The 52,196-nt window shown below is 71.0% G+C and carries 42 protein-coding genes and 2 pseudogenes (1 of these 44 running past the window's edge); 18 read left to right on the top strand and 26 right to left on the bottom strand.

Annotated elements, in window-relative coordinates; all coding sequences use genetic code 11:
• Nucleotides 1-145: 145 nt before the first annotated feature.
• The 14 genes and pseudogenes from AC07FA_RS16985 to AC07FA_RS16920 form a co-directional block, all read right to left on the bottom strand.
• Nucleotides 146-1,183, bottom strand: a complete 1,038-nt coding sequence (locus AC07FA_RS16985; protein ID WP_479076271.1) for a TolB family protein — start codon at nt 1,181-1,183, stop codon at nt 146-148.
• The gene (locus AC07FA_RS16980; RefSeq protein WP_479076269.1) at nt 1,183-2,487 is read right to left on the bottom strand and encodes an MFS transporter; all 1,305 of its coding nucleotides are present in this window, start codon (nt 2,485-2,487) and stop codon (nt 1,183-1,185) included. Before AC07FA_RS16980 ends, AC07FA_RS16985 begins: the two co-directional genes overlap by 1 nt.
• Nucleotides 2,488-2,611: 124 nt before the next feature.
• On the bottom strand, nt 2,612-3,829 hold the full coding sequence (locus tag AC07FA_RS16975) for a discoidin domain-containing protein (protein ID WP_479076594.1): 1,218 nt from the start codon (nt 3,827-3,829) through the stop codon (nt 2,612-2,614).
• 57 nt (nt 3,830-3,886) lie between these two features.
• Nucleotides 3,887-4,732 (bottom strand): annotated as a pseudogene (locus AC07FA_RS16970) (chitosanase); the annotation flags it as partial.
• Between the two features lie 250 nt (nt 4,733-4,982).
• Nucleotides 4,983-6,056, bottom strand: a complete 1,074-nt coding sequence (locus tag AC07FA_RS16965) for a LacI family DNA-binding transcriptional regulator (RefSeq protein ID WP_479076267.1) — start codon at nt 6,054-6,056, stop codon at nt 4,983-4,985.
• An 89-nt stretch (nt 6,057-6,145) separates the two neighbouring features.
• A complete protein-coding gene (locus AC07FA_RS16960; RefSeq protein ID WP_479076266.1) occupies nt 6,146-8,533 on the bottom strand; it encodes a beta-galactosidase in 2,388 nt (795 codons plus the stop codon).
• Nucleotides 8,533-10,290 carry a beta-galactosidase gene (locus AC07FA_RS16955; protein ID WP_479076264.1) on the bottom strand — a complete coding sequence of 586 codons (1,758 nt, stop codon included), beginning with the start codon at nt 10,288-10,290 and terminating at the stop codon, nt 8,533-8,535. Before AC07FA_RS16955 ends, AC07FA_RS16960 begins: the two co-directional genes overlap by 1 nt.
• Nucleotides 10,287-11,522, bottom strand: coding sequence for an MFS transporter (locus tag AC07FA_RS16950; protein ID WP_479076262.1), 1,236 nt, complete (start codon nt 11,520-11,522; stop codon nt 10,287-10,289). Before AC07FA_RS16950 ends, AC07FA_RS16955 begins: the two co-directional genes overlap by 4 nt.
• Nucleotides 11,519-13,003 (bottom strand): GMC family oxidoreductase N-terminal domain-containing protein, encoded by a 1,485-nt coding sequence (locus tag AC07FA_RS16945; protein ID WP_479076261.1) that lies wholly within the window; start codon nt 13,001-13,003, stop codon nt 11,519-11,521. Before AC07FA_RS16945 ends, AC07FA_RS16950 begins: the two co-directional genes overlap by 4 nt.
• Nucleotides 13,000-13,371 carry a hypothetical protein gene (locus AC07FA_RS16940; protein ID WP_479076260.1) on the bottom strand — a complete coding sequence of 124 codons (372 nt, stop codon included), beginning with the start codon at nt 13,369-13,371 and terminating at the stop codon, nt 13,000-13,002. The genes AC07FA_RS16945 and AC07FA_RS16940 overlap by 4 nt, the downstream gene beginning before the upstream one ends.
• On the bottom strand, nt 13,368-14,786 hold the full coding sequence (locus AC07FA_RS16935) for an aspartate aminotransferase family protein (RefSeq protein WP_479076258.1): 1,419 nt from the start codon (nt 14,784-14,786) through the stop codon (nt 13,368-13,370). Before AC07FA_RS16935 ends, AC07FA_RS16940 begins: the two co-directional genes overlap by 4 nt.
• Nucleotides 14,779-16,152 (bottom strand): NAD(P)/FAD-dependent oxidoreductase, encoded by a 1,374-nt coding sequence (locus AC07FA_RS16930; RefSeq protein WP_479076257.1) that lies wholly within the window; start codon nt 16,150-16,152, stop codon nt 14,779-14,781. Before AC07FA_RS16930 ends, AC07FA_RS16935 begins: the two co-directional genes overlap by 8 nt.
• Nucleotides 16,149-17,111 carry a glycosyltransferase family 2 protein gene (locus AC07FA_RS16925; protein WP_479076256.1) on the bottom strand — a complete coding sequence of 321 codons (963 nt, stop codon included), beginning with the start codon at nt 17,109-17,111 and terminating at the stop codon, nt 16,149-16,151. The genes AC07FA_RS16930 and AC07FA_RS16925 overlap by 4 nt, the downstream gene beginning before the upstream one ends.
• 443 nt (nt 17,112-17,554) lie before the next feature.
• Nucleotides 17,555-17,992 (bottom strand): DUF6223 family protein, encoded by a 438-nt coding sequence (locus AC07FA_RS16920; protein ID WP_479076254.1) that lies wholly within the window; start codon nt 17,990-17,992, stop codon nt 17,555-17,557.
• 209 nt (nt 17,993-18,201) lie between these two features.
• On the opposite strand from AC07FA_RS16920, the gene AC07FA_RS16915 reads away from it, so the two are divergent.
• The 3 genes from AC07FA_RS16915 to AC07FA_RS16905 all read left to right on the top strand — a co-directional run bounded on the left by AC07FA_RS16915 (nt 18,202) and on the right by AC07FA_RS16905 (nt 20,875).
• Nucleotides 18,202-19,332, top strand: a complete 1,131-nt coding sequence (locus AC07FA_RS16915; protein WP_479076253.1) for a sensor histidine kinase — start codon at nt 18,202-18,204, stop codon at nt 19,330-19,332.
• Nucleotides 19,329-19,997: a response regulator gene (locus AC07FA_RS16910; RefSeq protein ID WP_479076252.1), complete on the top strand. Its 669-nt coding sequence runs from the start codon at nt 19,329-19,331 to the stop codon at nt 19,995-19,997. Before AC07FA_RS16915 ends, AC07FA_RS16910 begins: the two co-directional genes overlap by 4 nt.
• A 176-nt stretch (nt 19,998-20,173) precedes the next feature.
• Nucleotides 20,174-20,875 carry a hypothetical protein gene (locus AC07FA_RS16905; protein ID WP_479076251.1) on the top strand — a complete coding sequence of 234 codons (702 nt, stop codon included), beginning with the start codon at nt 20,174-20,176 and terminating at the stop codon, nt 20,873-20,875.
• A gap of 64 nt (nt 20,876-20,939) precedes the next feature.
• Here AC07FA_RS16905 and AC07FA_RS16900 read toward each other — a convergent pair whose 3' ends face one another.
• Nucleotides 20,940-21,854 carry a LysR family transcriptional regulator gene (locus AC07FA_RS16900; RefSeq protein WP_479076250.1) on the bottom strand — a complete coding sequence of 305 codons (915 nt, stop codon included), beginning with the start codon at nt 21,852-21,854 and terminating at the stop codon, nt 20,940-20,942.
• 70 nt (nt 21,855-21,924) lie between these two features.
• Between AC07FA_RS16900 and AC07FA_RS16895 the strand changes: the two genes are divergently transcribed.
• Nucleotides 21,925-22,857 (top strand): NAD-dependent epimerase/dehydratase family protein, encoded by a 933-nt coding sequence (locus tag AC07FA_RS16895; RefSeq protein ID WP_479076249.1) that lies wholly within the window; start codon nt 21,925-21,927, stop codon nt 22,855-22,857.
• A 75-nt stretch (nt 22,858-22,932) separates the two neighbouring features.
• Here the strand turns inward: AC07FA_RS16895 and AC07FA_RS16890 are convergent, their stop codons facing one another.
• Entirely contained in the window at nt 22,933-23,964 is a 1,032-nt protein-coding gene (locus AC07FA_RS16890; RefSeq protein ID WP_479076248.1) for a saccharopine dehydrogenase NADP-binding domain-containing protein, read from the bottom strand.
• 99 nt (nt 23,965-24,063) lie between these two features.
• Here AC07FA_RS16890 and AC07FA_RS16885 point away from each other — a divergent pair, with 99 nt between their 5' ends.
• Together AC07FA_RS16885 and AC07FA_RS16880 are read left to right on the top strand one after the other, a co-directional pair.
• A complete protein-coding gene (locus AC07FA_RS16885; protein WP_479076246.1) occupies nt 24,064-25,011 on the top strand; it encodes a helix-turn-helix domain-containing protein in 948 nt (315 codons plus the stop codon).
• A 218-nt stretch (nt 25,012-25,229) separates the two neighbouring features.
• The gene (locus tag AC07FA_RS16880) at nt 25,230-26,369 is read left to right on the top strand and encodes a hypothetical protein (RefSeq protein WP_479076245.1); all 1,140 of its coding nucleotides are present in this window, start codon (nt 25,230-25,232) and stop codon (nt 26,367-26,369) included.
• Here the strand turns inward: AC07FA_RS16880 and AC07FA_RS16875 are convergent.
• Both AC07FA_RS16875 and AC07FA_RS16870 read right to left on the bottom strand, forming a co-directional pair.
• Nucleotides 26,339-27,784: an amidase gene (locus AC07FA_RS16875; RefSeq protein ID WP_479076243.1), complete on the bottom strand. Its 1,446-nt coding sequence runs from the start codon at nt 27,782-27,784 to the stop codon at nt 26,339-26,341. The genes AC07FA_RS16880 and AC07FA_RS16875 overlap by 31 nt on opposite strands.
• 170 nt (nt 27,785-27,954) lie before the next feature.
• Nucleotides 27,955-29,004: an AsnC family transcriptional regulator gene (locus AC07FA_RS16870; RefSeq protein ID WP_479076242.1), complete on the bottom strand. Its 1,050-nt coding sequence runs from the start codon at nt 29,002-29,004 to the stop codon at nt 27,955-27,957.
• Between the two features lie 107 nt (nt 29,005-29,111).
• Here AC07FA_RS16870 and AC07FA_RS16865 point away from each other — a divergent pair, with 107 nt between their 5' ends.
• The 5 genes from AC07FA_RS16865 (at nt 29,112) to AC07FA_RS16845 (ending at nt 35,716) form a co-directional block, all read left to right on the top strand.
• Entirely contained in the window at nt 29,112-30,680 is a 1,569-nt protein-coding gene (locus AC07FA_RS16865) for an ABC transporter substrate-binding protein (RefSeq protein WP_479076240.1), read from the top strand.
• A gap of 86 nt (nt 30,681-30,766) precedes the next feature.
• Complete coding sequence (locus AC07FA_RS16860; RefSeq protein WP_479076239.1) at nt 30,767-31,714, top strand: ABC transporter permease; 948 nt, start codon at nt 30,767-30,769, stop codon at nt 31,712-31,714.
• On the top strand, nt 31,714-33,618 hold the full coding sequence (locus AC07FA_RS16855; RefSeq protein ID WP_479076237.1) for a dipeptide/oligopeptide/nickel ABC transporter permease/ATP-binding protein: 1,905 nt from the start codon (nt 31,714-31,716) through the stop codon (nt 33,616-33,618). The genes AC07FA_RS16860 and AC07FA_RS16855 overlap by 1 nt, the downstream gene beginning before the upstream one ends.
• A gap of 35 nt (nt 33,619-33,653) precedes the next feature.
• On the top strand, nt 33,654-34,454 hold the full coding sequence (locus AC07FA_RS16850; protein WP_479076236.1) for an ATP-binding cassette domain-containing protein: 801 nt from the start codon (nt 33,654-33,656) through the stop codon (nt 34,452-34,454).
• Nucleotides 34,451-35,716 carry an amidohydrolase gene (locus tag AC07FA_RS16845; RefSeq protein WP_479076234.1) on the top strand — a complete coding sequence of 422 codons (1,266 nt, stop codon included), beginning with the start codon at nt 34,451-34,453 and terminating at the stop codon, nt 35,714-35,716. Before AC07FA_RS16850 ends, AC07FA_RS16845 begins: the two co-directional genes overlap by 4 nt.
• Nucleotides 35,717-35,877: 161 nt before the next feature.
• Here AC07FA_RS16845 and AC07FA_RS16840 read toward each other — a convergent pair.
• Nucleotides 35,878-35,955, bottom strand: a pseudogene (locus tag AC07FA_RS16840) (hypothetical protein); the annotation flags it as partial.
• Nucleotides 35,956-36,059: 104 nt separating this feature from the next.
• Between AC07FA_RS16840 and AC07FA_RS16835 the strand changes: the two are divergent.
• Complete coding sequence (locus AC07FA_RS16835) at nt 36,060-36,527, top strand: GreA/GreB family elongation factor (RefSeq protein WP_479076233.1); 468 nt, start codon at nt 36,060-36,062, stop codon at nt 36,525-36,527.
• Between the two features lie 23 nt (nt 36,528-36,550).
• Here the strand turns inward: AC07FA_RS16835 and AC07FA_RS16830 are convergent, their stop codons facing one another.
• Nucleotides 36,551-37,186 carry a DUF1345 domain-containing protein gene (locus AC07FA_RS16830; RefSeq protein WP_479076232.1) on the bottom strand — a complete coding sequence of 212 codons (636 nt, stop codon included), beginning with the start codon at nt 37,184-37,186 and terminating at the stop codon, nt 36,551-36,553.
• 216 nt (nt 37,187-37,402) lie between these two features.
• Here AC07FA_RS16830 and AC07FA_RS16825 point away from each other — a divergent pair, with 216 nt between their 5' ends.
• Nucleotides 37,403-39,736 (top strand): FdhF/YdeP family oxidoreductase, encoded by a 2,334-nt coding sequence (locus AC07FA_RS16825; RefSeq protein WP_479076592.1) that lies wholly within the window; start codon nt 37,403-37,405, stop codon nt 39,734-39,736.
• A gap of 32 nt (nt 39,737-39,768) precedes the next feature.
• Here AC07FA_RS16825 and AC07FA_RS16820 read toward each other — a convergent pair whose 3' ends face one another.
• From AC07FA_RS16820 to moaA, 4 genes are all read right to left on the bottom strand, one after another.
• Nucleotides 39,769-40,224 carry a molybdenum cofactor biosynthesis protein MoaE gene (locus AC07FA_RS16820; protein WP_479076230.1) on the bottom strand — a complete coding sequence of 152 codons (456 nt, stop codon included), beginning with the start codon at nt 40,222-40,224 and terminating at the stop codon, nt 39,769-39,771.
• Nucleotides 40,225-40,284: 60 nt separating this feature from the next.
• Nucleotides 40,285-40,560, bottom strand: a complete 276-nt coding sequence (locus AC07FA_RS16815; RefSeq protein ID WP_479076228.1) for a MoaD/ThiS family protein — start codon at nt 40,558-40,560, stop codon at nt 40,285-40,287.
• A gap of 68 nt (nt 40,561-40,628) precedes the next feature.
• Nucleotides 40,629-41,981 carry a molybdopterin molybdotransferase MoeA gene (locus tag AC07FA_RS16810; RefSeq protein WP_479076227.1) on the bottom strand — a complete coding sequence of 451 codons (1,353 nt, stop codon included), beginning with the start codon at nt 41,979-41,981 and terminating at the stop codon, nt 40,629-40,631.
• A gap of 57 nt (nt 41,982-42,038) precedes the next feature.
• A complete protein-coding gene (gene moaA / locus AC07FA_RS16805) occupies nt 42,039-43,061 on the bottom strand; it encodes a GTP 3',8-cyclase MoaA (protein ID WP_479076225.1) in 1,023 nt (340 codons plus the stop codon).
• 405 nt (nt 43,062-43,466) lie between these two features.
• Between moaA and AC07FA_RS16800 the strand changes: the two genes are divergently transcribed.
• The 4 genes from AC07FA_RS16800 (at nt 43,467) to AC07FA_RS16785 (ending at nt 49,032) form a co-directional block, all read left to right on the top strand.
• Complete coding sequence (locus AC07FA_RS16800) at nt 43,467-45,758, top strand: FdhF/YdeP family oxidoreductase (protein ID WP_479076224.1); 2,292 nt, start codon at nt 43,467-43,469, stop codon at nt 45,756-45,758.
• Nucleotides 45,759-45,849: 91 nt separating this feature from the next.
• Nucleotides 45,850-47,043: an MFS transporter gene (locus AC07FA_RS16795; protein ID WP_479076222.1), complete on the top strand. Its 1,194-nt coding sequence runs from the start codon at nt 45,850-45,852 to the stop codon at nt 47,041-47,043.
• Nucleotides 47,044-47,203: 160 nt separating this feature from the next.
• Nucleotides 47,204-48,040, top strand: coding sequence for a formate dehydrogenase accessory sulfurtransferase FdhD (fdhD, locus tag AC07FA_RS16790; protein WP_479076221.1), 837 nt, complete (start codon nt 47,204-47,206; stop codon nt 48,038-48,040).
• A 62-nt stretch (nt 48,041-48,102) separates the two neighbouring features.
• Complete coding sequence (locus AC07FA_RS16785; RefSeq protein WP_479076219.1) at nt 48,103-49,032, top strand: LysR family transcriptional regulator; 930 nt, start codon at nt 48,103-48,105, stop codon at nt 49,030-49,032.
• Between the two features lie 62 nt (nt 49,033-49,094).
• On the opposite strand, the gene AC07FA_RS16780 is transcribed toward AC07FA_RS16785, so the two are convergent.
• Together AC07FA_RS16780 and AC07FA_RS16775 are read right to left on the bottom strand one after the other, a co-directional pair.
• Nucleotides 49,095-49,253, bottom strand: coding sequence for a hypothetical protein (locus AC07FA_RS16780; RefSeq protein WP_479076217.1), 159 nt, complete (start codon nt 49,251-49,253; stop codon nt 49,095-49,097).
• A gap of 63 nt (nt 49,254-49,316) precedes the next feature.
• Complete coding sequence (locus tag AC07FA_RS16775) at nt 49,317-51,824, bottom strand: ATP-dependent Clp protease ATP-binding subunit (protein WP_479076216.1); 2,508 nt, start codon at nt 51,822-51,824, stop codon at nt 49,317-49,319.
• Between the two features lie 303 nt (nt 51,825-52,127).
• Between AC07FA_RS16775 and AC07FA_RS16770 the strand changes: the two genes are divergently transcribed.
• Nucleotides 52,128-52,196: the 5' portion of a YhgE/Pip domain-containing protein gene (locus tag AC07FA_RS16770; RefSeq protein ID WP_479076215.1), read on the top strand. 1,206 nt of this gene lie beyond the right edge of the window; only the first 69 of its 1,275 coding nucleotides appear in the window; the start codon lies at nt 52,128-52,130; its stop codon lies beyond the right edge, outside the window.

Genomic DNA, 52,196 nt, shown 5'->3' with positions numbered 1-52,196 from the left:
GCTGTGGTGGACGGTTCCCCCCCCCCCCCCCTCCCCCCCCCCCTCCCCTCTCTCCCCCCCCCCCCCCCCCCCCCCCCCCCCGGGCCTCCCCCCGCAGCTCCGTCAGTGGCTGCCACGCTCCTCGGCGGGTGCGGCGCTGTTGGTCTCAACGCCCCGCTGTTCCCGGCACCATGGACGGTGACGAGGCATCGCGCAGGAGAAGCGCCGGCTCGGTGGGTGAGCCATCGACGGGGACGGTCCAGACGTCCGACGTGCCCTTCGTCCGGCCGGGCAGGGCGTACGCGACCGTCGAGTTGTCCAGCCAGGCCGCCTGGTCGTCGACACTGCGGGTCTCGGCCAAGGGGGTCTCCCGCATCGTTCGCAGGTCCAGGACGTGGAGCCGCCACGGGTCCTCGGTGCCCTCGCGGACCCGTTTCTTGAAGGCGATCCGGGTGCCGTCGGGCGACAGGGAGGGGCATTCGGCGTTCTGGCGGAGCGTGCGGGCCTTCCACGTCTTCAAGTCGCCCTCGACGAGGTACGTCTTCCCCTTGGTTGCCACCGTGGCGTAGAAGCGGTTGTCGTCGTCCGCGAAGGTGATCCCCCAGAAGTTCACGTCCGGCGCGTGGTAGCGCCGGCCGTCGATGTACAGCTGGAGAGTCTCCACGTTCTTGATCAGATAGCCGGTCCTCGTGTCGAGGATGCCGCTCCTCGTCGAGAACGACGAAGAGGCGTACGAGTCACCGCTGACGAACAGCGTCCACGCGACCATCCGGCCCGAGGGTGACACCCGCGCCCGGTTGGGTATGCCGCCGACCACGACGGTACGGCGGGTGTCCAGGTCACGGTCGAGGACGGTCACCTTCGTCTTCTGCGAGATGCCCGGATGGCTCGCGACGCAGACGGCCGTCCGCCCGCTCGCGTAGAAGCGGTGGCAGGACAGACCGGTGTTCCTGCTCCGCGCCCTGTCGGCCGTCCGTGTGCCGGCGGGGCTGTACGGCGTCGAGAACACGGTGCCCTTCGGCGAACCGTGGTAGAGGCCGGGCGCGTTGGCGAGTGTGAGGCCCGGGGCGCCGGCGGACACCGATGCCCGGCCGTCGCCGTCGGCCGCCTGGACCGTGTAACCGACGGCGACGGCCGCCAGTACGGCGGTGGCAGCCATGAGCGCGGTGATCCGCGCGCGCAGGGAGAGAGGGGTCAGGGTCATCAGGGCTCCGGAACGGTGACGGGTGTCGGGTCGGCGGGCGGTGGTGCGGCGGGCAGCAGTACGCAGGCGACGACCAGGAGAATGCCGAGTGCCGCAGCGGCCAGGACGAGGGCCGTGTCCATGCCCCAGACCGTCCAGACGGCTCCGAACAGGACGGATGCCATCAGCCGGCCCACGCTCTGCCCGGTCTGCAGAAGTGCCATCCCGCCCGCGCGCCGGTCCGCGGGAACGACCGGACCGCCGAGAGCCATCAGGACACCGTCGGTCGCCGCGTAGAACGCGCCGTGCAGTACGAGCACCAGGACGGTGAGCGGCCAACCCGCCACCGGGGAGAACAGGGCGGCGTACACCCCGAGCAGCGCCACATGCCCCAGCAGGTACGGGATACGGCGGCCGATCCGGTCGGCGGCCCGGCCCAGGGGTACGGCGAGCAGGAGGTAGACCGCGGCGCTGCCGAGCGGCAGCAGCGGGAAGAACTCCACGTCGAGTGCGAGCCGCTTCTGCAGGACCAGGTAGAGGAATCCGTCACCCACCCCGGCCAGGCCGAGCATCGTGGCCGTGATGAGGATCCGGCGGAAGGCGGGGACGCGGAACAGCCGAAGGGTCTCCCTGAGTGTGGCCGCGGCCGCGCCGGCGGCACGCGCCGGGGCGGTCGCCCGGCCGGGGACGCACGCGAACAGGATGAGCACGCCCAGCAGACCGAAGCAGAAGCTGACGACGAAGACGGCGTCGTACGCGTCGACGGTCGCCCACAGGATGGCGAAGGCGACGAGCGGTCCGAGCATGGCGCCCGTGGTGTCCATCGCCCGGTGCACACCAAAGGCGTGGCCGAGGTCCCGCTCGTCGCAGTTCAGCGAGATCAGGGCGTCGCGCGGCGCCGTCCTGACGCCCTTGCCGACCCGGTCGGCCGCGAGGGCGGCGGACAGGGCGGGGGTGGAACTGCCCGCCAGCAGCAGGCCGAGCTTGCATACGGTGGAGAGGGCGTAGCCGGTTCCGGCGACGAGCCTGTGCCGCTGCCAGCGGTCGGCGGCGTGCCCCCCGGCCAGCCTCACGAACGCCGTCACGCCGTTGTACAGACCGTCGAGGAAGCCGAACTGGAGCGGACTGAGCCCCAGGCCCAGGACGAGGTAGAGGGGCAGTACGGCGGTGACCATCTCGGACGAGATGTCGGTGACCAGGCTGACCGCGCCCAGCGCGAGGACCGTACCGGTGAGACGCCTTCGGCCGGCGGGCCGTGCGGGTGGCGGAGTCCGGGTGGGGGCGGGGCCGTCCGGTGGGCGGCCTCTGCCGACGGCGAGGTACATACACGCTCCTGGTACGCGGTGCCCGGAGCTCCGGCTGCACGACCGGCGCTCCGGGCGGTTTCGTTCGCCGGGCGTGGCCGGCCGCCGCAGCACGGCGGCCGGACCACGACGGACGGTGTGGGGGTCAGTGACAGCTGTACGTCGGGCCGGTGTCCAGGACCGTTCCGTCGGTGCCCACGAACTTCGAGGTGAAGGTCGTGTCGGTGAAGTCGAGCCGCATCACACCGAACTTGTCCCAGATGCGCTTCTGGCTGTTCTTCTGCACGGTGTCGCCCTGGCCGTACAGATCCTTGCCGCCCATGCCACCGAGGACTTCGACGATGCCGTTGGGGTCGGCCTGGCCGTCCGGGCTCTGCGGGGCGAACCGCTCGTAGTGGTGGTCGTGGCCGCTCAGCACCAGCTCGGCGCCGGCCGCCTGGAGCATGGACCAGACCGGCTTGCCGACGGGGTCGTTGCCGTGGCTTCCGGAGCTGAACAGCGGGTGGTGGAAGTACGCGGCCACGCACTTCTTGCTGTTCTTGTCGAGATCGGCCTTCAGCCAGTCGAGCTGTTCGCGCTCGTCGAACCGGTTGGAGTTGAGGGCGACGAAGTGCCAGTTGCCGTAGTCGTAGCTGTACCACATCTTGCCCTGGGGAGTGGCGCGGTCACCGAAGTACTCCCGATAGGCGACCTCGTCCTGGTTGTTCCAGTCGTCGTACGCCTCGTGGTTGCCGGGCACGGGGTGGGTCTTGTCCTTGAACTGCCCCCAGGACTTGTCGTAGTAGGAGCGGAAGTCCTCGATGTGGGCGTCGTCGTACTGGTTGTCGCCCATGGTGATGTAGAACGCCGGGTTGATCGCCATCGCGCGCGCGGCGGTCTTGAAGTGCTGGCACCCGGGGTCGCTCTGGTTGCACTGGTCGGCGATGTCGCCGGCTCCGACCACGGTGAACGCGCCGTCGGTGGGGGGTGTGGTGCCCCCGACGCTGCCGTAGACCCCGATCTCCCACAGTGAGTAGCCCCATGCGGTGCCGCGCGCGGTGCCGTACACGCGCACGTACCGGCCCTTCCCGGAGAGGCCCGTCCAGGTGTCGGTGCCGCCGTTGCCCGCGGTCTCCGCGGCCAGGCGGGTCCAGTCGGTGCCGTTGGCCGAGATCTCCAGCCGGTACTGCTTCGCGTAGGCGGCCTCCCAGGTCAACTCGATCCGGGAGACGGTCGCGCCTTCCCCCAGGTCGATGCGGAGCCACTGCGGGTCCACTCCCTCGGCGCTGGCCCAGCGGGTGGTCGCCACACCGTCGACGGCCTTGCCGGGGGTCAGGGTCGAGTCCTCGGACGACGAGGCCGTGGCCGGCCTGCCCCGCGATATCAGGGTCTCGGTGCCCGGCGGGTCCGTCGGTCCTGGGCCGGGTCGCGGGTCGGTGTCGATACGGAAGTCCTCACCGTAGACGGCCCAGGCCAGGGGGGTGTTGAGGTCGAGGTTGCCGTTGCGCAGGAAGACCCGCTGGGCGGTGTCGACGCGGCTGGTGTCCTCGTGCGCCGCCTCCTTCTTCATCTCCACGACACGGGCGTCGAGGAAGGCGTCGAGGTACTGGGTCTCGTCACCGCCCTCGGCCGGCGTCTCGGCGTCGTTCATGGCCTCGGCGCGGATGCTCTCGAAGCCCGACTGACCGTGCATGACGATGGCGTCGTAGTAGGCGAACTGGCCGAGCACCCGCAGTCCGTCACGCTTGGCCTGGGTGACCGAGGGGCCGAAGTAGACCCGGTCGCGCTCGTGCTCCTGGGCCGCCCGGAACTCCTCGGTGGCGGCGGCTTCCTCCCACGCGGCCGTGAAGCCGGGGTCGAGGCCCTCGTGGGAGTCGCTCCCGTCGACCTCGCGCAGCGCGGGGAGGTATTCGGCCAGTGGGTTGTCGGGCACCTGATCCGTGTAGTACTCGACGAGTTCGAGCATGTCGTGCGTGCCGGAGCAGAAGCCGATGATGCCGGCGGTGTAGCCGCGGCCGTCGTCGATGTCCTCGATGTAGTCGAACTGCTCCCGCCATGCGAGCGAGGAGTTCTCTGCGGTCGAGACGATCTGCATGGCGATCTCCTTCTTCACCGGATCGTCCAGGCCGGTCGCCACGGCCGCCTGCCCGGTGCCGAGGACGACCACGGCGGGAACCGCGGCCAGCGCCAGGGCCAGGGCGATCCTCGTGCCGGTGCGCCGACGGCGGTGCGTGGGGCGGGGCGGCCGTTCCGGGCGGGGGGTGCGACGGGAAATGAGGTGGGGCATGCGCAGACGCATGTGGTTCTCCGATCTCTCGCGACGTGCCGGACGCCGGACGCGCAGGGCGTCGTGGGGGGCGTACGGGCACAGCTCAGCCAGGAAATGGAGCTCTGTTAGGAAAGTTTCCTTCCCATTGGATCGCGTCTATTGGAGCGTGCTGTTCCCGTGCCCGCAAGGGTCCCGACAGCAGAAATCCGGAGCGGGGCACGCCTGTGAGCCGGGTCGGCGCCGGATGGGCGCCGCAGGGGCGTTCGCCTCAGCTGCCCGCTCGACGGGGCGCCGGTCCGGTGCTGGCCCGCACGATCAGCTCGACCGGGACGATGGAGCGGACTCCGCTCTCGCCGGCACCCTGGAGCTGCCGCAGCAGCAGGTGGAGCGCGCGTCGGCCCGACTCGGCGAAGTCGTTGTGGACGGTGGTCAACGGAGGCAGAAGGTACGGGGCTTCAGGGATGTCGTCGTAGCCGATGACGCTGACGTCGTCGGGCACCCGGCGTCCCGCCTCCTGCAGTGCCCGCAGAACGCCCAGTGCCATGTGGTCGTTGGAGGCGAACACGGCGGTGGCGTCCCGCTGGGCGGCCAGCCGCCGGCCGAGCGCATAGCCGGAACTCGCGCTCCAGTCGCCGATCAGGGGCTCGGGTACGGACGCCCCCGCTGCCTCCAGTGCCCGGCGCCATCCGAGTACGCGCTGCTCGGCGGCGAGCCAGCCGCTCGGCCCCGCGATGTGCTGGACGGTGGAGTGCCCGAGGGCCAGGAGGTGCTCGACGGCCATGCGGGCTCCGGCGGCGGAGTCCGAGGTGACGACGGGGGTTTCCGAGCCGAGGTGGCTCTCCAGGGTGACCAGGGGGATGGCGGGGGCCACGTCGGCCAGCGCCTTGTCCGTGTGCTGCTGCGGTGCGATGGCGATGACACCGTCCGCCCCCTCGGCGGCCAGCCGGTCCACGGCCTGCATGACGGTGTCCGCGTCGGACAGGGGCAGGGCTATGGAACTGATCAGGTAACCGGCCTCGCGAGCCGCGAGGTTGATCGCGGTGAGAATGGAGGCGGGTCCGTGCCGGGACGCGTCGAACGAGATCACGCCGAGTATCCGGGTGCGGCCGCTCGCCAGGGAGCGCGCGCTCGAACTGGGCCGGTATCCCAGCTCGTTCATCGCCGCGAGGACCTTCGTACGCGTTTCGGGCCGCACGGAAGGGTTCTCGTTGAGGACTCTGGAGACGGTCTGTTTGGAGACACCCGCGAGCCGGGCGACATCGTCCATGACCGGTTTGGTTCCGGCGAAGCTCCGGCGGCTGCGCCCGGCCGGAGACGGTCTGCCGGAGGCGGCTGCGGGCATCGTGGGTCTCCTCGGGAGCACCGGTTTTCGGTCATGGCCGTCCGGCCGGATCAAGGATATGCCGGACGGCCATGAGATCACCCACGGGCTCAGCCGCGGCGGACCGGCCAGGCCCGGCTCGCACTCCACGTGGCACCGGTGACCCGGGCCTCCCGGTGCTCCGCGGTGCCGGCCGGAAGGTGCACGCCCTGCTGCCCGGCGTGCAGGGGGAGCACCCGCAGCGTGATCCCGTGGGCGCGTGCCGCGTGCGTGTCCACCCGGTCCAGGCCGATCTCCCAGGGCTGCCCGGCCTGGAACTGGTCGGCCACGAGCGTCTCGCCGGTGCAGGCCCGCGCCACGTCGCCCGTCCAGTCGATGCGCAGGAGCACTCCGTCCGGCCGGTCGAGGAGCGTATCCGGGACGTCGAGGCGGTACTCGGCGGCCGAACTCTCGAAGTCCTTGTCGACCGGAGCGCTTGACCGGCCCATGGCGTTGGCCGTCGGCGCGGGGGCGGGTCCGGCGGACCGGACGAGCCGCACGCCGAGCGGCGCGGGGGCCTCGTGCGCCGGCTGGTCCGCGCTGAGGCGGTAGCGGGTGAAGACTCCGTCGGGTTCGGTGCGCACCCGGGCACCGGGCGCGCTCAGCGGCTGCGGCGGAGCCGGGAAGACCGCGAAGGACGGTTCGGCGGCGGTGCTGTGGACGCGTACCTCGTCATGGTCGAAGACGACGCCTTCCTGGCACAGGACCAGGCGCTCGGCGTCCCAGGCACGCCCCCGGTAGACGCTCGGCGCGGTGGCCGCGTCCAGCACGAGCAGGCCGACGCGGTCTCCGCCGGAGGTTTCGATCTCCACGAGGGCGCCGGTTCCCGCGGTCAGACCGGTGACCAGAACGCGTCCGTCGACGTGGGTGACGTCGCCGTCCGGTGCGCTCACCGATGTCACCGTGGAGGCGTCCAGGGCGAGTTCGGGGTCGATGCCGTCGATCGCCGCGAGCACGAGGACGGTCCGCCCGTCGCTCTCGACCCGGCACACCGGCTGAGCGGTCGCCCACTCCAGCCGTGCCCCCGCCACCGGCATGCGGAGCGGCCAGCAGAAGGAGGCGCCGGAGGGGATGGTGAGGGGCGTAGAGGGCAGCGAGAGCGCGGTGCCACCGGGCCAGTCGATCCCGAAGGAGGTGGCGGGGTGCGCGGGCAGCGGCTCGTGCGGTTGGTGGTTGTTGACGAACAGGAATCCCGCGTCGGCATCGCAGCGCACCGCCCAGCGCAGGGTGGCACGGTCGTCCTGCCCGATGGGCTGCTGCTCGGGCAGGACGGAGATCATGGGCGCGATGCGGTGTCCGAAGTCCGCGAGCAACAGGTGCTGGAGCCGCAGCTCATGGTACGAGGGCCGGTACTGGCCGTACTCGCCGAGCGGAGCCTGGAAGTCGTACGTGAGCACCGGAAGGTCGTTGGGATAGCCGGTGGCGTGCGATTCCTGGAGCGTGGTGAGTTCGCCCGCCGGGTTCGTACCGCCGTGGAACATGTAGTAGCCCTGCCAGGTCGAACCGCAACCGATCTTGGTGAGTCCCAGCGCCGCCACATCGGCGGCGTCGACCCGGGGCCGCCGGTGGTAGGAGTGGGCCATGCCTCCGCCGAGCTCGCAGGTGGCCCAGGGGAACCGGTCGGCGGGCGCGCCCTCACCGCCCCGTACGGTGGTGGGCCGCAGGTCGGCGCCGATGCCTTCGTCGTCACGCTGGTGGGTGAAGAAGAAGTGTTTACGGCAGGTGTCGGGCCAGCCCCCGTGCGCCTCGGTCCAGAAGGTCTCGGGGTAGCCGCCGTACAACGGCAGCAGCTCGTCGGGGGGCAGTTGGACGCCGCCCCAGGCGGTGGCCGTCCACAGGGGCGCGCTGAGGCCGCTGTGCTGGGCGAGCCGTTTGAGTGTGAGCAGGTGGCCGGGCTGGTCGTAGAGCTCGTTCTCGATCTGGACGGCGACGACAGGGCCCCCGTTGGCCCGGTCGAGTCCCCGCAGTTGCTCGCCGATGGCCGCGAACCACCGTCGTACGGGCTCCAGATAGGCGGGGTGGTCGGTGCGTGGTGCGCAGTCGAGGCCGAGCACCCAGTCGGGCAGGCCGCCGTTGCGTACCTCGGCGTGGCACCAGGGCCCGATCCGGGGAATGAAGTCCAGACCGTGACGGGAGCACAGCTCGGCGAAGTGCCGCAGGTCGCGGTCGCCGTCGAAGCGGATGCGGCCCTGGTTCTCCTCGTGGTGAATCCAGATCACGTACGCGGCGACGACGGTGATCCCGCCGGCCTTCATCTTCAGGAGTTCCTCCTCCCACTGCCCGGCGGGGTAGCGGCTGAAGTGGAACTCACCGGAGACGGGGAACCAGGGGCGGCCGCCCCGGGTGAGGTATCGGCTGGTCACCTCGATGGGGTCGGTGACTCCCGGCGCGTCGCCGAACGGCAGGTGCCCCGACATCGGCGGGGCGGCGGGGGGAGGCAGCCGCAGGTGGTTTCGCATCAGGATTTCTCCACTCCCAGGTCGGGGGTATCGGTCAGCAGGGCTCGTGAGGTGACGGTGGCGTCCAGCTCCAGGAGCACCAGCTCATTGGCTCCGGTGCGCAGGACGGGCGCGGGCACGTAGAGGGTGCGCTGCGGACCACGGCTCCAGTAGCGGCCGAGGTTGAACCCGTTGATCCAGGCCTGCCCCTTCGTCCAGCCCGGCAGGGCGAGGAAGGTGTCGGCGGGTGCTTCGACGTGGAAGGTGCCGTGGTGGAAGGCGGGTCCGGCCCGCCCCTCGTCGTGCGGGGCGTGCTTCAGAGGGCCGAGGTCGTTCAGCGCCAGGGGGTAGCAGTCCCACTCCCCCAGTACGACGCCGTCGAGGGACACCGGTCCCAGCAGGCCCTTGTCGTCGCCGATGCGGGGCCCGTAGTTGACGCCGCCCAGGTTCTCCACCAGCACGTCGAGTCCGGCCCCCGCGCGCGGAACACGCACGGTCAGGCTCTCCTGGTGATGCTCGCGTTCGAGGACGCCGGCCGGGGCGCCGTCCACGAAGACCTGGGCGCGGTCGCCCACACCATGGGTGAAGTGCAGGACTCCGTCTCCCGCGGTGGGGAGTGTGGTGCGGTAGAGCACGAAGCCGGCGCGCAGCCCCATCGCTTCCATCGTCAGTGGTTCCCGGGTGCGCACCGGGAGGCCGAGTTCGCCGACTCGCTCCAGAAGGGGTGTACGGCGGTCCAGGAGCACGGTGGCGGGGGCCAGCTTGGGGGCCGGAGCCGGGACGGGCGCATCGGGCACGGGTGCGTGCCGTGCGATGACCTCCCGGAAGGCGTGGTACTTGGGGCCGGGGTCGCCGGACTCGCTCAACGGGGCGTCGTAGTCGTACGAGGTGACGACCGGGCTGTACGTGTGCTCGTGGTTGGCGCCGTTGGTGAAGGCGAAGTTGGTGCCGCCGTGGAACATGTAGATGTTCACCGAGGCGCCCGACGCGAGCAGGGTCTCCAGCGCGGCGGCGGCCTCGTCCGTGCTGCGCACATGGTGTGGCTCGCCCCAGTGGTCGAACCACCCGATCCAGAACTCGGTGCACATCAGGGGCCCGTGCTCCTGATGCGCGCGCAACCGCTCCAAGGACTGTTCGATCTTTCCGCCGAAGGTGCCGGTGGCGAGCACGCCCGGGATGCTTCCGGCCTCCAGGTGCGCGGGGTCGGCCTGGTCGCAGGTGAAGAGGAGTTCCCGCACGCCTCGCGCGCGCAGGCCCTGTTCCAGGTGTTTCAGATAGGCCGCGTCCTTGCCGTACGCCCCGTACTCGTTCTCCACCTGCACGGCGATGACGGGGCCGCCCGCCGACGCCATGAACGGCGCGAGCGCGGGAAGGAGCAGGTCGAAGTAGCCGTCGATCGCGTCGGTGAAACGGGGGTCGCTGCTGCGCAGCCCGATGTCGCGGTCGGCGGTGAGCCAGGCGGGCAGCCCGCCGCCGTCCCATTCCGCGCAGATGTACGGTCCGGGCCGCAGCAGTACGTGCAGTCCCGCCTCCTGCGCCAGCCGCAGATAGCGCGGGAGGTCCAGCAGACCGTCGAGGTCGAGGGTGCCGGGCGCCGGCTGGTGCAGGTTCCAGGGCACGTACGTCTCGACCGTGTTCAGTCCCATCAGCCGTGCCTTGCGCAGCCGGTCCGCCCATTGGCCGGGGTGCACGCGGAAGTAGTGCATGGCGCCGGAGATGATCCGGAAGGGTTCGCCGCGCAGGGTGAAGCCGTCGGCGGTGGTGGTGAGCGAACTCATCTCTTGGTGGGTCCTTCTGCGGTGGGGTCCGGTGAGATGCGGGTGGCGCCGATCAGCCAGAGAGTGGCCGCGAGGCACAGGAGCGAGACGACGGCGAGGAGCAGGGGAACCGCCCTGATGCCCGCCCACTCGATGACCTTGCCGAGCGCGGGTCCCGCGGCCACTCCCCCGGCCATGGAGGCGGCGATGACCAGGGCCCCCGCCCGGCGCGCCTGGGGGGCGGCCTCCATCAGCCACGGCAGCGCGGTGGGGAAGATCGGCGCGATGAACAGGCCGACGCCCGCGTACGCGTAGGGAGCGAGTGCGGGTACGGCGGCTGCGAACAGGCAGAGCGTCATCCCCGCGCAGGAGACGGTGATGATGGACTGGGGCGAGAAGCGCAGCGCGATGGGCGCGACCAGGAAGCGGCCGACCGTCATCATCAGCCAGTACACGGACGTGGCGGTCGCCGCGACTCCCGCTCCGTATCCGACCGTGACCAGGTGCGTGGGCTCCCAGCCGCCGACGCCCGCCTCGATCCCGACGTGCAGGACGTACAGCACGACGAAGACGCCCAGTACGGTGCCGAGGCTGCGCCCGAGGACGCGGGGAGCGGCCGGGGCGGCATCGCCACCCGCGGGCTGCTGCCCGGCCTGGTCCCGGACTCCGCGCAGACACAGCAGCAACGGCAGGGTGAGGGCGGCGAATCCGAGGAAGACGGCCGGGTAGTGCTCCGAACCGACCAGTCCGATCAGTGCCGGGCCCAGGATGGCGCCCACCCCGAAGTGGGCGTTGAGGATGTTGAGCATCGCTGTGGAGCGGTGGCCGAAGCCGGTGGCGAAGAGCTGGTTGAGGCCGTAGTCGATTCCGCCGAAGCCGAGCCCGGCGAGCAGCGCCGCGAGCAGGCCCACCGGCCAGTTCGGCGCCACGGCGAACCCGGCGGCACCGACGGCCATCAGCAGGTAGGAGCCGCCGAGGAGGCGGCGGTTCCCGACGCGTCCGTACAGCCGGTCGAAGACCAGTACGCCGGCGACACCGCCCACGAAGTGCGCGCTGAGTCCCAGACCGGCTCCGGAGGGGGAGAGCCCGAACTCCGTACGGAACGCCGGGATGGCCGGACCGTACAGTGCCTGGAGCGCTCCGATCAGCACGAAGCCGATACAGGACGCCACGACGGCGGCCCCGCTGAAGGCGGGCGGGCGGTGTGCCGGTGGCGCCCCGGGAGCCGGGTGCGCCGCGGTTTTCTCTGTCATACGGACTCCAGATGGCGGCCCACGATCTCGTGGGCGAAGGACATGATCGTTCCCTGCGGGCTGATCCCGGGAGCCCCGGGCAGCACGCTGGCGTCGCACAGGTGCAGGTTGGCGAAGCCGTGCGGTCTGCCCTGTTCGTCGCAGACCCCGCCCCGCTCGGGCAGCGCCATGGGGCAGCTGGCCATGCCGTGCACGGACACCAGCTCCCAGTCACCGGGGCGCACCCGGGTGCAGTACGCCTCCACCTCCGACGGCGTGCGCAGCGGTGCGGCCGCGCTCGTCGGCGGCAGCACTTCGGTGGCCCCCGCCGCGAACAGCAGTTGGGCGGTACGGCGGAAGGCCAGCGTCAGCGCGTGATGGTCCGACCGGCTCATGCCGTGCCGCAGGACCGGAGTGCGGCCGAGCACCGCGGCGATGCCGGCCGGCCCCTGCATCCGTACCTGGGTGGTGAACATCCCCAGGTACGCCCGCTCGTCGAGGAGCCGGTTGACCACGTGGGGGTCCCGCCCCGCCAGTGCGGCGCCCAGTCCCCCCGGCGTCAGGTTGGAGGGCATGACGAGCATGCCGAGGTCGGAGTGTTCCTGGACCTGGGCGGTGAACATGGTGCCGCGCACCGCGTCGACGATGCGGGGGAACCTGGCGATCGTCCGCAGGTTGAGGTGCAGTGCCAGTCGCCGCCCGGCCGTCCGGGAGTGGATTCCGCTGCGCCGCAGCAGCACGGGGGTGCCGATCGGTCCCGCGGCCACGAACAGCGTGCGGGGCCGGTAGAGGAGCGGGTGCCCTTGTGCGTCCGTGGCCTCCACACGCCGTACGAGACCCCGTACGTGCACGATGCGGTCCACGCGCACACCAGGGCTGATGCGGGCGCCGAGCTCCTCGGCCCGGGGGAGGTAGGTGACCGCCATGCTCTGCTTCGCGCCGCTCGGACAGCCGGTCGCGCACTGGTTGCGGTGCTCGCACCCGCGGACCACGCGCTGGGGTCGCTGCCAGCGCCAGCCCAGGGATTCGGCGGCGCGGGCCAGCAGCCGGGAGTCCTCGTTGCCGTCCCCGTGCTCCTGGACGATCATGCCCAGGCGCCGCTGGACCCCGGCGAAGTGCGCTCCGAGCACGGGGGCGCGGTATCCGCCGTACCCGCTCAGTGACGCCCATCGGTCCAGCAGCGCACGGGAGGGCTCCCACAGCAGGCCGCCGTTGACGACGGTCGTGCCTCCGACCACCCGTGCCTCGCCGTAGGCGATGGTGGGTGTGCCGAAGACCGCGGTGGCCCCGCCGTTGCGGTAGAGACGGCGCATCGACTCGGCCGGGGTGCTGTCCTCGAAGTCCTGGGTGCCGACCCGGGGTCCTTCCTCCAGTACGGTCACGGCGCGTCCCGCACGGGCCAGTTCGAGGGCGGCGACGCCGCCGCCCGCCCCGGAGCCGACGACCAGCGCGTCGCACTCGACCTCGCGCCCGGTGCCGGCCCGCCGTGCCGGGAACCTCATCGGGAGCCCCCTGCGGCGACCCGGACCCCGGGCCGGGCCCCGTCCAGCGCCCCGTACAGGGCGAGGGCGGTGGTGGCGCGCAGCACCTCGCCGTATCCCGGCAGACCGCGCAACCGGGCCATGCCGCGGCGTATCTGTTCCGGTGTGGCGGCCCGGGGCCGGTGCCCGGCCGTGACGCGGAAGGCGACCGGGAACAGCCGGAGGGCGAGCGCTATGCCGTACCGGTAGGCGGCGGGCATGCGGTCCACACTCGCCACGGTGTGCTCGACGGCCAGGGCGCGGGCCTGCGACGAGCTGAGCGCCTCGAACTCGGCGGACCAGCACAGGGGCAGCGAGGAAGCGTCCAGGGCGCGGGCGGTCATGGTCATCCGGTCACCTTTTCGCGGACCAGAGCGGAGACCAGCCGGACGGCGCCCTGGTCGAGGACCTCGTCCAGGGCCTTCAGGAAGAGGTCCACTTCGTCGTCCCGCGTCACCAGGGACGGTGAGGCGATCAGGGCGATGGCGCGGTTGGAGCCGAAGAAGGTCAGCACCCCGTGGTCGCGGTACAGGGCGGCGACCACGGCGCCGGTCAGGATTTTCGCCAGGGCCTGCGGGTCCCTGGCCAGGGAGGTCGGCAGTGCGGCCCGCACCCGGGCGGGGATCTCGGGGCCCGGGTTGAGGAAGATCCCGTGCAGCGCGCCGCGCCCTCTGACCTCACGCACCAGGCGGGGATGGCGCGCGGCGATGCCCGCGAGGCCGTCGCCGAGGCGCTCGCCCAGCGCGCGGGCCCGGCCGGGGAAGTCCTCCTCGACCGCGATCGCCACGGCTTCCAGAGCGGTGGCGGTCTCCTCACCGAAACCGTAGTAGGTCGTGCTGTGGAGTGTGGCGTCCGAGAGGTTGTCGTAGGCGGCCCTGAAGAGCGGCTCACGCGTGATGTAGCCGGAGATCGAGGACTTGCCACCGCCGAACGACTTGGACGTCGTGACGATGTCGGGGACGAGCCCCGGGTGGTGCATGAAGTGGAACAGGGCGCCGGTCTTGCCCCAGCCGGTGTACACCTCGTCGAAGATCAGCACGATGTCGCGTTCGGTGCACACCCGCCGCACCTCGTGGAGGAACGCGGGGGAGCACTCCCGCAGGCTGGAGGCGCTGAAGGGCTCCAGCACCACGGCGTAGACGTCGCTGTCGCCCGCCGCGTCGGTGTGCCGGTCGAGGGCGAGGAGGAACGAGTCCACGTCGTCGTATCCGAAGGTGTCCGTACCGGGAATGCCCGGGTACGGGAAGTGCACCTCCGGGGACGCGGTCAGGCTGCCCGCGCCCAGGAGTTTGCCGTGGAAGGCGATGTCCGTGTGCAGCACGGTGCCGCGACGGCCCCGGTGGTACTTGTACGCGAGCTTGACCGCTCCCTCCACCGCCTCCGCGCCCGAGTTGGGGAAGTAGCTGATGTCGAGGTCACCGGGGAGCAGGGCGGCGAGGTTGTGGCTCAGCGCGGCCACGTACGGGGAGAAGTAGTTCTTGTGCACCTCCATCCGGCGCGCTTCCTGGAAGCGGCGCCGGGCCGTCAGGATCCTCGGGTGGTTGTGGCCGTGGTTCAGAACGCCGACGCCGCCCGTGAAGTCGAGGACGCGACGGCCGTCGCGCAGATGGATCCAGGCGCCCTGCGCGTGATCGACCAGGTCGCGGCCGAAGCCGAAGGAGCCGATGAGGGAGACCTGACTGCGGCTGACGAACCTCTGGTACAGGTCGTGGACCTGCTCGGTGGTCAGGTTCTCAGCGTCGTCCAGGGTGAGCAGCTCAGACATGGTCGCTCCCGGTGGAGACGTGCCGGTCGGCGATGAGACGGCCGGCTCGGCGCCCGCCGCGTACCGCGTAGTTGGTCCCGCGGTCCTCGGGGAACACCTGGGCCATGCCCGACACGTAGAGCCCCCTGACCCCGGAATCGACCGGCGGCATCACGCGGCTGTAGTGCGGAGTGATCACGGGTTGCGCGTGCTCCGCGTGCCACACGTGGTAGCGCTCCACCCAGCTGCGGTCGAAGTCGGGGAACATGCGCTTGATGTGGGGCAGGCTGTACTCGAAGACCTCGTCGTCGGTCATCTGGTACAGCGGGGCGTCCGTCGGCAGGTACTTGGAGAGATAGACGACGTGTCTGCCCTCGTAGCGCTCGGGGCTGTCGAGGTTGGTGTGCTCGATGACGCCGACGTAGGGGAAGTCGGGGTCGTTGACGTTCAGCCAGTACGTGTCGGAGAGCTTGCGGTTGTTCTCCAGTACGAGGCACACGTTGCCGAGGTACTCCACCCCGCGCCAGCGGCGGATCAGCTCGGGTACGGCGGGGTGGTCGACGCTCTTGTGGTCCAGCAGTCGCGCGGCCAGCTCGGGCGCGGTGGTGATCAGGACCTGGCTCGCTGGATGGAACGCACCGCTCGTCTCCACGCCGGTGACCCCTGATCCGTCGACCCGCACGCCGGCGGCCGGTGTGCTGGTGCGGATGTCCACCCCCATCGATTCGAGGTGCTCCTGAAGGGCTGTCAGCAGGGCCTGGCAGCCTCCCTTGATGTAATAGAGGGTCTCGCGCCCCGACCGGGTGCGGCTGCCCCCGCGCAGGTGGAGCTTGGTCCACATCCAGGTGGCACCGACCTGGTCGGCGTACTTTCCGAACTTCCCCTCCAGCAGCGGGCGCCAGACCACCTCGTACACCCGGCGTCCGCCGAGAGACACGAGCCACTCCTCGGCGGTGAGCGATTCCAGCTCCCGCCAGTGCTTCACCCTCCGGGCGCGCAGGGCGAGGATCCCCAGCCGGATGCGGTCCTTCAGCGCCAGGGGCGCGAAGCGCAGGACGTCCAGGGGCGCCGACAGCCGGTAGACGGAGTTGGCGTAGAAGAGTCCGGTGCGGGTCTCGTGAGCCTCCAGCAGATGCGCTATGCCGAGGGTCTCGCACAGCGCGATCATCTCGTTGTCCGAGGAGAACCAGTGGTGGTAGAAGCGCTCCAGCCGCTGACCGCCCACGTCGAAACTCGCGGCGAGCCCGCCGACCGCGGGGTCCCGTTCGAGCACGCGGACACTGCGCCCCTGACCGGCGAGTTCGAGTGCGGCGGCGAGGCCGGTGAATCCGGCACCCACGATGACGACGTCCACGGGGTCGAGCTGTACTTCGGTGGCGGAGTTCACGAGGCTATGCGCTCCTTCGCGGCGAGGGTGCGTGACGGTGTGCCGAGCTGTTCCTTGACGATGTAGTCGGGATGTCCCTGCACCTGGCGGAAGACCGCGTGCAGGTATTCGCCGACGATGCCGATGGCGAGGGTCTGGGCGCCGAAGGTCCCCGGCCGCACCAGCAGCTTCGGGTCCCGCCGGAGCACAGCGGCTCCCAGACCGCCCAGCAGCGCGGCCGCGCCCACACAGGTGGACATCCGCAGCGGGGTCACGGAGCCGGCCAGCAGTCCGCGCCGGGACAGGGCGAACATCTTGCGCAGGGTGTACTTCGACTCCCCCGCCATACGGGGGTTGCGGTCGTACTCGACGCTGGCTTCGGGGAATCCGAACCAGCTGATCGCGCCGCGGAGATAGAGGTTCTTGTCGCTGGTGTCGCAGAGGTGGGTGACCAGCTCCCGGTCCAGCAGGCGGAAGTCGCCCGTGTCGAGCGCGAGCGAGTGATCGGACATGGCGTTGAGCAGTCGGTAGAACGCGTAGGCGCTGGCCTTCTTGAACAGGGTCTCCCCGTCGCGCCTGCGCCGACGGGCGGAAACCACCGACCATCCGTCGAGCCACAGCTCAGCCATCTCCGGTATGAGCTCCGGAGGGTCCTGCAGGTCCGCGTCGATCACGACGACGGCGTCACCGGCCGCCGCGCGCAGACCGGCCATGCACGCCGCCTGATGCCCGAAGTTCCTGCTGAACCGGACGGCCCTGACGGTGGGGTCGACACGTGACAGCGACTCGATCGCTTCCCATGTCCCGTCCACGCTGCCGTCGTCCACGTAGATCTGCTCGTAGTCGAAGCCACTGAGCCGGCGCAGTGTCCCGGTCAGGCGTGCGTGGGTGTGGCGGACGACGGCGATTTCGTTGTAACAGGGAATGACGACGCTGATCTTCGGCTTTCTCCTGCCGGGCGTCTGCCTCTTCTGCGGCACAGGATGAACTCCTTGCACTGGGTCGCCGACACCAACGATGTGGCACCGGTCGGACACGAAGGGTCACTCGAAGCGACACCGATGTTACCGGTAACTTTCATGGCGTCAAGAAGCCCTGGAGGATGCCCGGAGCGGGGAGTCGGCGCTTTGTGTACGTTTCCGGGGAGAACGGCCTCACCTCGGAAGGTGCCCTCAATCACCCTTGCGGACAGGGCATCTGACAGACCGTCAGGTCGGGGCCCGGAGTGGCGGTCTCAGCGGTGACCGCCATCGCGTGCCGGCGTCGGCGTCCGCGTGGGGGACACCGCCCGGGGCCCCCACGCGGAACGGCCCGGCCGGGCCGCCGGCCGGCCGGGCCGACACGGTGAGTCCATGTCGTCGGAAGTGCGCACGTCGCGGCGCCCGGCCGACGACGGGGAACAGCAACCGCGCCGGCAGTGGCTTCAGGCCCCGCGACGGGCGCGGGACAGGGCTCGCACTCCGAGAGCCATGCCGATCAGGCCCAGCACGATCGCCACGATGGCTCCCGCTCGTCCGTTGCCGGTGCCCAAACCGCCGGTGGAGGTGGCCAGGTGCAGAACCGCGAGGATCACGCCGGTCAGCCCCAGTGCCATCGCCGCGAAGGCCCCGAGCCGCGCCGAGCCGGTGCGGATACGGCCGGCGGAGCGGGCAAGGGCCAGCCCGCCGACGAGTATGGCGGTCAGCGCCACCAGCGCGGCGATGATGGCCCCGAGCCGGCCGGAGCCGCCGTCCGTGCCGCCGGCTGCGGCCGCGGAGACGTGCGCGGCCGCCGGTCCGGCGAGGGCAAGGACCCCGAGCGGGGCGGCTCCGGCCGCGGCGAGCACGCGTCCTGCGGATATCGGGGCTCCTGATGAGCTCATGTCTCTCTCCTGTTTCCTGGGTCTCGTTTCCGAGGTGTGGGTGTCGGCTGATCATGTCGCCGGGCCCGGCGCCGGTCATCCTGCGGGCAGACGCACTTCGGGGTGCCGCCGATGACGCAGGCGCCGCGAAAGTACTGCGTGCGTGGTAGGCGACCGCTCGTCCCCGAGCGGGACTCCCCCACAGCGGCATCGGGGCTAGGGTGCGCGGCATGAGCACACGACAGACCGGCATCCCGGCCGGTGTCACCGACTGGGCGATCGCCGTCGGTGTGGCGGCGGCGCTGCTGGTCACCGGCGTGTCCGCGCGGCACTCCCCCACCGACCTCGGCCTCGTCGGGTACGTGCTGCTGGCGGCCGGCGGCCTGGCGCTGGTCGCGCGTCGCCGGGCTCCGGTGGCGGTCCTGGCCGTCACCGGGCTGTGCGCGGTGGGTTACCAGGCGGCCGGTTTCGACGTGCCGGTCGTCGCGTTCCTGTTCGCGGTCTACGCCGCCGTGCGGGCGGGACACCGCATCATGACGGTGGCGGCGAGCGTGGCCTTGCTGGCGGCGCTCCCTCTCGCGGCCCTGGCCTCCCTGCACGACACGAGCGAGGCGTTCGCGCAGGCCCGGGGCGCCCTCGAACTGGCCTGGCTGGTCGCGGCCGGCGCCGCGGGCGAAGCGCTGCGGCAGGCGGAACGGCGGGCGGACGAGGCGGAACGCACCCGCGAGGAGACCGCCCGGCGCCGCGCCGACGAGGAGCGGCTGCACATCGCGCGGGAGCTGCACGACTCGCTCGTCCACCAGATCTCGATCATCAAGGTGCAGTCCGAGGTCGCCGTCCACGTGGCCCGCAGACGGGGCGAACAGGTCCCCGAGCCCCTGCTGGCGATCCAGCAGGCCGCCCGTGAGGCGACCCGGGAACTGCGCGCCACCCTGGAAGCGCTGCGCGACGACGACAAGACCCCGCCGCACGGTCTCGACGACGTCCCGGCGCTGGTGGAAAGGGCCCGGATGACGGGCCTCGGAGCCGCGCTGACGATCGAGGGAGCACGGCACGACCTGCCGGCCGCGGTGGAGCGGACCGTCTTCCGGATCGTTCAGGAAGCGCTCACCAACATCGCGCGTCACGCCGCAGCCGCGACCACGGCGTCGGTGCGGATCGAGTACGGCGCGGACGCCCTCACCGTACGCGTCGATGACGACGGCAGGGCCACGTCGCCGGCCACCGTCGCGACCTCGGGCGTCGGGCTGCTCGGGATGCGCGAACGCGTCACCGCACTCGGCGGTCGTCTGCGCGCGGAGCCACGGAGTGAGGGCGGCTTCACCGTCCACGCCGAACTGCCGGTGGAGCGGACGCCGTGATCCGTGTCCTGCTGGTCGACGACCAGCCGCTGTTGCGCAGCGGATTCCGTGCCCTCCTCGACCTCGAGGACGACATCGACGTGGTGGCCGAGGCCGGCGACGGCAAGGAGGGCCTGGCGCTCGCGAAGCAGCACCTGCCCGACGTCGCGCTGGTCGACATCCAGATGCCCGTCCTCGACGGCATCGAGACGACCCGGCTCATCGCGGCGGACCCGGACCTGGCCCGGGTACACGTCGTCATCCTCACCAACTACGGCTTCGACGAATACGTCTTCAACGCGCTGCGGGCCGGGGCCGCCGGATTCCTGGTCAAGGACATCGTGCCGGAGGATCTGCTGCACGCCGTACGTGTCGCCGCGCGCGGCGACGCCCTGCTCGCGCCGTCCATCACCCGCAAGCTGATCAACCGGTACGTCAGCCAGCCGCTCACCACCGGCTCCGTGACGGCCGCGGGGCTCGAAGAACTGACCAACCGGGAGCGCGAGGCCGTCGCCCTGGTCGCGCGGGGAATGTCCAACGACGAGATCGCCGGCCGCATGGTGATCAGCCCCCTGACCGCGAAGACCCACGTCAACAGGGCCATGACCAAGCTCCATGCCCGCGACCGCGCCCAACTCGTCGTACTGGCCTACGAATCCGGTCTGGTGGCCCCACCCAGTCGCTGACAGTGGACCACCACGTACGGCTTCGCAAACGGTCACGCACAGCGGTGCGTCTAAGGGCCGGGCCGGTTCACTATGGCGCCCGTACGAGTGCTGGATATGTGCGACAGCAACCACGGGGCGTCCGACATGGGTAGCATCCGGCAGCAATCCCCCATGTACGAGGAGTGTGAACTACCGTGGCCAACAGGCTGGAAGACACCGACCTGAAGAGCGTGCAGAGCATGTACGCGGAGCGTTTCGCCACCGACCTCGCGGCCAATCGCTCGGAACAGGGCGAGATCGCCGCGCACATCGCACAGTTGGAGGCGCGGTTGGAGCAGCTCAAGAAGGACGAAGGCTGGCTGGCCGGCATGCAGGGCACACTGCCGACCGGAGCTGCCGCCGAACCCACTGCCTCCGCCCCGCTGACGGACACGGCACAGGACACCAAGGCCGTCCCGCAGCCCCGGTCGGCGAAGGGCACCGCCACGAAGGCCGCGCGGCCCAAGGCCGTTGCGAAGCCGGCCGCCGCGACGAAGAGCACCTCGCGCCGCAAGACGGTCAAGAATGCCTCCGGAGCGGAGGCCTCCGCGAAGAAGACCACGGAGGCCGTCGGTCCGAAGACCGCCGATGCTCCGCTGCACCAGCTCCTTCGTGGCTTCCTGCCCGCCGGTGAGCCGCGCCTGGTGCGCGAGGTCCACGCGGATCTGGAGAAGGCGCACCCCGGCCGCAAGACCTCCGCGCAGGTGGTGCGCAACAGCCTGGAGACGCTGGTCAAGAGGGGCGTCATCGGCAAGGAGATGCAGAAGGGATCGGCCATGTACACGGCGCCGAAGCCGGCCGGCGAATCCGAGGCGACCGAGAAGGCGGTGGACGCGCAGGCATCCGCCGAGGCCTGACGGCCGACGGGCACCCGCTCACGGTGGGCGTGAGGGGTGGCCGTGCGCCGGGGCGGCCTCGTTGTCAGGTGACGCCCAGTGCCGCCGCCTGCTGTCGAAGGGCCTGGATCAGCGTCGCGACCTGGGGGAGGTCGCGACGGTGGCCGAGCGCGGCGATGCCGATGTGCCGGGTCGGAGCCGGTGGCTCGACCGGGACGGCGCGAAGTCCCGGAATCCGCGGTGTCAGAGCGATGGACGGGATCAGAGAGATTCCCATGCCCGCGGCGACGAGCGAACGAGCGAAGAAGTAGTCGGTCGTGGTGCCGCGGACCTCCGGTTCGAAGCCCGCGCGCCCCGCGTAACGGCGAAGGTACTCCTCGGTCCTGAGGCAGCCGAGAATCCACGGCTCGGCCGCCAGCTCGGCGATGTCGAGCACACGTCTGCCGGCCGCCAGTCGATGCCCCTCGGGCAGGACCACGTGCAACGGGTCCTCCATGAGCGCGGTCCACTCCACGGGGGACTGCCACCCCGGCCCGCCGGGCAGCGGGCCGTCGAAGTGATAGGCGAGCGCGAGGTCCACCGCGCCCTGCCGGACCAGGGGGAGGCTGTCTTCGGGCTCACCCTCCCTGACGTGGACGACGGTGTCGGGGTGGGCTGCCGTCAGTTCTGCCAGAGCGGCCGGGAGGAGGACCCTGCCGCCGCTCGTGAACGTGGCGACGGTGAGCTGGGTGCGGCCCGTGCTCAGCCGGTCGACCCGCTGCCTGGCGTGCGAGAGTTCGGCAGCGACCGACTCGGCGGCCCCGACCATGATCCGGCCGGCCGGGGTGAGGGTGACCCCGCGCGTGCTGCGCGCGACCACCTGCGTACCGAGGCTGCGCTCCAGTGCGGCGATGTGCTGGGAGACCGCCGAGGGGGTGAGGTGGAGGATCGCGGCCGCCTGGTTGAAACTGCCGCGCTCCGCGACCGCCCTCAGGACCCGCAGCCGCTGTATGTCGATCAACAGTTTTCCTTCACGCGTATCCAGTAGGTGAGCACTTCTGCTGATGACAGGACACGGTCAGGATAGGCGCATGAAGAAGATCTGTGTCATCGGTGGCAGCCGGTACTTCGGCAAACTCCTGGTCCAGCGCCTGCTCGCGGCCGGGCACCAGGTCACGGTGATCAACCGCGGCTCCACGATGCCACCCGCCGGGGCCCGCCACCTGGTCGCCGACCGCGACGACGAGGCCGCCCTCGTTGCCGCGCTCGGCTCCGCCACCTTCGATGTGGTGGTCGACCAGGTCTGCTACACCCCGGTGCAGGCCGCGATCGCGGCCCGCGCCTTCCACGGTCGTACCCGGCGGTACGTCATGACGTCCACGATCGAGGTGTACGACCCGGCGACCGCCGCACTGCCGGCCGTTCCGCGCGGCACCCCGGTTCCGGAGGGGACCGTCGATCCCGCCTCGTGGCCGGTGCGGCTGGATCTGCCGTGGCAGGACGAGGTGTACCGGGAGACGCACTACGCCGAGGGGAAGCGTCAGGCGGAGGCCGTGTTCACCCGGGACGGCCGATTCGAGTTCGCCTCGGTGCGCAGCGCCCACGTACTCGGCGGCGGGACACAGGAGTTCACCGGCCGACTGGCCCACTACGTCGCACACATCGCCGGGGGCACGCCGATCAGCGTGCACGCCCGGGCGCTGCCCACGGTCTTCATCCACTACGGGGAGCTGGCCGGCCTGCTGCTGTGGGCGGCCACGGGCACCGGCTTCACCGGCCCGCTGAACGCCTGCTCCGACGGCCTGCTCGACGTACGGGACCTGAGTGCCGTGATCGCCGGACGAACCGGCCGGGAGCCCGCCTACCGCATCGTCGGCCCCGGGGAGGCAGCGTCGCCGTTCTCCTTCGACCGCCACTACGCCATGAGCAATGCCCGGGCGAAGGAGCTGGGGTTTCCCCTCTCCCGTACCAGCGACTGGCTCCCCGGCGCCGTCGCCGAAGTGATCGGCGTCCCCCTCGCCTGAGGAGCGGGCCCATCTGCCCGCCCTGTCCACCGTGAAGCGGCCCGGCGGGCAGGTGGGCTGTGCGCCGTCGGCCGGTCAGTGCGGAAGCCCGACCGACAGGTACGGGGCCAGCGAGCGGAGGAAGTCCGCCGCGTCGAACATCGCACCGGCCGACGCCACCCCGGTCGTCCGCGTGTGGCCGGCCAGGATGCGCTGGACGGCCTCCACCGCCAGGGGAGCGGTGATCGCGTAGATGTCCTGGCCGTGGGCCGTGGCGCGTCGTTCGACGCCTCCCGCGCGGACCACGACGTCGACGACGAACATCTGGTCCGAGCGCCCCAGGGCGTCGACCGCCTGCGGTGCCGGGGTGTCCTTCCCCGCCAGGTCCCTCGCCGCCTCGACGGCCATGTGGGTCCGGACTTCGGGCACGGCCAAGTGACTGGGAATCGTGATGACATCGGCCATCGTGAACTCCGAGATCACCGTGCGACGGCCCAGCGGCTCCGGAAAGAGCCAGTCCTGCTCCGACACCTTGTCGTCGTGGTACTGGAGCGCGCCGTCCACGAACCGCACCCGACGGCCCGCACGGCGCTCGTGGGACACCTGGCCGGCCTCCCGGGTGCCCGCCGTGGGACGCCAGCTGGTCAGCCCGTACGCGACGTGGGCCACATCCGCCGCCGTCCACTCCCCCATGGCCGCTGTCACCAACAGGTCGCCCAGTCCACCGTAGAAGGCCATCGCAGGCACCACGGGGACGTCCGCCTTGCGGGCCGCCTCCGCGTAGTCGGCGAACATCGCGGCATTCGCCTCGATCTCTGCCGCGACGTCGACGTACGGGACACCCGCGCGCAGCGCCGCCTCCACGACCGGCCCTCCCGTCACCGCGAACGGTCCGGCGCAGTTGATGACGGCCGCCGCGCCGTCCAGGGCCCGGTCCAGCGAGCTCGCGTCGTCCACGGTGGCCGGGTGCACCACCACACCCGGCCACTCGGCCGCCAGCGCCTCCAGCTGGGCCGCGTCGCGGCCGGAGATGACAGTGGCGAGACCACGCCTCCGCAGTTCGGCGACGATGAAGCGACCGGTGTGCCCTGTCGCGCCGTAGACCACCACTGCGCCCGTCGTGCTCATTGCTGTTCCCCGTTCTCGTTGTCCTGGTGGGTTCAGTCTCGACTCAGGGGGGACCGGGGTGTGATGGTCCGAAAGGACAGCACGCGTACACTTTCGGACATGCCGACTGTCGCGCTGCTGACCGCCGGTCACCTGCTGCACTTCGAGCTGGCGGTGGCCTACGAGATCTTCGGCAACCCCCCGCGTGAAGCCACCGAGGCCTGGTACGACGTGCTGCTCTGCGGGCCCGGCCCGGTGCGGGTCGGACCGTTCATGGTCGAGCCCGACCACGGGCTCGACCGCGCGGCCGGCGCGGACATCGTGATCGTGCCCGCGTGCGCCGACGTCGACGATCCGCCGCCGGCGGAGCTGATCGAAGCCGTGCGTGCGGCCCACGAGGCGGGGGCGCGGGTGGCTTCCCTGTGCACCGGAGCGTTCGTGCTCGGCGCCGCGGGCCTGCTGGACGGCCGGCGGGCCACCACCCACTGGGCTCACGCAGCCGAGTTGAGCGCACGCCATCCACGCGCCCTCGTCGACCCGGACGTGCTCTACACGGACAACGGCAGCGTGCTCACGGCCGCGGGCAAGGCGGCCGCCGTGGATCTCTGTCTCCACCTCGTCCACCTCGACCACGGCGCCGCCATCGCCAACTCCGTCGCCCGTCGCCTGGTCATGCCGCCCCATCGGCCGGGCGGCCAGGCCCAGTTCGTCGCCACGCCGGTACAGGCCACGGGCGACCACGCGCTCACCCACCTGCTCGCCTGGGTGCACCAGCGGCTGGACCAGCCGCTGACGGTGACCGACATGGCACGGAAGGCGAATACGAGTCCGCGCAATCTCGGACGGCAGTTCCGGTCAGTCATCGGGCAGACGCCGCTCGAGTGGCTTCTGATCCAGCGCGTACGCCGCGCCCAGGAACTTCTGGAGGCCACCGACAAGAGCGTGGAGGCGGTGGCCACGGCAACGGGCATGGGCACCGCCACGACCCTCAGGCGCCAGTTCAAACGGATCGTCGGGGTCCCGCCGGACAGTTACCGGCGCTCGTTTCGCAGCACGCGCCCTGCCTGACCGGCCCGGGCCTTCGCGGTCACACCAAGGGAGGCGATGTCGGCGGCGGGGGCACATCACGCCTCGCTCCCGCAGCCGGCGTCAGGCCTCCATGGGCCACCGCATTCCTTCCGGCCGTGCGTGGCGACGACGCGGGCGGCGTTCGTTCCTGGAAGATGGCGCGCGGAGCCGCGCCAGGACGGAACGCGCAGGTGCACGCGAACCCAGGGGGACAGGAAATGGTCACACGCAGAGGAATGCTCGGCGGCGTCTCCGCGGCCGGCGCCGCGACGCTCCTGGGCAACTCCCCGGCCGCCGCGGCTGCCACCGCGCACGCGGCTTCAGCCGCCCCGGACACCGAGGTGGCGGCGCGGGACGCGATCCGCGCCGCCAACGCCGGTATGCGCAGCGCCTACGCGGCGCTCAAGTCCGAACTGATCGACCGGCTGAGTCCGGTCGTCGTCGTCCAGAACGACGCCAGGGGCGGCCGGTTCACGCTCGTCCATGACGGACGCCAGGAATCCGTCAACCCTGTGCCCGAGGTGTTCGAGCTGGCCAAGTCGGTCAGTCATGTGCCTCAGGGGATCTTCTCGGTCATCGCCGCGTATATGAGCGACGAGGCCCCGCATCTCCCCAACGCCGACCGCATCGACCCGCACGACCTGGACATGGTCGCGTTCCAGGGGCCTCGGGCGGACGGCTGGACCGGCCCGCTCCAGGAGTACGCCGTCACGCTCACGACCGCCCGCGGACGGCTGGGTGAAGCGAATCTGCCGCACGAGCTGGAGATCTCCTGCCGGAGGATTCTCGACGAAGCGCTCACCTTCATCAGTGACTGCGTGGGGCACGGAAGGTTCGACATGGCGTCGTTCCAGGATTTCTCTGGCAGGACGTACCCCTGTATCCGTACGAACATGACCTACGCGGCCGACGCGCAGATCTCCGGTATCGAAGGTCTGATGCGGCGGTGGCGGGCCCGGATCGGAAACGAGGCATGGCAGGACCTGTACACGGTCGTGCTGTCGATCTGGACGACGTCCGAGCTGAATCAGGCTTCGGTCATCATCAAGCGGTGCATGAATCCGGCGAAGGTCGCCACCCACCTCATCGACCTGCCGACCGTCGAAGTCCCCCGGGACCCGGTCTTCGTAGCCCTGGACAATCTGGCCCGGATCGTTCAGGACAACGTCGCGGCCGAGATGGTCTTCCCCACCGATCCGGTGGTCGCGGATGCCTTCAAGGGCAAGCAGGACCTGGTCTCCGGTGAGATCCTGCGCCGGCTCGGGGAGAGGGGCGGGGGGCCGACGGCCTCTGCCTCCGGCCCTGGGCCGGAGGCAGCGCGGCCCTGTCACAGAGCCGGCCGGCGGTCCGGGGTGTAGGCCCACGGCCGGAGCTGTTCCAAGGCCTTGCCGATACGGAAGACCGTCGGGTCGTCGTAGGTGTGGCCGACGATCTGGATGCCCGTCGGCAGACCCCAACTCGACCGGCCGCTGGGCACGTTGAGGACCGGGCAGCGGTTGCTGATGTTGAAGGGAATGGTCATCGGTGCCCACAGCGGTTCGCCGTGGTCCTCGTCGTTCACCACCAGCCGCCCCAGCAGGTCGTCCCCTGCGGGCAGGCCGGGTACGGCCGAGGTGGGGCAGATCAAGGCGTCGAAGGGGGCCATCGCCTCAGCCAGCTCCCGCTGCAGTCGCGTCTCCACCCGCAGTCCCTCCAGGTAGCTGATGCGCTCACGGGCCACGGCCATGGTGTCGGCGAAGGCCGCCGCGTAGGCCGACAACTGCTCGCGGTGTTCGGCCGCGACCTCGGAGACGAGGGCGCCGAAGATGGTGGAGAAGTGGGCCGCGAGGCAGGCGAGGAGATCCTCCTTGGTCCACGGGAGTTCGATCTCCTCGACCACCGCGCCCGCGTCCGTCAGCGCCTGGGCGAGCGCCCGGGTGTTGGCCTCGACCTCCGGGTGGACGTCGTACGCGCCGAGGCGGACACACAGGGCGATACGCATCCCCGCGACCGGCTCGTACGCGGTCGGCAGGACCAGCTTCGGGCGCAGCGACACGTGGTCGCGCGGGTCCGGGCCCGACAGTACGTTCGCGAAGGCGAGGCAGTCGTCCACGGTCCGGGCCATCGGCCCGTCTCCGCGGTAGTGGTCGGCGGACAGCGGCGCGACCCCCGGCACGCGTCCGTAGGGGGCCTTGAAGCCGACGGTGCCGGTGAAGGCTGCCGGAACGCGCGTGGAGCCGCCGATGTCGGAGGCCGAGGCGAGCAGAGTGGTGCCCGCGGCCAGCGAGGCCCCTGCTCCGCCGGATGAGCCGCCGGGGGTGAACCGGGGGTTCCACGGGTTGCGGGTCACGCCCCACAGCCGGCTGTGCGTGAAGGTCGCGATGGAGAACTCGGGCGTCGCGGTCCGGGCGTGGATGATGCCGCCCGCGTCCAGGATGCGGTCGATCACCGGGGCGTTCTCCGTCGCGATGTTCCCGGCGTTGACCAGCGACCCCTCGGTGAGCGAGCGACCGGCGATGGCGTGCTTCTCCTTGGCCGCGACCGGGATGCCCTCCAGCGGACGCGGCGCCAGTCCGCCCTTGCCCAGGAAGCGGTCCTCGGCGTGCCGGGCCCCTCGCAGCGCCTCGTCGAAGAGCCGTTCGGTGAACGCGTTGATCACCGGCTCGACCTTCTCGGTCCGGTCGATGACCGCGCGCATCAGCTCCACCGGCGACAGCTCGCGGGCCTCGAAGAGCCGTCGCGCCTCGGCCGCACTGAGATAGCCGAGGTCGTTGCCGGAGTCGTACGACGTCATGGGAGGTCCCTTCGGATGGTGGCCGATGCCATGTGCCCCACGCGGGTGCGGCGGTCGGTCCGTCGCCGCCTGTGGTGCCCCGTCAGGGTCCGGGGCCGATCGCCCACTCCCCCGCTATTGCATGAATCCGCCGGTTGGAGCGACCTGGTGCGTGAATACGCAGCTCCCGTTCATCCGGCGCGCACGTCCTGCGCCCGCACGTCCGCCCATACGTCCATCGGCACACACCCCTGGCTGCTGCCGTCGGGCCCGATGATGCGGCCCATGCGTTTGACCCAGCGCAGGGTGACCGCCCGGTTGAGAACGCGCAGGGCCGGGAAGTCCGCGGCGACGCGGGCTTCGTAGCGGGCGATGTCATTCGTCCCGTGGGCCCACACCACGGCGAGCAGATTGGCCTCGGTGGCCGTGGAAGCCGACAGTCGGGTGTCGCGCAGGGCGGCCAACTCCTGTGCGACTCTTCCGAGTTCGACGGGAGGGACGCTCATCCACAGGGTGAAGCTGGTGTGCCATCCGGTGTACGGCTGGGCCGCCTCGCAGCGCAGCACCGCCTTGCCGCTGCCGAGCGTGCCGGCGAGGAGCCGCCGCACGGTCGACTCCGGGCGGCCGAGCTCGGCGGCGAGCGAGACGAGGGAGCGGCGGCCGTCCGGGGCGAGCGCGAGCATCAGCCGACGCTCCTGCGGCGTGATCGGGCCGGGGTCGGGACCTGGCCCGGGACTGTGGTCGGGCAGGCCTCGCTGCTGGTCGCGTGAGAGCGAGTCGAACCGCCACTGGCTGCCCTCCCGGTGGAGGTGCTGCACGAGGTGGGTGCGGGTGCCGGTCACCTCGGGCAGCCGGCCGAGGGCGAGGACGTACTCGGTCATCATGTCCCGGCTGGACGCGGCGACGGTGAGGAGCAGGTCGGCGGTCCCGGCCACGAGTTCCACGCTGAGCGCCTGAGGATGCCGGGCGCACCGGTCGGCGAGGGCCGCCCGTGCCTGTGGCAGGCAGGTGACCTCGACCAGCGCGAAAGCTCCGTGCGCCACTTGGGAGGCACCGGTGTAGCAGGTGACCCAGGCAGTTCCGGAGTCCCGGAGCCTGGCCCAGCGTCGTGAGAGTGTCGCCGCGTCCACACCGAGAGGGCCTGCGAGCTGCGCCCACGGGGCCCTTGGTGCCGCCTGGAGGGCGGTGACGAGCTCCAGGTCGAGTTCGTCCATGGTCGCGGTCGTTGCGTATTCCTGCATTCGATCCACCTCCAGGAGCGGATTCTTGCAATTCCCGGACGCGGGTGGAAGGGGGCTGATCCTGTAGCCCATCTCACACCGGCCCCCATCCTTCCGGGAGTTTCGCCATGCACCGTCCCCGGTATCTCAGCGGCGCCATCGCGGTCGTCGCCGCCTCGCTCCTGACCTCCGCCTGCACCACCGGCTCCAGCCCCTCCGGACCGGGGGGAGGCGCGGACGGCGCCCCGGGCGCGGGAACCCTCAGGCTCGCCCTCACGTCGGACGTGACGACATTCGATCCGGTCAAGCAGCAGGCCGCGAGCGACTACGTCGTGGGGCGCCTGATGTACGAGACGCTGGTCGGCCAGGACGACGGCGGCACGATCGTCCCCCGGCTCGCCGCGTCGTGGGAGGAGTCCCCCACCGGCGCCACCTTCACCCTGAAGAAGGGCCTGACCTGCTCGGACGGCAAACCGCTCACCGCGTCGCAGGTGGCCGCCTCCCTCCAGCGCTACCAGACGGACTCGGCGGGCACCGCGATGACCTTCGGCCCGGGCAACACCGGGGCGAAGACGAAGATCACCAGCGACGACGAGGCCGGTACGGTCGGCGTCGAACTGGCCGTCCCCTGGGGTGAGCTCCTTCCCGGCCTGGCGAACACCACCACCGGCATCGTCTGTTCGCCGGGGACGGCGGCCGGGGACAGGCTCGGAACCGGACCGGTGGCGGGCGCGGGCACCGGCGCGTACGAGATGGTCGAGGCCGAGCGGGGCTCCGCGTACGAGCTGAGACTGCGCGAGGGGTTCGACGCCTGGCCGCAGTACGCGGCGATGCCCGCCGGGAAGGCCCCGGGCGCGCTGAAGGTGTCGGTCGTGAAGAACGAGTCGACGCTCGCCAATCAGCTCCAGACGGGCGCCGTCGACTACGGGGCGTTCACCGGCCCGGACGCGGCCCGTTTCACCAAGGGCGGCTTCACCCTCACGTCGGCTCCTCTCATCCGGAACTTCGTGGCCTTCAACCAGCGCGAGGGCCACCCGGGTGCCGACCCCGGGGTCCGCAAGGCAGTGGCACAGGCGCTCGACGCCGAGGCGTTCAACAAGGTCTTCGGTGGCGCGGGCCAGATCATGACGTCGTACGTGGACGCCAAGGCGCCCTGTGTCTCCATCGACGCCTCGCTCCTCACCAAGACCGACCCGGCCGCGGCGAAGAAGGGCCTCAAGGGTGTGAAGATCAAGCTGGTCGGCTCCAACGCGGTAGGCCAGGGCGCGGGCAACACATACGTCCAGGAGGCACTGCGCGCCGCCGGGGCCGACGTGACCCTCACCAACGCCGACAACGGCACCTGGGCCACCCAGGTCACCGGCAACCAGGGTGACTGGGACCTCACGGTCTTCCCGTTCATCTCCGGTCAACTCGTGCGAGGCGGCGTCTACTTCATCGGCGACGAACCGGCCGCGGGCCGCAACTTCGGCGCCGTGGACAACAAGGCGTTCCTCGCCGGATACGGTGCGGCGACCGCCACCGTCGACAAGAACGCCAAGTGCGCCGCCTGGCAGCAGGCACAGGACGCTCTGCTGAAGGCGAACGACGTGGTGCCGCTCGCCACCGTCAACGTCAACTACGTCTTCCGCGAAGGCGTCTCGGCCGCCGTCCCGGCAGGCGCCTTCGACCCGGCCACCCTGCGGATCACCGACTGATGGCGGCGCCGGCACAGCTTCCAGGCCGAGAGGCCCACGAGTCACGGAAGGACGCGGGCCCGCTCCGCCCCGCGCCCCGCCGGGGGATGAGCCCCGGGCCCTGGGGCGTCTTCCTCTCGCGGCGGCTCGGCGGCCTCGTCGCCGTCGCCGCCACCCTGGTCGTCCTCACCTTCCTGATCGTCCAGCTCATCCCCGGCGACCCGGCCCGCGTACTCGCGGGAGCCGACGCCTCACCCGGGGACATCGAGCGGCTGCGCGTCCAACTGGGTCTTGATCAGCCCCTGTTCACACGGTTCGTGGACTATGCGGGCGGCCTCCTCCACGGCGATCTCGGCCTGTCGTTCCAGACGCGCGAACCGGTCGCCGACATCATCGCCACCCGGCTGCCGTTCACCGCCGAACTCGCACTCCTCGCCGTGCTGGTGGTGCTGCTCGTCGCCGTACCGCTGGGGCTGCTGATCGCCGTGCGCGGAAGCCGCCGTACGGACAGCGCGTTCACGTTCACCACCTCGCTGGTGGGCGCGACCCCCGAGTACGTCATCGCCACCCTGCTGGTGCTCGTCTTCGCGATCACTCTGGGTGTGTTCCCGGCCGCGGGCGCCGAGACGCTGATGTCCCTGGTCCTGCCCGTGGCGGCGATCGCCCTGCCCGGCAGCTCCGTGATGGCGCGCATCGTGCGCCGGGAGGCGGCCTCCGTACTCGCGCAGGACTACATGCGTACGGCGCGCGGCCGTCGGCTGCCGCCGCTCACGCTGTACACGCGTCACGCCCTGCCCAACCTGCTCACCGCGACGCTGACCCTGGGCGGGCTCATCCTCGCCTCGCTCCTCGGCGGCACGGTGATCGTCGAGTCGGTCTTCGCCTGGCCGGGCATGGGCCAGCGGGTCGTGGAGGCGATCCTGGCCCGTGACTACCCCGTCATCCAGGGCTGTGTACTCGTCCTCGGGCTGCTCGCCGCTCTCCTCAACCTCGTGGTCGACGTGGTGCTCGGTCTGCTCGACCCGCGCACTCTGGCCGGAAAGGGCGGTCATTGATGCGTACGGCATCCCCGCGCCCCACATCTGCACGCTCCCTGCGGCTCCCCCACCGGAACCCGGCTCTGTGGGCCGGGGTGACGGGCCTGGCCCTGATCGGCCTCCTGGGCGTGATCGGTCCTCTGTTCTGGGACGACTCGGCGACCGCGCTCTCCGGCGCGGCCCGTCAGGGGGTCAGCGCCGAGCACTGGCTCGGGACCGACGCCCTCGGCCGTGACGTCTTCGCCCGTACCCTCGTCGCCACCCGGCTCACCCTGCTGATGACTCTGGCCGCCACCGCGATCGCGAGCGTCTCGGGCATCCTCCTCGGGACGGTGGTGTGGGTGTCGGGGCCGCGCGTGCGCGAATTCGGGCTTCGGCTGATCGACGTGATGGTGTCCTACCCGGCGCTGATCCTGGCGCTGGTCGTCGCGGCCGTGCTCGGCGCGGGCCCGACGGCGGCCGTCGTCTCCATCGGCCTCGGCGGCTGCCCCGCCTTCGCACGGCTCACCGCCAACATGGCCGCCTCGGTCGCCCAGCGGGACTTCGTGTCGATGGCCCGGCTGATGGGCGTACCGCCCCACCGGGTCCTCGCACGGCACCTGCTGCCGAACATCTCCGGTCCTCTGCTCGTCCTGCTCTCCGTGGCGTTCGCCCAGGTGCTGACCGCCCTGTCCGGGCTGTCCTTCCTCGGGCTGGGAGTGCAGTCACCGGAGTACGACTGGGGTGCGCTGCTGAGCACCGGCCTGGAGGCGCTGTACACCAACCCCGCCGAGGCGATCGGCCCCGCCGTCGCCATCACCGCGACCGGCATCCTCGCCTCCTTCGTGGGCGACGGCCTCGCGGCCGGTGCCGACCCTCGTAGCGGTCCGGTGCCCAGGCAGACCGCACGGCGCACCGAACGCCCCGAGCCGTCCGGGCTCGCACCCGCGAACGCCCTGCTCACCGTGGACGGCCTGACGGTCGAACTCCCCGACGGCACCCGGCTCGTGGACGGGATCTCCTTCCACGTCGTGCCCGGCGAGATCGTCGGCCTGGTCGGTGAGTCCGGCTCCGGCAAGTCGCTCACCGCGATGACCGTGGCCCGGCTGCTGCCGGACGGGCTCACCTCGTACGCCGCCCGGCTCACGCTGGACGACCTGGACCTGGACGCCCGGCGTGTCGACGACGGACGCCTGGCCACCGAGATCGGCATCGTCTACCAGGACCCGTCGGCGTCCTTCAACCCTGCCCTGCGCATGGGCGGCCAGCTCACCGAGGTGCTCCGCACCCACCAGGGAGTGAGCAGGGCCCAGGCGCGCGCCAAGGCGGTGGAGGCACTGGAGAAGGTACGTATCCGGGACGCGGAGGCAGTCGTGCGGCAGTACCCGCACGAGCTGTCCGGCGGCATGCGGCAGCGCGCGATGATCGCATCGGCCGTCCTGCCGGGTCCGAAGCTGATCGTGGCCGACGAGCCGACGACGGCACTCGATGTGACCGTCCAGGCCGAAGTCCTCGACCTGCTGCGCGAGGTCAACGCCCGACGCGGCACCGGCATGTTGTTCATCTCCCACGACATCGGTGTCGTGGGCACCCTGTGCCACCGGATCGTCGTGATGTACGCCGGGCGGGTGGTGGAGGAGCTGACGGCGGCCGACCTGCGTGGCGGCCGCGCGCGCCACCCGTACACCGCGGCCCTGCTCGCGGCAGCCCCTCGCCTCGACATCGACGATGTGGACGAGGCGGGCCGTCCCGGGCCTCTCACCACCATTCCGGGACGCCCGCCGGCCCCGGCCGACCGTCCGGCGGGCTGCGCCTTCGCCGCCCGCTGCCCCCTCGCCCATCAGCGGTGCACGGACGAACTCCCCTCGCTGCGCGACGGCGTGGCCTGCCACGCCGTCGCGGCCGGCACCCTCGCCGCGACCCCTGTGCGGGGCGACGCGTGACCGCCGCCCCCCGAAGCCCCGGAGGTGTAACCCCGATGACCTTCAAGCTCGCGGTGGAGGAGCTGACCGTGGTGTTCGGACACGGCACGCGCGCCAGGACCGTCCTCGACGGAGTGTCGGTGGGAGTGCGCGGCGGACAGACACTCGGTCTGGTCGGTGAGTCGGGGTCGGGGAAGTCCACCCTCGCCAAGACGATCGTCGGCATCCACCGGGCCCGGTCGGGCCGGGTCACGCTCGACGGCCGGGACGTCTCCGGTCTGAGAGGCAGGGAGATGACCGCCGTACGCCGCCGGGTCCAGCTCGTCTCGCAGGACCCCTACGCCTCCCTCAACCCCCGGATGACCGTCGCCCAGGCGATCGCGGAGGCCGTCGACCCGGTGCGCGCCGACGCGAGGAAGCACGCGGACACGGTGACACGCTGGCTGGAGACCGTTGCTCTGGACGCCTCGGCCGCCGACCGTTACCCGCACGAGTTCTCGGGCGGGCAGCGCCAGCGCATCGCCGTCGCCCGCGCCCTCGCCGTGGAACCGGAAGTCGTCATCGCGGACGAGATCACCTCCGCGCTCGACTGCTCGGTCCAGGCCGACGTCCTCAATCTGCTGGCAGAGCTGAGGCAGACGCTCGACCTCACCATGGTGTTCATCTCGCACGACCTCGCCGTCGTACGGCACGTCAGCGACGAGGTGGCCGTGCTCCGGCACGGCGAGCTCGTCGAGTACGGGCCGTGCCGGGAGGTCTACCGCGCCCCGACCCACCCGTACACGCGCCGGCTGCTCGCGAGCGTGCCGAGCCCTGCCGCCGCCGTCGCTGCCGCCGACCAGGAGAGTGCCGTATGACCGCAGCAGGCCTCACCCACGACCTCACCGCCGATCTCAGGACGGCCGGCCTGGAGGACTTCTACCGCGACCTGCACCGCCACCCCGAGCTGTCCATGCGCGAACACCGCACGGCGGCGAAGCTCGCCGCACGGCTGCGCGCCGCCGGGTACGAGACCACCGAAGCGGTCGGCGTGACGGGAGTCGTCGCCGTCCTGCGCAACGGCGAAGGCCCCACCGTCATGCTGCGCGGCGACATGGACGCCCTGCCGGTACGGGAGGCGACCGGCCTTGCGTACGCCTCCGAGCACGACGGGGTCATGCACGCCTGCGGACACGACCTGCACGTCACATGGCTCGCAGGCGCCGCCGAGACGCTGGCCGAAGGGCGCGACACCTGGTCGGGGACGCTCGTGATCGTGGGGCAGCCCGGCGAGGAGACCGGCGAAGGCGCGCTGGGGATGGTGGCGGACGGACTGCACACACGCTTCCCCCGTCCCGACGTGGTGTTCGGACAGCACGTGGCTCCCGGTCCCAGGGGGCTCTACGCGCACACGCCCGGTCTGACGATGTCCGCCTCCGCGGACGTCGACATCGTCATCCACGGCACCGGCGGCCACGGTTCGCGTCCGGAGTCCACCGTCGACCCGATCGTGACGGCCGCGTACGTCATCGCCCGCCTCCAGACCGTCGTCGCGCGGGAGATCGCGGCCAGGGAATCGGCGGTACTGACGGTCGGCCGGTTCCACGCGGGCAGCAAGAACAACATCATCCCCGCCGAGGCCCGCCTCGGTCTCACCCTGCGCTCCCAGTCGCCCCGGGTGCAGAGGCAGTTGGTTGCGGGTATCCGGCGCATCGTGACGGGCGAGTGCGCCGCGGCGGGCTGCCTGAAGCCGCCGGAGATCACCGTCAGCGGCGAGTTCCCGGTGACCGTCAACGACGCGGCCCTCGACCGGGAGGTGGCGGCCGTGCACACCGAACTGTTCGGGGCCGGCACCGTCTTGGACTTCGGGCCGGTCATGGGCAGCGAGGACTTCTCCCGGCTCGCGCCCCACGGAGTGCCGTACGACTTCTGGCACGTACCCGCTACCCCGGACGGTGACTGGGCCGCGGCGCCCGGCTCGGACCTGGAGGAGAAGTTCGCCAACGTACCCGGCAATCACAGTCCCCTGTTCGCCCCCGACCCGGCCGTGATCACTCCAGGCGTCCAGGCGATGGTGGCCGCCGCGCTCAGCCGTCTCGACGGCCGACACCATCGGGCGCCCGCCGCGGGGCGTCCTTGAGGCGGCCGGTCACCACCGGGCTGCCGTCCGGGGACGAGCCTCCCGGTGCCTCCAGGGTGAACACCCGCCGCAGGAAGGGCCCTCGGGCCGCGGGCCCGGTGCGAGACCGGGCAGAACACGGGGACGGCGCCGGCGCGCATCAGCGCGCAGACGGTGATGACGAACTCGGGAACGTTCGGCAGCTGGACGACGACCCGTTGCCCGGGCCGGAGGCCGCGCAGCCCGAATCCGTCGGCCATGCGGCCCACGCGCCGGTTCAGGGCCGCGTACGTGATAGATATCTTACGAATGCCCTAATTATCCCGCGACACGTATCCGTGCCGCCTGCACGACGGGAACAGGAATGACCGGTGGACCCGAGCCCATCAGCGCCGCCGCCCGCGAGGCGTTCGAGCGAGAGCTGGCCGATCTGCACGTCGAGCGCCGAACCGTGGCCGTCACCTTGCAGGGCGGCGAGGAGGTGGGCGACAGGGGGGACGAGGCCGACGAATTGCAGCGCGCCACGCAGCTCGACAAGCTGGACAAGCGCATCGCCGAGATCGAAGGACGGCTCGGCGAGGCGGCCGTCGCGGGACCTCCCAGCACGGACACGGTCGGGGTGGGCAGCACGGTGACCGTACGGTTCGCGGACGGCACGGAGTCCACCGTCCAGATCGGCGAGGTCGCCGATTGGAAGGACCGGACCATGGTCACCGCCGACAGCCCGCTCGGCCGTGCGCTTCTCGGCCGCCGGGCCGGCGACACCGTCTCCTACGACACACCCGAGGGACGTGACACCGCGGTCGTGTTGTCGCTCGGCGACAGGTCGTAGGCACGCTGCCGCCGCGTCGGCCCTCAGCCCGTGACGATCCCGGTCACGAGGTTGATGGTGGTGGCCAGGATGCTGGCTCCGAAGACGTACGAGAGCAGACAGTGCCGGAGGGCCACCGCGCGGATGACGGAGGTCGAGACGTTGGTGTCGGAGACCTGGTAGGTCATTCCGAGGTTGTAACTGAAGTAGAGGAAGTCGCTGTACCGGGGCGGGTCGTCGGTGTTGAAGTCGATCCCGCCTCCGTGCGGCAGGTAGTAGATGTACGCGTATCGGGCGGCGTACATCAGATGGAGTGCCGCCCAGGCCATGAACACGCCACAGAGCGCCGTCGCGGCCGCCGCGTGACTCAGGTCGGAGTTGCCGACCAGGAGCAGGACCACGATGCCGACCAGTCCGCACAGGGCGGACCCGACGACGGCGAGTTCCTCGATGAGGGGCCGGAACTCCTCGCGCCGTGCGTTGTGATGGGTAGCGGCGGCGTTCATGGGCCAGAGGACGATCCAGCCCACCACGACGAAAACCGTCTCCGCCGTGGCGATACCGGCGAGAATGCCCAGCGGTGTGTTCGTCAGTACGCCGACGACCGCACCGACAGCCGCACCGAGGACTGCCGCACCGAGGAGTCGGGGAACGGCGGACAGCAGCGGCCAGTGGCTCATGGGGACCTCATGGTTTCGGGCGCCCCGCAAGGAACGCGTGCGACTTCCGCAGAGCAATACGGCACAAGGCAAACAAACACGACAGCCTCAGGGTATCCGTGCGCGTACCTGGAGGCAGCCCGGGCACCTCCCCGAACTGCCGTGCCTGCCAAGTGGCACGCGTCGACCGGTGGACGTAGCGTGCCCAAAAGTGCCGCTTCGGCATCGCGCGCCCGCATGGTGGAAGGGTCGAGAGTCTTGAGCACCAACAGTGACGACCAAGAACGCCTTGAGCCCGAGGTGGGACCCGTTCCCCAGGGTCCTGCGGAGTTTCGCCCGTACCACCATCCCGCCGCGGGCTGGGGCGCGGCCAAGAGCGTGAGCCGTTTCCTCGTACGCGAGGGCGCACTGGTGGACGGCCCACGGGCGATCATGCGGATGAATCATGAGAACACGGGGTTCGACTGCCCCGGATGCGCCTGGCCCGACGACACCAAGGGGCTGCATCTGGACATCTGCGAGAACGGCATCAAGCACGTCACCTGGGAGATGACCCGTAAGCGGGTCGGACGCGAGTTCTTCGCCACCCACTCGGTGACCGAGCTGGCCGGGTGGAGCGACTACGACCTGGAGAACCAGGGCCGGCTGACCGAACCGATGGTCTACGACCCCGATTCGGACCACTACGTCCCGATCACCTGGAAGGACGCCTTCGAGGTGGTCGGCAGCGCTCTGCGCGGGCTGGACGACCCGAATCAGGCGGCTTTCTACACCTCCGGACGTCTCGGCAACGAGGCCACGTTCCTCTATCAGCTGATGGCCCGCGAACTCGGCACGAACAACCTGCCGGACTGCTCCAACATGTGTCACGAGGCCAGTGGCCGGGCCATGCAGGCGGCTCTGGGCACCGGCAAGGGAACCGTCGACCTCAAGGACTGGGAGAGCGCCGACGCGCTGTTCATCCTGGGGGTCAACGCCGCCTCGAACGCGCCCCGGATGCTCACCGCCCTCGCCGAGGCGTACCACCGCGGTGCCCAGATCGTGCACATCAACCCGCTGGTCGAGGCCGCCGCCACCCGCACCATCGTCCCCCACGACTTCGTGGACATGGCTCTCTTCAAGACGACCCGGACCAGCACGCTGAACCTCCAGCCCCGCATCGGCGGCGACATGGCTCTGCTGCGCGGCATGGCCAAGGCCATCCTCAAGGAGTCCGCGACCGATCCCAAGGCGCTGGACCAGGAGTTCATCGACCGCCACACCACCGGCTTCGAGGAGTACCGCGCCCTGTGCGAGGCGACGCCGTGGGAGGAGATCGAGAAGCAGTCCGGGCTGAGCCGGGCCGACATCCTGAAAGCGGCACGCGTGTACGGCGAGGCCGACCGCAGCATCATCAGCTGGTGTCTGGGGATCACCCAGCACGAACACGGCGTCGACACCGTCCGGGAGATCGTGAATCTGCTGCTGCTGCGCGGCAATCTGGGACGTGAGGGAGCGGGCCCCTCCCCCGTGCGCGGGCACAGCAACGTCCAGGGCAACCGCACCTGCGGCATCGACCACCACCCGACCGACGAGTTCCTGGACCGCCTCGCCGAGGCCTGCGGCATCGATCCGCCCCGTGAACAAGGCCTGGACACCGTCCGCGCCATCCCCGCGATGGAGCGCGGTGACGTGAAGGTCTTCGTCGGCATGGGTGGCAACTTCGCCCTCGCGGCGCCCGACACCGCGTACACCTACGCGGCCCTGCGCTCCTGCGACCTCACCGTCCAGGTGAGCACCAAGCTGAACCGCAGCCATGTCGTCCACGGGAGCCGGGCCCTCATCCTGCCGTGCCTCGGCCGTACCGAGAAGGACCATCAGCGCAAGGGCATCCAGAGCACGTCCGTCGAGGACTCGATGAGCATGGTCCACATGTCGATCGGCATGAAACGCCCCGCCTCACCGCATCTGCTGTCCGAGCCGGCCATCGTCGCGGGCATGGCCCGCGCGGCCCTGCCCGACAGTGCCACGCCCTGGGAGTGGTACATCGAGGACTACGACCGCATCCGGGACACCATGGCCAAGGCTCTCGACGGTTTCGAGGACTTCAACCGGCGCGTGCGCCTGCCCCTCGGCTTCCGCATCAAGCAGCCCGCCCGTGAACTGGTCTTCCACACCCCGTCGGGACGCGCCGAGTTCTCCGCCGTCGCCCTGCCCGACGTCGTCCCGGCGCCCGGCACTCTGGCACTGGGCACCATGCGGTCGCACGATCAGTGGAACACCACGATCTACTCCGACAACGACCGTTACCGCGGCATCAAGAACCTGCGCACGCTGGTCTTCATGAACCGGGCCGACATGCGCGAACGCGGCATCGCCGAGCTCGGCCCGGTCGACATCACGAGCACCGCGAGGGACGGGAGCCAGCGGTCACTCAACGGCTACCTCGCCATCCCCTACGACATCCCCCGTGGCTGCGCGGCGGGCTACATGCCCGAGATGAACGTACTGTGCGCGCTCGTCGACTACAGCACCCAGAGCGACCAGCCGATCATGAAGCACGTCAAGGTCACCATCGAACCCGCCGCCTGAGCGCGGGCGGAGCGCCGGCACGCGGTGGTCCGCTACGGGGTTCCGCACGCGCCGACCCACTCCTCCTCGCCGTCCGAGAAGAACTGGTGCTTCCAGACCGGCACCTCGTGCTTCAGCTCCTCCACCAGGCGGCCGCAGGCGGCGAAGGCCTCCGCGCGGTGCGGGCAGGAGACGGCCACGATCACCGCGATATCGCCGACGGCCAGCCGGCCCGTCCGGTGCACCGCGGCGAGAGCGCGGACCGGAAAGTCGGCAGCGGTCCTCTCGGCCACCCGGCGCAGCTCGTGCCCTGCGCCGGGGTGGGCGCTGTAGGTCAGGGAGGTCACCGGCCTGCCTCCGTCGTGGTCGCGCACCGTGCCGATGAAGACGGCGGTGCCGCCCGCGGCGGCGTCGCCCACCGCCGCGTACACCTCGTCGAGGGAGAGCGGGGTGTCGCGCAGACCGAGCAGGCGGATCGGGTGGCCGGAGGTGCCGGGAGCGTTCGTCATGATGAGGGTCCTGGAGAGGGAGAGGGTGGGCTGGTACGGGGTCCTGTCCTACGAGGGCGCTCAGCCACCCGCGAACGGGGGCAGCACCTCGACCGTGCCCCCTTCGGCCAGCGGGACCGCGGCGGGGTCCCGGCGGCCCACCGGGTCGCCGTCCACCAGGAACGAGCAGGAGCCCAGGACCCGCGCGAAGCGCGGCCGGCCGGCGTGGCGGGTCCTGGCCTGCTCCAGGGCGGCCGCGAGCGTCGCCGCGTGATAGCTCTCCTCCGCCGTGCCGGCGGCGGCCTTCGCCGCCGCCCAGTAGCGGATGGTGCCGGCCGGTGTCGTCGGTGTCTGCATGGCTGTGCCTCCTGTTGTGCGTACGTGTCGCTCATGGGCGTTGCGCGGGGCGCGGCCGGAGTGCGCGGTCACTGTCCGGGTACGGGCAGGATCTCGACGGCTGCCCCGGCGGCCACGCCGCCCGGCGGAACCACCGCGAGGCCGTCGGCGAACGCGAGCCCGCGCAGCATCGCCGGCCCGTCGAAGGGGAGCGGCACCACCTCGTGCCCCGCGCGGCGCACCGGCAGCAGCCGGGTGTCTCGCGGGTGGCCGGGCAGTGCCGCGGCTGCGGGCATGCGGAGCGGCTCCGCGTCCGGGTGACCGCCGAGGCGCCGCAGCAGCGGTTCGGCCAGGGTGACCGTGCCGGCCACGGCGGCCAGCGGATTGCCGGGCAGGCCGACCAGTCCGCGGGTTCGCCCGTCGGCGGCCGGCGGCAGTTCGGCGAGCACCATCGGGTGCCCCGGCCGTACGGCGACGGAGTCGACCAGCAGCCGGGCGCCCAGCGCACCGAGTGCGTCGTGGAGGAAGTCCACCGGTCCGGCGGCGGTACTGCCAGTGGTGACCACGACATCGGCCGCGGAGTCGCGCAGGGCGTCCCGCAGCAGTGCGGAGTCGTCCGGCGCGAGGCGTCGGCCGGCCACCTCCGCACCGCGGCTTCGCAGCCACGGCGGCAGGAGCGGGCCGAGCGCGTCGCGGACCCGGCCGCCCACGGGCGGGCCGGACTCCAGCAACTCGTCGCCGAGTACGAGGAGTTCGACGACCGGTCTGCGGTGCACGGTCAGCCGGTCGTACCCGGCTGCCGCCGCCAGGCCGAGCACCGCCGGCGTCACGGTCGTGCCGGTGGGAAGCAGAGGCTCGCCCGCACGGCACTCCTGGCCCTGCGGCCGGATGTCCCGGCGCGGCGCCAGTGGGCCGGGTCCGGCGGAGCGGTCGTGCAGGAGGCCGGGTCCGGCCGAGCCGGCGGGTCGGGTCGCGTCGCCGGTCCCGGTCTCCCCGTGTTCCCTTCGCAGCACCGCGCTCGCTCCCGTCGGCAGCCGGGCGCCGGTGGCCACGGGTACGGCGGTCCCGTGGCTCAGCGGCTCGGGGTGCCCGCCGGCCAGTACGCCGCCGCCACGCAGCCGCCACGGGCCGGGGCCGGACACGGCCCAGCCGTCCATCGCCGAGGTGTCGAACGACGGCAGGTCGGTGAGCGCCGTCAACGGTTCGGCGAGCGCGTGTCCCAGAGCCTCGGCAAGGCCGCGGGTGACGGCCGGCAGCGGTTGTCCTGCGGCGTCCCGGGCGGCGGCGCGGGCATGTTCCCACGTCGTGGCAGGGCCCGCCGTCCCCCGTTGCGCCTTGGCCAGCAGCGGTGCTGTGGGTGCGGGGCCCACGCGGTGCCCGGTCCCGTCGTGCGCTCCGTCGGCACCGCCGCCCTGTGGTTCACCCACCCGAAGTGGACGCATTTCTGTCGCCTTCTCCTCGTTGTCCGACATCTTTCGTCATCCGCCGATGGCACATCGTCAGCCGCCGATCGCGGACATGGGGCGCTGCGGTCGCCGGAATTCCGCGCTGTTGATGGTGTGGCCGGGCCCCTTGCCCCCGACCGAGGCCCGCCAGGCCGCCTCCAGCGCGGCGTCGTCGGCGCCGCAGCGGAGCAGGGCGCGCAGGTCGGACTCCTCGGCGGCGAAGAGGCAGTTGCGCAGCTGCCCGTCCGCGGTGAGCCGTACCCGGTCGCAACTTCCGCAGAACGGGCGGGTGACGCTGGCGATGACGCCCACCACCGCGTCCGTACCGGAGATCCGCCATTCCTCGGCGGGCGCGTTGCCTTCACGCCCCACCGGCGCCAGATCGAACCGTTCCCCGAGGCGTTCCAGGATCTCCTCGGCCGCGACCATGCGGTCGCGGTCCCAGGCGCCTTGCGCGTCCAGGGGCATCGATTCGATGAACCGCATCCGGTAGCCGTGCTCGACGGCGAATGCGGCCAGATCGGCGATCTCGTCGTCGTTGACCCCGCGTACCGGAACCGCGTTGATCTTGACCGGCGAGAGCCCCGCGGCACGGGCGGCGCGCAGACCGTCCAGCACATCGGTGAGCCGGTCCCGCCGGGTGATCGCGGCGAACCGCTCGGCGCGCAGGGTGTCCAGGCTGACGTTGACCCGGTTCAGCCCGGCCTCGCGGAGTGCCTCGGCGCTGCACGCCAAACCGATGCCGTTGGTGGTGAGCGACAGTTCCGGGGCCGTGTCCAGCGCGGCGAGGCGGGCGACCAGACCGGGCAGGCCGCGGCGCAGCAGCGGTTCACCCCCGGTCAGCCTCACCTCGGTGATCCCCAGGCGCTCAGTGGCGACGCCGACCAGACGCACGATCTCGTCGTCGGTGAGGACTTCGGCCCGTGGCAGCCAGTCCAGACCTTCGGCGGGCATGCAGTACGTGCACCGCAGGTTGCACCGGTCGGTGAGAGAGACCCTCAGGTCCGTGTGGACGCGACCGAAGCGGTCCACCAGGGGTACGGGGTCTTCGCTGAGGCCGGACTGCGGTCGGGACACGGGACTGCCTTCTTCCTCTGCCCGAAGGCAGCCAAGCCGGGCATTCGTCTACGGCTATTCATCGCCTACACACAGGCATTCATCGCCTCGCAGAATTTATCGCTCACCGATCACCTTCGGCGCATTCCCGGGAGAAGTCAAAGAGGGGTTATCGATGAGGTGATCGGCGACGGTTATGAGACCGTACCGTGCCCATGACCAGCGCATACCTCCCTCCGCACGCGCCGGCCCGAAGTAATAGGCCGCACCTATCACCTCATCGGAGACCCCTCTTTGACTTTCCACCGGAGCCCGGCCGAAGCTGAGACGGCAGCGGGGCCGGATATTCGCAGACGGCATACGTGAATACGCGCGTATTCGGTAACAGTCCTGCCTGGTACACAGGGAAAAGGGGAACACCGGATCATGAGCAGCATCGAGGACCCGAGCGACGACCTGAGGGTCACGCCGCCCAAGACCTGGGCGACGGGTCTGCCCGCGGTGACGCACGCGCTGGAGTACTCCCTGAGCCAGACGTCCCCGCGGCGCACCGCACTGACGCTGCTGAACATCAACCAGGCCAAGGGCATCGACTGTCCGGGCTGCGCCTGGCCCGAACCAGCGCCGGGCAAGCGGCACATGAACGAGTACTGCGAGAACGGCGCCAAACACATCAACGACGAGGCCACCTCACGCCGCGTCACCCGGGACTTCTTCCGCGAGCACTCGATCGCTGAGCTGGACGGCATGTCCGACTACTGGCTCAATCAGCAGGGTCGGCTGACCGAACCCATGGTCAAGCGGCCCGGCGCCACCCACTACGAGCCGATCGGCTGGGACGAGGCGCTCGGCCTGCTGGCCCAGGAACTCCAGCGGCTGGACTCCCCCGACGAGGCCCTCTTCTACGTCTCCGGCCGGCTGAACAACGAGGCCGCCTTCCTCCTCCAGCTCTTCGCCCGCGCGTACGGCACCAACAATCTGCCGGACTGCTCCAACATGTGCCACGAGTCCAGTGGCTTCGCGATGCAGGAGACGCTGGGCACCGGCAAGGGCAGCGTGTCGCTCGACGACATCCACAACGCCGACCTCGTCTTCGTCGTGGGCCAGAACCCCGGCACCAACCACCCCCGGATGCTCTCGGCACTGGAGGAGACCAAGCGCAACGGCGGGCAGGTCGTGGCGGTCAACACGCTGCCCGAAGCAGGTCTGATGCGCTTCAAGAACCCGCAGAAGGCCCGCGGCGTCATCGGCCGCGGCACGCCGATCGCCGACCAGTTCCTGCACATCCGCGCCGGCGGTGACCTCGCCCTCTTCCAGGCCCTGAACAAGCTCCTCCTGGAAGCCGAGGACGCGGCGCCGGGCACCGTGCTCGACCACGACTTCATCCGCGGCCACACCACCGGCTTCACCGAATTCGCCGAGCACGCGCGGAAGGTCTCCTGGGAGGACGTCCTCACGGCGACCGCGCTGTCCCGCGAGGAGATCGAGCAGGTGGGCGAGCGGGTCCTGCGGAGCAGGAAGATCATCGTGTGCTGGGCGATGGGGCTCACCCAGCACAAGCACGGGGTGCCCACCATCCGTGAGGTCATCAACTTCCTGCTGTCCCGGGGCAACATCGGCAGGCCCGGCGCGGGCGTATGCCCGGTGCGCGGCCACAGCAACGTCCAGGGCGACCGCACCATGGGCGTATGGGAGCAGATGTCGCAGGAGTTCCTCGACGCCCTGGAGCGCGAGTTCGGCTTCGCGCCGCCGGCCCGTCACGGCCTGGACGCGGTGAACGGCATCCGGGCCATGTACGAGGGCCGGGCCAGGTTCTTCCTCGGCGTCGCCGGGAACTTCGTACGGGCCACTCCCGACAGCGAGGTCACCGAGGAGGCGATGCGGAAGTGCCGGCTCACCGCGCACATCTCCACCAAGCTCAACCGCTCCCACACCGTCTGCGGCGACACGGCCCTCATCCTGCCCACCCTCGGCCGCAGCGACCGGGACTTCCAGGCCACCGGCGAGCAGTTCATCACCGTCGAGGACTCCATGAGCGAAGTCCACGCCTCCCGGGGGAAGTTGCCGCCCGCCTCTCCCGATCTGCTCAGCGAGGTCGCGATCATCAGCCGGCTGGCGCGCCGGACGCTCGGGGACGAGCCGTCCATTCCCTGGGAACGGTTCGAGGGTGACTACGGCACCATCCGCGACCGGATCTCCCGTGTCGTGCCGGGTTTCGAGGACTTCAACGCCCGGGTGGCCGAGCCCGGCGGTTTCACCCTGCCCAACCCGGTGAACAAGAGGGTCTTCCCGACCCCGAGCGGCAAGGCCGTCTTCACCCGCAACGCGTTCACGATGCCGCACGTCCCCGAGGGACATCTGCTGTTGCAGACCCTGCGCTCGCACGACCAGTGGAACACCATCTGGTACGCGCCGAACGACCGCTACCGGGGCATCCACGACGCTCGCCGGGTCGTACTCGTCAACCCCGCCGACCTGGACACCCTCGGTATCGCCGACGGCGACATGGTGGACCTGGTGAGCGTCTGGCACGACGCGAAGGAACGCCGCGCGGAGAACTTCCGGGTCGTCGCCTATCCCGCCAGCCGCGGCTCCGCGGCGGCCTACTACCCCGAGACCAACGTCCTGGTGCCGCTGGACAGTGTCGCCGACATCAGCAACTGCCCCACCTCCAAGGGCGTTGTGATCCGTCTGGAACCCTTCCGCGGCTCCGCCTGAGCCAACCGGTCGCTCGGCCCGCGCAGTCGGGGAGAGCCACCTCCCTTCAGGAACCGGCACACAGCACCGTGATCAGAAAGGTGGTTCCTGCATGCCCGCACCTCGTGCCGCGTGCGGCTGGTTCCCCGCGGCGGCCGCCGTGTTCGCCGCCGGTTGGGGCGCGAACCAGTTCACCCCGCTCGCCGTGGTGTACCGGACGCAGGAGCACTGGTCCCCTGTCCCGGTCGCCGCCATGTTCACCGTCTACCTGCTGGGCCTGCTTCCCGGCCTGCTGCTCGGCGGCCCGGCCGCGAACCGGTTCGGGAGGCGGCGGGTCGTGCGGCCCGCGCTGGCGTTGTCGGCCGTCGCCAGCGTCCTGCTGGCGGCAGCGGCTGTGGACGGGGCAGCCGTGTACGTCAGCCGTCTGGCCACCGGGATCGCGGCGGGCGTGATCCTCACCGCGGGCAGCACCTGGCTCCAGGAACTGTCTGCCGGGGCGGCGCGGCCCGGTGCGGGCACCCGCAGGGCGACCTGCGCCACCGGAGGCGGCTTCGCGGCCGGGGCGCTGACCGCCGGGGTCCTGGCCGAATGGCTCCCCCACCCCATGGTGGTGCCGTGTCTCGCGCACGCGTCGCTGGCCCTGCTGGTGCTCGGCGCGACCCGCCACGTACCGGAGACCGCACCGCCGTCCCCGGTGGCCCGGGTTCGGCCGCTCGCCGCGCCCCCGCGTCGCGGGGCGGTCAGGCACCCCCGCTTCATACGGGTGGTGCTGCCCGCGGGCCCGGCGGTCTTCACCGCTTCCACGGTGGCGTACGTCGTGCTGCCCCCGTTGGTGGCCGACCGGGTTCCCGGGTACGCGCCCCTGTTCAGCGGCCTGGTGACGGCGCTGACGCTCGGGGTGGGGATCGCCGTCCAGCCCCTGGCCGCCTGGCTGGACCACACGCACAGCGCGCGGGCGACGCTGGCCGCGATGGCCGCCGTGATCGGCGGCCTCCTGGTCGGCGCGTGCGCGGTGCACTGGAACTCCGCGGCTCTCGTACTGGCCGCCGCCGTCCTGCTGGGGGCCGGGTACGGCCTGACCCTGGCCTCGGGGCTGAGGGAGATCGAGCGCCTGGCGCCACCGAAGGACCGCCCCTCGGCCGCGTCGCTCTACCACGGCGTCACGTACAGCGGCTTCTTCACACCGCTCCTGCTCGCCGTCACCGCCGGGGCCGCTTCCTACCCGGCCCTGCTCGGCGGCCTGGCGGCCGTGGGTCTGCTGTGCCTGGGAATCACCGCGCGGTACAGCCGCCGGGACCTGCCGTGACGGCGTGGGAGCGCCGCGCGGTTCGCCGCAGGTCATACCGTCGGCCGTCGGCGCCCACGGCTGCCGGCCCCGGTGCGCCCCGGGGCCGGACCGCCCCACCGATGAACCGGCTCAACCACACCACACCGTCGGAGCAGGACTCCGAGGAGAGGAGCGAACCATGGGACGCATGACCGTGCGGCGGCGCGTACTGCGCATCCGGGAGGGGAAGTCCTCGCACCGACCCGACACCCTGGCCGCCGAGGAGCCGATGGAGATCCGCGTCGGCGGGCGCCCGCTGACGGTGACGATGCGCACCCCGGGCGACGACTTCGACCTCGCGGCCGGGTTTCTCGTGAGCGAGGGCGTGGTGCACGCGACGGACAACGTGAGCGCAATCCGCTACTGCGCGGGCGCCACGGCCGACGGGGGCAACACGTACAACGTGGTGGACGTCGCCCTGGCCCGGGGTGTGGCCGCCCCCGACGCCTCCCTCGAGCGGAACTTCTACACCACATCCTCGTGCGGACTCTGCGGCAAAGCCAGCCTGGACGCGGTACGCACTACGGCGGCGTGGTCGGTGGCCGAGGACGAACTGCGTATCGGGCCCGACGTGCTGACGGTCCTTCCCGACCGGCTGCGCGAAGCCCAGCGGGTGTTCGACACCACCGGTGGGCTGCATGCCGCCGGACTCTTCACGGCCGGCGGTGAACTGCTGTGTCTGCGGGAGGACGTCGGCCGGCACAACGCCGTGGACAAGGTCGTCGGCCATGCCCTGAGGTCGGGGCTGCTGCCGCTGCGCGGAACGGTGCTGATGGTGAGCGGCCGGGCCTCCTTCGAGCTGGTGCAGAAGGCGGTGATGGCCGGAATCCCCATGCTGGCGGCCGTGTCCGCCCCCTCCTCGCTCGCCGTGGACCTCGCCGAGGAGAGCGGGCTGACTCTGGTCGGATTCCTGCGCGGCACGTCGATGAACGTCTACACCGGCGCCGAGCGCCTGGAGCCACTGCCCGTGGCCTGATATGTCCCGGGCGCGTGTGGCGCCGACTGGCGTTCCCACAGGTGGTCCGGTAGACCCATGGGGTGCTGTTCCGTCAACTCGAGTATCTGGTGGCCCTCTCGCGGGAGCACCATTTCGCCCGCGCCGCCCAGGCCTGCTACGTCTCCCAGCCCGCCCTTTCCGAAGCGATCCGGAAGCTTGAGGAGGAGCTGGACGTACCGCTGGTCCTGCGCGGCCGCACGTACGAGGGTCTCACCCCCGAGGGCGAACGCATCGTGGTGTGGGCGCAGCGCATCCTCGCCGACCGTGATGCCCTCAAGAGCGAGGTCGGCGCCCTGCGCAGCGGTCTGAGCGGCAGGATGCGGATCGGCGCGGTGCCGACCGCCTCCGGCGCCGTCGCACAGCTGACCGGCCCGTTCTGTGCGGCGCATCCTCTGGTCACCGTGGAGGTCATAGCCAACCTCCAGTCGGAGGACATCCTCCGGCAGGTGCAGAACTTCGAGATCGACGCCGGCATCACCTATCTGCACAAGGGACTTTCGGAGCATCTGCGGGCGGTACCGCTCTACGAGGAGCGGTACGTACTGCTGACGGACGCCGCCGACAGCCTCGTGCACCGGGCGACGGCGACCTGGGCGGAGGCCTCACGTCTACCGCTCTGTCTGCTGACCGAGGCCATGCAGGGGCGCCGGGTGCTGGACGAGCTGTTCGCCGAGGCCGGGGTGCGGCCGTCGCCCAGGGTCGAGACCGATTCCGTGGCAGCGCTCTTCGCCCATGTCAGGGCGGGCCGGTGGGCCAGCATCGTGCCGCACACCTGGCTGCATGTGTTCGGCGTCCCGCACGGCATGCGGGCCGTGCCGATGGCCGGGCCCGCCCGGACGGTGCCGGTCGGGCTGGTGGTCGCCGCCCGGGAGCCGGGACCGGTCATCGCGCGTGCTCTCACGGAGATCGCCCGAAACACGGATGTCGCCGCGGCCCTGGAGCGCCTCCCCGGCAACCACGGGCCGTCGTAGGCGACGGGCCGCACCGGAAGGCGGTGACGGCCCGTCGCCCACGGCGGTCTGCTGTCGTCCTACTACGGGGCGTCGTCCTCCGGGGGCAGCCCCACCTCTTCGCGGTCCTCCTCAAGACGTTCGTCGAGCTCCTTCTCGTCCGGGCGCCTGGGCATGCCGCGCCCGTGCCCGCTGTCCGGGTCGCCTTCGACTTCCTTGTTGGACTTGTGGTGAGGCGCCATCGTTCTCTCCTTGAGTTGCTCGTACCAGTTGCCGTGCGGGTGGCGCGTGTGCTCCGGCGCCCGTCAGGAAGCCTCTTCGGCCGGGGCGCCCTCTCTGCGTACGGTGCAGTGGAGCGAGTCGTCCTTCACATCGGCGACGATCGTGTCTCCGGGGTCGGCCTCGCCGCTGAGAAGCAGGGAGGCGATGCGGTTGTCGAGTTCCGTCTGGATCGTGCGGCGCAGTGGGCGGGCGCCGAACTCCGGCTGGTAGCCGTGGGCGACCAGCAGTTTCTTCGCCGCCTCGGTGACCTCCAGCGTCATCCCCTGGGCGTGGACCCGGTGCTTGCTGCGGTCCAGGAGGTGTTCGACGATCTCCGACAGGTCGTCCTCGGTGAGGCTGTGGAAGACGATGATGTCGTCGATGCGGTTGAGGAACTCGGGCAGGAAGCGTCCCCGCAGATCCTCCATCAGCTCGTCCTTGAGCTCGGCCGCGTCGCCCTTGTGGGCGAGGATGCGATGGGCGCCGATGTTGGACGTCATGATGACGACGCAGTGCCGGAAGTCGACCGTGCGGCCCTGCCCGTCCGTGAGGCGGCCGTCGTCGAGGATCTGGAGAAGCGTGTTGAAGACGTCCGGGTGCGCCTTCTCCACCTCGTCGAACAGGACCACGCTGTAGGGGTTGCGCCGGACCTTCTCGGTGAGCTGGCCGGCCTCTTCGTAGCCGACGTATCCGGGGGGAGCGCCGACGAGCCGGGCGACCGTGTGCTTCTCCTGGAACTCGCTCATGTCGAACCGGATCATGCGGTCCTCTTCGCCGAACAGCAGCTCGGCGAGCGTCTTGGCGAGTTCGGTCTTCCCCACACCCGTGGGTCCGAGGAAGAGGAACGAGCCGACGGGGCGGTTCGGGTCGCCCATGCCCGCACGGTTGCGTCGTACCGCCTGTGAGACCGCGGTGACCGCCTCGTCCTGGCCGACGATCCTGGCGTGCATCTCCTCTTCGAGCTTGAGGAGCCGTTCCTTCTCGCCGGCGGTGAGCTGGGACACCGGGATGCCCGTACGCCGGGAGACGATGTCGGCGATGTCCGAGGCGGTGACCGAGACGACGCCTTCGCGGCGCTCCTCGATGCCCGCGAGCTCTCCCTCCGCCTCGGCGATCTGCGCCTTCAGCTCCGAGGCCCTCTCGAACTCCTCGCCCGCCACGGCCTGGTCCTTCTCGCGCCGCAGCTTCGCGAGGCGGTCCTCCCGGCCGACGACCTCGGTGGAACGACTGGCACTGCGCAGCCGTACGCGAGCGCCGGCCTGGTCCATCAGGTCGATGGCCTTGTCGGGCAGGAACCGGTCGCTGATGTAGCGGTCGGACAGCTCCGCGGCTGCCGCCAGGGCGCCGTCGGCGAAGCGGACCTGGTGGTGGGCCTCGTACGCGTCCCGCAGTCCTTCGAGGATCTGCACGGTCTCCTCGACCGTCGGCTCCGGGATCAGGACGGGCTGGAACCGGCGTTCCAGGGCGGCGTCCTTCTCGACGTGCTTGCGGTACTCGTCGATCGTCGTCGCTCCCACGACGTGGAGTTCGCCGCGTGCGAGTGCGGGCTTGAGCATGTTGCCCGCGTCCATCGAACCCTCGCCCGTCGCGCCCGCACCGACGACGGTGTGCAGCTCGTCGATGAAGAGAATGATGTCGCCGCCGGCCGCCTGCACGTCCTCGATGACCTTCTTGAGGCGTTCCTCGAACTGGCCGCGGTACTGGGCACCCGCCACCATGCCGGACATGTCCAGCGAGACGACCCTCTTGTCCTTCAGCGTGTCGGGCACTTCGCCCGCCACGATGCGCTGGGCGAGCCCCTCCACGATGGCGGTCTTCCCGACACCGGGTTCGCCGATGAGTACGGGGTTGTTCTTGGAGCGCCGCGAGAGGATCTCCACGGTCTGCTCGATCTCCTCGGACCGGCCGACCACCGGGTCGAGCTTGCCGGCCTTCGCTTCCTCGGTCAGGTCCCTGCCGAACTCGTCGAGAGTCGTCGACGGCTGCTTCCCGGCGGCCCCGGGAGCGTTTTCCGCGCGCGCCGCCTGTTCGGCGACGCCGCGCAGCTTCTTCACGTCGACGTCTTCCGCGCGCATGAAGCGGTTGGCACCGGAGTCGGCGTCGCTCAGGAGCGCGCTGAGGATGTGCTCGGGCCCGATGTAGGACACCCCTGCCGCCTGCGAATGGGCGTAGGCGGTGGCAAGGGTGCGCTTAGCCGCCGGGGTGAGCCCGGGCTCCGAGGACGGCTCGCCGGACTCGCGGGGAAGCACCTCGGCTATCTGCGCCGCCAGCGTGTCGGGGTCCACCCCGACCTGCGACACCAGCCTCCGCGCGGGCTCGACCTGTGTGGCCGCCCACAGAAGATGCTCGGTGTCGAGGTCGGATGTGCCGTCCTCGACCGCCTTTCGCGTGGCCAGACCGAGAAGTTCGTGCGACGACTCCGTCAGCAGCCGCCCGATGGGCACGCGCTGCACGGCGGGGGGCGACGACGCGGGCGACATACCGAAGAAACGATTTAGCAGGTCGCTGAACGGATCGGAGGGACCGAAGGGTGAATCGAACGCCATCGACATGCCGGCTCCTGGTGCGCGAGGGGTCCTGACCACTCAAACGCGGTGCCCCCCGCTCCGCAAACGGAACGGAGGGGCGACGGAGCGAGAAGGACGGCGCGGATGGACGGCCCAGGCGGGCGGGCGGCGCCGCCGCGACGGAGGGGCGACACGCCCGTAACGCGAATTTCTCCCCCTATGCCCCGCTCGCGGGTCCGCCCGTCGACGATGGCCGGACACGGATCGCGGATCGTACGGGATCTCCGCCCCGCCCCCGGGTCCGTGGTGTCCGACCTGCCGTGTCCGTACCAGCATCCACGGAGCACCATGCCCTCCGCCACTCCCCCGAGCACCCACCCTCCGCAGGCCCGCGCCCGCACGCTTGTGCGACACCCC

This window comes from Streptomyces sp. NPDC045968 (assembly GCF_056430475.1).
This window is presented reverse-complemented; position numbering and strand designations above follow the sequence as displayed.

What these genes read in the sequence shown, in the direction of transcription:
- AC07FA_RS16875 (WP_479076243.1), bottom strand. Translation starts at nt 27,784, where the DNA reads ATGACGTCGTACGACTCCGGCAACGACCTCGGCTATCTCAGTGCGGCC.
- AC07FA_RS16865 (WP_479076240.1), top strand. Translation starts at nt 29,112, where the DNA reads ATGCACCGTCCCCGGTATCTCAGCGGCGCCATCGCGGTCGTCGCCGCC.
- AC07FA_RS16870 (WP_479076242.1), bottom strand. Translation starts at nt 29,004, where the DNA reads ATGCAGGAATACGCAACGACCGCGACCATGGACGAACTCGACCTGGAG.
- AC07FA_RS16960 (WP_479076266.1), bottom strand. Translation starts at nt 8,533, where the DNA reads ATGCGAAACCACCTGCGGCTGCCTCCCCCCGCCGCCCCGCCGATGTCG.
- AC07FA_RS16860 (WP_479076239.1), top strand. Translation starts at nt 30,767, where the DNA reads ATGAGCCCCGGGCCCTGGGGCGTCTTCCTCTCGCGGCGGCTCGGCGGC.
- AC07FA_RS16890 (WP_479076248.1), bottom strand. Translation starts at nt 23,964, where the DNA reads ATGAGCACGACGGGCGCAGTGGTGGTCTACGGCGCGACAGGGCACACC.
- AC07FA_RS16935 (WP_479076258.1), bottom strand. Translation starts at nt 14,786, where the DNA reads ATGTCTGAGCTGCTCACCCTGGACGACGCTGAGAACCTGACCACCGAG.
- AC07FA_RS16825 (WP_479076592.1), top strand. Translation starts at nt 37,403, where the DNA reads ATGGTGGAAGGGTCGAGAGTCTTGAGCACCAACAGTGACGACCAAGAA.
- AC07FA_RS16885 (WP_479076246.1), top strand. Translation starts at nt 24,064, where the DNA reads ATGCCGACTGTCGCGCTGCTGACCGCCGGTCACCTGCTGCACTTCGAG.
- AC07FA_RS16965 (WP_479076267.1), bottom strand. Translation starts at nt 6,056, where the DNA reads ATGCCCGCAGCCGCCTCCGGCAGACCGTCTCCGGCCGGGCGCAGCCGC.
- AC07FA_RS16835 (WP_479076233.1), top strand. Translation starts at nt 36,060, where the DNA reads ATGACCGGTGGACCCGAGCCCATCAGCGCCGCCGCCCGCGAGGCGTTC.
- AC07FA_RS16775 (WP_479076216.1), bottom strand. Translation starts at nt 51,824, where the DNA reads ATGTCGATGGCGTTCGATTCACCCTTCGGTCCCTCCGATCCGTTCAGC.
- AC07FA_RS16845 (WP_479076234.1), top strand. Translation starts at nt 34,451, where the DNA reads ATGACCGCAGCAGGCCTCACCCACGACCTCACCGCCGATCTCAGGACG.
- AC07FA_RS16915 (WP_479076253.1), top strand. Translation starts at nt 18,202, where the DNA reads ATGAGCACACGACAGACCGGCATCCCGGCCGGTGTCACCGACTGGGCG.
- AC07FA_RS16795 (WP_479076222.1), top strand. Translation starts at nt 45,850, where the DNA reads ATGCCCGCACCTCGTGCCGCGTGCGGCTGGTTCCCCGCGGCGGCCGCC.
- AC07FA_RS16945 (WP_479076261.1), bottom strand. Translation starts at nt 13,003, where the DNA reads ATGAGGTTCCCGGCACGGCGGGCCGGCACCGGGCGCGAGGTCGAGTGC.
- AC07FA_RS16855 (WP_479076237.1), top strand. Translation starts at nt 31,714, where the DNA reads ATGCGTACGGCATCCCCGCGCCCCACATCTGCACGCTCCCTGCGGCTC.
- AC07FA_RS16780 (WP_479076217.1), bottom strand. Translation starts at nt 49,253, where the DNA reads ATGGCGCCTCACCACAAGTCCAACAAGGAAGTCGAAGGCGACCCGGAC.
- AC07FA_RS16985 (WP_479076271.1), bottom strand. Translation starts at nt 1,183, where the DNA reads ATGACCCTGACCCCTCTCTCCCTGCGCGCGCGGATCACCGCGCTCATG.
- AC07FA_RS16980 (WP_479076269.1), bottom strand. Translation starts at nt 2,487, where the DNA reads ATGTACCTCGCCGTCGGCAGAGGCCGCCCACCGGACGGCCCCGCCCCC.
- AC07FA_RS16895 (WP_479076249.1), top strand. Translation starts at nt 21,925, where the DNA reads ATGAAGAAGATCTGTGTCATCGGTGGCAGCCGGTACTTCGGCAAACTC.
- AC07FA_RS16830 (WP_479076232.1), bottom strand. Translation starts at nt 37,186, where the DNA reads ATGAGCCACTGGCCGCTGCTGTCCGCCGTTCCCCGACTCCTCGGTGCG.
- AC07FA_RS16815 (WP_479076228.1), bottom strand. Translation starts at nt 40,560, where the DNA reads ATGCAGACACCGACGACACCGGCCGGCACCATCCGCTACTGGGCGGCG.
- AC07FA_RS16820 (WP_479076230.1), bottom strand. Translation starts at nt 40,224, where the DNA reads ATGACGAACGCTCCCGGCACCTCCGGCCACCCGATCCGCCTGCTCGGT.
- AC07FA_RS16880 (WP_479076245.1), top strand. Translation starts at nt 25,230, where the DNA reads ATGGTCACACGCAGAGGAATGCTCGGCGGCGTCTCCGCGGCCGGCGCC.
- AC07FA_RS16920 (WP_479076254.1), bottom strand. Translation starts at nt 17,992, where the DNA reads ATGAGCTCATCAGGAGCCCCGATATCCGCAGGACGCGTGCTCGCCGCG.
- AC07FA_RS16800 (WP_479076224.1), top strand. Translation starts at nt 43,467, where the DNA reads ATGAGCAGCATCGAGGACCCGAGCGACGACCTGAGGGTCACGCCGCCC.
- AC07FA_RS16850 (WP_479076236.1), top strand. Translation starts at nt 33,654, where the DNA reads ATGACCTTCAAGCTCGCGGTGGAGGAGCTGACCGTGGTGTTCGGACAC.
- fdhD (WP_479076221.1), top strand. Translation starts at nt 47,204, where the DNA reads ATGGGACGCATGACCGTGCGGCGGCGCGTACTGCGCATCCGGGAGGGG.
- AC07FA_RS16950 (WP_479076262.1), bottom strand. Translation starts at nt 11,522, where the DNA reads ATGACAGAGAAAACCGCGGCGCACCCGGCTCCCGGGGCGCCACCGGCA.
- AC07FA_RS16810 (WP_479076227.1), bottom strand. Translation starts at nt 41,981, where the DNA reads ATGCGTCCACTTCGGGTGGGTGAACCACAGGGCGGCGGTGCCGACGGA.
- AC07FA_RS16940 (WP_479076260.1), bottom strand. Translation starts at nt 13,371, where the DNA reads ATGACCATGACCGCCCGCGCCCTGGACGCTTCCTCGCTGCCCCTGTGC.
- AC07FA_RS16955 (WP_479076264.1), bottom strand. Translation starts at nt 10,290, where the DNA reads ATGAGTTCGCTCACCACCACCGCCGACGGCTTCACCCTGCGCGGCGAA.